This window comes from Domibacillus sp. DTU_2020_1001157_1_SI_ALB_TIR_016, assembly GCF_032341995.1.
In the GTDB taxonomy this organism is placed as follows: Bacteria; Bacillota; Bacilli; order Bacillales; family Domibacillaceae; genus Domibacillus; species Domibacillus indicus_A.
The window spans coordinates 1,267,660-1,323,504 of sequence record NZ_CP135439.1 but is presented as its reverse complement, the minus strand read 5'-3'; the positions used below and the strand labels follow the sequence as shown (position 1 = coordinate 1,323,504).

Below are 55,845 nucleotides of genomic sequence, written 5' to 3'. Positions count from 1 at the left end.
ACTCAGCGTTATGAACGCTGTATGTTCCGCCGGTGCGAAGTTTCTCTTCCGCTTCTTTGATAATTTCAGGACTGAAGCCGCCATAGCCCGGGATGTTTTTGTAATTCACCACACCCTGGTACATTTGCTCTTCGCGCTCAGTCAGCGGCTTAAAGTTTAATTTATCCTTTGCCGCTTTTTGGATTTGCTCGTCTTCTGTATTTTCAAGAAGGTAGCGCAAAATACGCGGGTTTTGCATTTTTGAAATAATAAATTCTACAATGTCAGGATGCCACTATTATACCGTCCTTTTCAGGATACTTTAACTCTGCTTTTGCAGACGGGATAGACTATATCATCACCCTCAGCATCACCTGTTAGGGGCTGGGCGCTTCGAAAAGCATTATGCTTTTCTACTCTACTTCCACGTTAGTGTTTTCGATAGTCGTTGAACCTTCACCTTAAACGGTGCTTGGCTGCAGATTATCCAATGCGTTCAATTTTTAAGCATTTCACGCTCACCGTTTCCAGTCACGTTGTAGCTTGAACGCCTCTAAGGACTTTCCTGCAATTCACCCAGTTTACTTGCCGTTCATTGTCTGAACGGCGCGGACTAGCATAAAAACATTAATCCGCCAGCATAATCATTTGAGCACCTCTGCGCGATCCGCCCTGCTCAACAAGATGTGTCAGCTTGGCAATATCATCAAGCCACGAAACTGACCCTGATGACTTACCGTTTACGCCGCGGGCAAGGGTATTGCGCGGACGAAGAGTGGAGCCGTTCGTTCCAACACCGCCGCCGCGGCTCATAATTTCCATTACCTGCTTACGATGCTCAGATATGCCTTCACGTGAATCAGCTACAAATGGCATCACATAACAGTTAAAATACGTCACGTCTGTGTCTGCCCCCGCCCCGTATAACACACGGCCCGCCGGAATAAAGTTTAAGCTTACAAGTTCGTTATAAAATTTATCGAACCATTCTTTTTTCTTTTCGTCTGTTTTTTCAACAGATGAAAGCCCTGCTGCATTGCGCTTAGCAATCTGCTCGTAAAAAACTTCAAGCGGTTTTTCAATCACATCAAGACTGCGGTGAATAATACCTGTTTCTGCTTCTTTTGGATCATCGATCGCACTGCGGTATTCTTCATCAATCAAAATCGATGCTCTTTTCGCTTCTCGGTCGAGCGATACGACAAAGCCTGTCCCACGAGCTGGGAATTTAGGATCTTCTTTAATTGTTAAAACAACAAAGTCGCCTTCAGACAGGGTAATTTTTTCAGTATCTTTAAATGAATATCGGTCAATCATAACCAGGCGGGAAACGCCTTTGTGTGTAATGTTCATTTCCGGCGTGATCGGGAAAACCTGCGGGAAAATGCTGATGTCCTTGTTTAACTGGTCGACGTTCAGTGACATAACCTTAGCGGACGTAGCAGACATGGAAACAACTCCTTTTGTATTCTGTTGAAAAAAAGCGAAAACAAACACAATATATTGTGTTTGTTTTCAATTTTATATTCTATATATTGATTTAGATCTTGCGGTTTGTCAAGCAGCCGCCCTTCTGCTCATCCTCTGGCAGGCCTTGAAATCAAAGAGAAAAAAGCAAAAAAAATAATTTTGTCGAACTTCTTTTTATCTGCGAAAATTCCAATCCGGATTTTCATACCGATCTCTTTGAATTGTTTCAATTTGATGTTTTTGGTCATCTGTTAAAACGAGCGGTTCAAGGTGAATATTGAGCCCTTCTTCAAACCCTTGTTTGAATGCAACACGTGCTTCATCGAGCGTTACCGGTTCAGCCCGCAGCGCATTAATCGCAACTGCTTTGTTTCCAAACGCCTTCTTCATCCGCTCTTTTACCCGGTCGTTTGGATAGTGAAACAAGCTGAACAGCTTGTCTTCATCCAAATCAAGCAGGATAGAGCCGTGCTGCAGGATTACCCCTTTTTGCCGGGTCTGCGCGCTTCCCGCCACTTTTCTTCCTTCAACGACAAGCTCATACCAGCTTGGCGCATCAAAACAAACGCTTGAACGCGGATTTTTTAAACTTGCTTTTTCCTCCTCTGTCCGCGGGACAGCAAACTCTGCAGCAAGTCCAAGCTTACGGAATCCTTGAAGCACGCCTTCAGAAATGACCCGGTATGCTTCTGTTACACCTGTCGGCATGTCTGGATGCTCTTCACTCACAATCACGCTGTACGTTAACTCATGCTCATGAAGCACGCCTCTTCCGCCAGTCGGACGGCGCACGAAGCCAAGCCCATAATTTCGGACAGCGTCAAAATCCACTTCTTTTTCCGCTTTTTGAAAATACCCAATGGACAGCGCCGCCGGCTCCCAGCCATAAAAGCGGACGACGGGCGGGATCAGGCCCTTGCTGTGCCAATCAAGCAGCGCCTCATCCACAGCCATATTATAAGCTGCATTTTGATTTCCAGTATCAAGAAAAGCCCATGTTTCTTTTGCCATCATATACGCCTTCTTTTCTTAGTAAATTTCCTCACTCAGTCTATCAAATTGACCCTGAAATTCAAAGGCGAACACGCTTCTTTTTTTAAAGAGAATTTTCTTTTCTTCTTATAACCATATCGATATAATAAAGGGAGCAGTTTATTCGAAAGGGGAACACAACGTTGCTTTATTCTATTGCCGCGGTACTCGGTGCCATTATTTTGTACGCGATCTTTATGTACTTTTCCCAAAAGCGTGCAGTAAAACCGCTTAGTCAGGAAGAATTTGTAAAAGGATACCGGAAAGCGCAGCTGGTTGATGTGCGCGAACCGAATGAATACAATGGCGGCCACATTTTAGGAGCCCGGAACATTCCTGTTACGCAAATGAAGCAGCGAATGAAAGAAATTCGCCCGGACAAGCCTGTTTATTTGTATTGCCAGAGCGGCCTTCGCAGCGGCCGTGCTGCACAAATGCTATACAGAAAAGGATACCGCGACATTTACCATCTGCAAGGCGGATTTAAAAAATGGACCGGAAAAATTAAAACAAAATAAAAACAGCCCTGTTTAAACAGGGCTGTTTTTGTTTGTCCGCTTGTGTATGTTCTCCCCTTTTTAAGGGCAGGCTAGGGACAGCTCATGAAATCGAAAGGAGACTTCGAGATAAATGAAGCCTGCTATTATGTATGATGATACTTGGGCAGATGCACTCGAGCAAAACTTAAAAACCGCTTCAACACCCGGCGGCTGGGCACTTTTTAATCTAACAGCCGAGATGAAAAAGCAAATTTTGCCTTCCCGCTTTGACGGGCTGCTGGCGCCTGATTTTCTGCCGCATATGCAGTTTCTTCCCCACCAGCTGAAAACGGCCCAGACCGTAATGGAAGAAATGAGCGGAACCGCTATTTTAGCAGATGAAGTGGGCCTCGGAAAAACCATTGAAGCCGGACTTATTTTAAAAGAATATATGCTGCGGGGCCTTGCTTCCCGCATCCTTATATTAGCACCCGCTTCCCTGGTCAGCCAGTGGGCCAAAGAACTGCGTGAAAAATTCCAAATTTTTGCGCTCGTCCAGCGGAAAAATCCTGACTGGTCTTGGAACGGCGTTCAGATTGCATCGATTGATTCGGCCAAACAGCCGAAGTTTGCCGATGCATTTGCGGATACGTTATTTGACATGATTATCATCGATGAAGCACACCGATTGAAAAATCCTGCTACAAAAAATCACCAGTTTGTCAGCCGCTTAAATAAAACATACTGCCTGCTGCTGACAGCCACACCGGTTCAGAACAACGCAGATGAATTGTTTCACTTGGTTTCTCTTTTAAGACCCGGGCTTTTTGGCAGCAACGGGTTCTTCCAGTCTCAATTTAAAGATGGAAAGCGCTCCGTTCAAAACCATGATGCTTTTCACGCCCTGCTCAGGCAGGTCATGATCCGCAATACCCGGACAGATGTGGAAAGTGAGCCTATAAAACGCTTTATTCAAACTATCCGGATCGACCCGTCAAAAGAAGAAAAAGCGTTTTATGACTCGCTGTCCGAATGCCTGCCAAGCTCCATTACACTTCTGACGCTGCAGCGGGAAGCATGCAGCAGCAAGTATGCGGCCCTGGCGACTCTGCAAAAGCAGGAAGGGTTTGACAAAACAAAAGTTGCTGCGCTCGCTCAAGCTGTTGACCAAAATTCCAAAGCTGAAAAAGCATTAGAAATTGTGAATAGCCTGGAAAATGAAAAGGTGCTTATTTTTACTCAGTATCGGGCAACACAGGAATATTTAGAGCTGTTTTTTCGTTATCATCAAATTCCGGCTGTTTCTTTCCAAGGAAAGTTCAAAAAAGGAAAAAAAGATTGGATGATTGAACTTTTCAAAGGTCCAGCACGGGTGCTGATTGCTACGGAAGCGGGCAGTGAAGGATTGAATCTTCAATTTTGCCGCCATGTTATCAATTTTGACCTTCCATGGAACCCGATGAAACTCGAACAGCGAATTGGACGTGTACATCGTTACGGCCAGACTGAGAACGTCCATATTTATCATCTTGCCTATAAACAATCAGTGGAAGACCGCATGCTCTCTTTGCTTTACGAAAAGATCGCTCTCTTTCAAACGGCTATCGGCAAGCTGGACAATATTTTGGATCAAAACTGGATTGAAGAACACTTGCATGATACATTCCACTCATCCAAAAGTGTTAGAGAGTGGGAAATAAAAATGCAAAACCTTGCAGCTGCATTGGAGTGAACAACATTGATGTCTTTTCTTCGTTCCTTTTTTACTGCCTGTGAATGTCCTATTCTTGAAGAATCTGAACACTCGTTAAAGGTTCAGTTAACCGAAGAAGCAGATCGTTCCCTGATGAACCGCCCTTTTTACTGGCATTACAAAGACCGGCTCGGCCAGGCAGGCGACCCGATGAGCGTCACCTTTTTTACAAAAGACCCTGGCCGGCCGCTCAAACACCAGGAAGAATATATTACATTCGGGTCCCCCCGTTTTCATCAGCTTCTTTCCTATGCTCAAAAAAAAGCATCGTTTGTCAAATTGTATGAAACAACAAACGGATCGGGAACCATTCAGCTTGATCCTTGGCTGTTTGTTCATTTTCACCTTTCCTATGAAGCAAACAGCAAAAAAGAAAAGCTCGTGCCGCTTGCTCTTCATTTAATCAACGGAGCTTTTTCGGATCAATTTTTGGAACAAGCAGGCTCTCTGTCTCTCAGCCACTCGATCAGTCCTTACCATTATGTGCTCTCGCCTCTTATTACACCTGCAAGCGGCTTGAACCGGCTAAAGCAAAAATTATGGAGAGACTTGATGGAAGAAGAGCATGGCTGGGCTCAAACGGCTCTTAAAAAACAAAAAGCAGAGCTTAAGCTTCTTCAGTCTTTTTTTGACCAGGAGAAAGAGGATAATACGCATTATGAACGGGAAAAAGCAGCCATTATGCGCCGTTTTGAACCAGTGATCCGTGTTTCCGTTTTGAATGGCGGGCTTTTCTACCTGGCTCAGACAAAATAATTAATGGTATTCAACCCGGCTGAGAAACGATTCCAAGCGGGGATCGTATACATAAGTGGCACGGAAAAAACCATCAGTATGAGTTGTTGTGATTCGAATCTGCCAGTTTTGTTCAGCTGTTTCCGTTACTGCAGCGTTTGTTGTGCCCAGATTTGTTTCTATATTAAAAGAAGCAGGCTCTGACTGGGTTAAAACACGCCGCAGCGCCATCAGCTCAGCCACACGAAACTCATAATAGTTTGTTAAATGATCCGCTGTTTTCCATTTGGTGACGGCAGCATCTGCAGCTGACACAGATGCTGCCATAATCAGTACTAAAATAAGCAAAACATGCGGAAAAATCATTCCCTGCTGACGCTTAATGTGCTTTCTTATAGAAAGGATACATGACCGCTCCTTCCTGTTCACCATTTGAAAATGTAACATGTATGTACATTTTCCCTCCTTTTTCTGAAAACGAAGCCGTTTTTACATCTTGCAGCATCACTTCATGTCCTTGCCCGTTGATCTGCCTTCTAATTTTGTCACGATATTGACTAACCGTGACTAGCATGTCACCAGAAGCTGCTGCTTGGTACGCGAGTCTTGTCCCAGACACATGCCAATTCGAAGATCCCTGCATTTCATTGCGCAGCTGAATGATAAAAAGCTCCCATTCCGTGTTTTTCTCGGCTTTTCCAGCTTCCACAGCCCGATAAGCGCCATCATAAAGCAGTGGAACCGAAGCAGCACACGCACAAAAAACCATTAATGCAATAAGAGATTCAATGAGTGTAAAGCCGTTACTGCTCTTCCACACATCTCTTTTTCCCTTGAATGAATACACACGCTTTCGCCCTTCCTCCGTCTTCTTCCCAAACCAATTTTCCCCTGGCGGCTGGCCCATCCAATTCATAAGAAAAGGAAGCATCCGAAAAAATCCGGGATTCGGCTTCTTCATATAGCTTTCTCATTCCTTCCTGCTGCTCCCAGCGCCAGGAGGTGCCCTCCACTAGTTTTAAACTAAAAGGCAGCAAAACACCTGCCGCTATAAAAAGAGCGGTTAAAGCCAGCAGACTTTCCGCTAATATCATCCCTCTTTCATTCCTCCGAAAAATAAAAACGTCCCCTTCCAATTAAAAAAATCAGCTTGGTGGTTTTTTCATTTGTTGTAAAATAAAACGTGCCGAACCGGCTGATCGTACCCGTTTTTAAAAAAGTAATCGTATCTAACCCCCTCTCATCAAATATGAAACGCTCGGGGATCTCACGCTTGATAATCGTTTTTCTCGGTATTTCAAATGTGTAGATGTGATAATACCGGTCTTTATTTTCAAAAAAGTCTACAACAATATTTGCGTTTTTCGAAACGGCATATGCCTGGGCTGCAAACAGATCCCTTTCTACCTGGTGAAAAAACTGACGGTTGCGCACGTCTTCCGCAATCGTCCGAAGCGGAATAAGGGCTGCTCCGAAGCAGACAGTAAAAACCGTCAGTACAATCATCATTTCCAAAAGTGTAAAGCCTTCTTCTTTATGACTCACCGGCTGACACAATTCCTTCCGCATCGATCGTAACAGCCCCTCCACCCGGGCAGGTCGTTTCATCATCTCTTAAGTATCCATCTGTAACGAGTGTACTGACAGAGGAAGGCAGTGATCCATTATCAATCCGGTACGCCTGTACCTGCCCCTGCACCATATGAACAAACGCGTCACAGCCTTTTGCATTGATATTTTTACTTTGCTTTGCCACGTTTGGAATGGCAATGAAAAGCAAAACGGTAATCACCAATAAGACGATCATCATTTCTATCAGTGTAAATGCTCGTTCATTCTTCCAGAATCGCTTCATTCTTTTTTCCTCCTTTTTTAAACCGAGCCAATCATCTCAAACATCGGCAGCATCACCGACAGATAAACAGCCATGACAACCGTGCCAATCATTAAAAAAACGGCCGGCTGAATAATACTTGTTGCTTTTTTTATTTTGTTTTCAATCAGCTGATCACAGAATGATGCGTAAAGAAGCAGCTCTTCTCCCATTCTGCCATTTGCCCCTCCATGGCTGATCAAAGCAGGCAGCTTTCGGTCAAACCAAGTGATATTCGCAATGGCTTCTTTCAAAGAAGTACCCGACATAAGCTGGCTGTTTATTTTTTTTGAAGCTTCACGAAGCATGGGATAAATCGTTTGTTCTTCAAATACATGGAGAAGCTCGTTCACCGAAAATCCACTGTTTAACAGTTGAGCAGATTCCCTGGCAAAAAGACGGGTAAAATAAAGCTGAAATAGGGTTTTCATATACGGAATTTTTATGATCATATCCGCTCTTTTTTGCGGAGAAAGAAGTTTATAGCGGGTGTACAAAAGAAGAAGCAGACCCGTCAGAACAGGGGCTGTAATTAAGACGGCCGGGGGTGCCCATTGAAGAAAAAAAAGCAGGAGCAGGATCATCCCTTTTGGTTCATATCCCATTGAAGCGTGAAGATCCCGAAACTGAGGAAGAACGAAAGTATTTAAGACGGCGAGCAATACGATAAGCAAAGCCAGCAGGAAGATCGGATATTGCAGAAGCCGTACAAGCTTTTCTTTCGCCTGTTCGGCCTTGCTCCACTGCGTTCCTGCATGCACGAGCGTTTCCTGAACCTTTCCGTGCTGTTCAGCAAAGAAAATCTGCAGGCAGATAAGGGAAGGAACATGAAGCACCGGTAGAATTTCGTGAAGCGGAACGCCCTCCCGCAGCTGCTTTTGAATCAAGTTTGTTTGCCTTTTATTTATATCCGGTATGTTCATCAACAGAAATTCTACCGCTTCCCCAATGGAAAAACCTTTTATCATCATTTCCCCGAGCCTTGTAATAAAATCAGCTCCGTTTTTCGCTGAAGTCCGTTTCGCTAAAACACCAGCGAGTCCATTCCTCGCGTGTGATAAATCCATATGCTATCCCCTTTCGCAGCTCATCCTGCAGCTTTTGATAAACAGATACCGGCTGATGTGATGATTTGTTCCCCAGTATAGAAAACAGCGCTTTTCCCAATAGTAATTCGCAAACGATCGCCTGCTTTGTTTTTTGCTTACACTCTTCCCTGCAGGCAGCACCACAGTCCGGACAGCAGATACGGACAAGCCGCTGTGCGGTAATGCCGATCAGTGTCTGTATCATTTCATGCTGAGTAATACCAAGCTCTTTTAACCTGCCGATAACGCCCGCAGCGTCGCGAGCGTGAATGGTCGAAAGAACCAAGTGTCCCGTAAGTGCACTTTTCACAGCAGCTCGTGCAGTTTCTTCATCACGTATTTCACCGACCATAATCACGTCAGGATCGTGGCGTAAAATGGCTTTTAAGCCCGTGGCATACGTAATGCCGGCTTTTTCATTTACTTGAATTTGTACGAAAGCATCCTGCTGTTTTTCAACAGGATCCTCGAGTGTAATGACATGTTTATTTAAATGGGAGGCACAATGCTGAATCATAGAGTAAAGTGTAGTGGATTTTCCGCTCCCGGTTGGGCCGCTAAGCAGAACGAGGCCGTTTGAATGGTTTAATAACGAGGTTAACTTGACGGCTGTGTAGGGAAACAGCGTTAATTGGGAAAGAGATGGCACATGTTCCTGTGGCAAAAGGCGGATCACGAGGCTTTCTTTGTGGGGTACAGCGGGAAGCGTGGAAACACGCAGCGATAGGGGAAACTGATCAACCGTCTGGTGAAAGGAGCCGCTTTGAGGCTTTCGTTTTTCACCGATATCCATCGAAGCCGTAAATTTCAAATAAGCAATCAGCCGCTCGCCCTCCCGTATGGAAAAGGTTTTACTTTTTATCAGCTGGCCGCCGACACGAATTTTAAGCAAATAACCGTTTTGTTTTGGCATTAAATGAAGGTCGGTGGCCTGCATTTGAACAGCTTCTTTTAAGATTTGCTCCATTTTTTGCTCAACCTGCAAATTATCACCCTCTCTCCCTTTGAGCATACAACAATATGCCAGGTTAGACGTGGTTTTTTCAAAATATTTACAAAACTTTAACAAAAAGCCTTTAAAGCTTTCCACTTTAAAGGCTTTGCTTGTTTTAATGCCCTCCGCTTCCCGGCGTCATCATAAAGGTTGACCAATAAGTAAAGGCGGCAAAAAAAACGGTTAAATAAGCACCAAACACATAAATATACATTCGTTCAGAAAGACGTAAATAGCCGAGTAATAAGAAAAATCCCGTTTGGCCAAGAAAAATTAAAGCCGTAATATTCATATGGCCCAAGTAAAACATTAAAGAAAAAATACCGGTCCAAAATGCCATAACGCGAAACATCCGATCCATTATGTATCCCTCCCTTTTTTCAAAGCTTGGTCCATTAATACCACTATTATAAAGGATAAGAGACAAAAATGTAAGCGTTTCTTTTATTCAGTTTACTGCAACCGACTGATAGATACATTCCTTGCATCCATTAAGCATCGTAGAATGCTGGCTTAAAACAGCAGGCCCAAATAAGGTGTCCATAATTCCTTGTAAAAACGCTTTATGAATCCGGCATGTTGCTGCAGCTTTTTCCTGAAGCAATTCTTTGAATGGACAGTTATAAATAGCAAATTGAACGACGAGCCCCTTTTCTGTTTCTTCCGTATGCGCTGTATAACCAATTCTTGCAGTCAACGTTTTAAGCAATTGAAGACGTTCTTTATTTGGAAGGGAGGAAACAGTCCCTTTCATTTCTGCTTCTACAGAACGCCGGCCGGCTTTTTGAGCGGCCGCTTCCGCCATTTTCACTCCGTCTTCTCCAAACAGTTCCAGAGCCTCAAGCAAAATATCCGACAAAAGCTGGTAATCGCGATGGGGGAAAGCCAGTTGCACAGCTCGTTCCGCCGGCTTATATAACTTGCCCGGCCGGCCGCCTTTTCCTGTTTTCTGCAGACAGGAACTAATTAAATTGACATCTTCAAGCTTTGTTAAGTGAAGGCGTGCCACGTTCGGATGAATGCCAAATTGAGCGGCTATATCCTGTACTGTCAGGTCTCTATGTTCTTTTAAAATATATTCATAAATGGAATAACGTGTGGCATCAGCAAGTGCGCCTGTTACTTTTAAAACAGAATTCATTTTATCACCTCGTCATTTTTTAATTATTATAAGCAACAATTTTATGGTGAAAAATGATAAAAGTCATACTTATAAGCGTGTTACGAAATTGGACACAATTGAAAGGGTAATCACTGTACAACTATTGTACAAGTATTGTATAGTATATTTAAGAATAAAAAAGGAGGAGTATTTATGTCTGCTGTTACCTTTTATACGTATCCAAGCTGTACATCATGCCGAAAAACAAAAAAATGGCTGTCTGCCCATTCAGTTGATGTTCAGGAACGCCACCTTTTCCGTGAAACTCCTACACGCCAGGAGCTGCTAAATCTTCTTTCCATGACTTCAGAAGGTCTTGATGAACTGCTTGCCACCCGAAGCAGAACGTTTAAATCGTTAAATGTAAGCGTCGATGAGATGCCTCTTTCAGCCGTTGTCGATTTAATTATTGAAGAGCCTAAATTGCTGCGGCGCCCGATTTTAACGGACGGAGAATCGCTTGTGGTTGGATATAATCTTGAAAAGCTAAGAAGCCTGACGAAAAAAAAGCAGGCTATGAAATATACCGGATAAAAAAAACAGAGAACACCGTAATGGCGTTCTCTGTTTTTTTTAAAAACCATTTAAAAAAGGATTGCTGTCCATTTCCGTGATCACGGATGTTGCCGGGCCATGTCCCGGGAGCACAATGGTTTCCTCAGGCAGTGACATAATTTTTTCATGAATGCTCGTAAGAAGTGTCTGGTGATCGCCGCCAGCAAGGTCTGTACGCCCGATGCTGCCCATAAAAAGAGTGTCACCGGCAAACAAGGCGCCGCCTTCTTCGAAATAATAAGATACGCTGCCCGGTGAATGGCCCGGTGTATGCAGCAGTTTAAATGTAAACAGATCAATCGTTAAATCTTCATCATTACGGATCAAAACATCAGCCGGCGGTGCCGTAATGCTTCCCATGCCAAAGCGGCTTGATCCGTTCAGATCGGCATTTTCAAGCCACTCTGCTTCTTTTTCATGCAGATAAATTGGCATGTTAAAAGCTTCTTTCAGCGGGCGAACAGCCCCAATATGATCAAAATGAGCATGAGTCAGCAAAACAGCGAGCGGGTCAAGCTTGTTTGCCTTCAGCCAGTTTACAAGCTGATCTCCTTCTGAACCCGGGTCAAAAACAATACATTTTGACTCATGAGAAAGTATGTAGCAATTTGTTTGCAGAGGACCAAGCGGCAATTGCGTCCAATCCATATAATCTCCACCTTTTTCTTTATTCAATTGATATCGTAACAGGAAACCGCAGCTGTTAAAAGAATTATCCGCTTTCATCTCGACAAATATGGAAAAACCTTATACAATAGGGGTGTGTTTTACGCTTACATGGGTTTTTATGGCTTTTTATATAAGGAGGCCTGGAAAAATGAACGGGTTAACGATTATTTTTGCTCTTATTGCCCTTCTTGCCGTTTTCAGTACCATCAGCGCTGTGAAAAACAAAAATCTGCTCGGCATCGTTTTTAGTCTGGGTACAGCTGGTGTAATCGGCTGGTTTACCATTATGACGGTTTTGCATCACGGCTATCCAGCTGCCCATTAAAAAAGCACCTGATAAAAATCAGGTGCTTTTTTTATTCTTTTCTTGCAGCATCTGGATCATAAAAACGAAGCAGGTCCCCGTAAATAACCCGATCTGAATAATTTAATTCAGCAGCTGCTTTTTCAATATAAGGTGCACAGTAGGAAGCATCCGTTTGCTCGCCCGTCTTTTTATCCCAGCATACGTCGCCGGCATACACATAATTCTCTGTCACAAAACGGCCGTCACGGAATGCGGCAAAGCTTTCATGCTCGTCAGAAAGCAAATCTTGTCCAAACTGAATATCTCCTTTTGTATCAATGCCTAGAAGATGAAGCAGTGTTGGCCGCACATCTACCTGTCCGCCGACCGTATCAATTTCCTGGCCTTTAACGCCTGGAATGTGAATCATAAACGGTACTTTTTGAAGCTCAGCTGATACGTATGGCGTCACTTCTTTACCTAAATATTGAGACATGGCTTCATTATGATTCTCTGAAATGCCGTAATGATCCCCATACAAAACAATCACAGAGTTTTCATAAAGGCCTGCTTTTTTCAAATCTTCCACAAACGTTTTTAATGCTTCGTCCGTGTAACGAACGGTAACGAAATAACGATTTAATGTGCCGCTTGATGAATTAAATTCATCAATCATCTGGTCTTCTTTATCGTAGTAGAACGGATGATGATTGGTCAGCGTGATCATTTTTGAATAAAACGGCTGCGGCATGGTTTTCATCAGCTCGGCCGATTGTTCAAAAAATGGAATATCTTTCATTCCCCAGTTTACACTGTTGTCTTCATTCACCTTATAATCATTTACATTGTAAAAACGTTCATATCCAATCGAATCATACATAATGTCCCGGTTCCAAAAACTTTTATTGTTCGCATGCATCGCATTTGAAAAATAGCCATTTTCCTCAAGCTTTTCAGCCATTGAATTAAATTGGTTGCCAGAGTGAGTAAAAAACACAGCACCGCGGCTCAGCGGGTACAGTGCATTTTCTGTTAAAAATTCTGCATCAGACGTTTTCCCCTGCCCGGTTTGGTGGTAGAAGTTAGTGAAGTTTAAACTCTCTTTTGCAAAATCATTCAGAAATGGCGTAATTTCCTGGCCGTTTACGGTATTGTTTAAAACAAAAGCCTGTGTTGACTCAACGGACACCATAATCAGGTTTTTTCCTTTGGCAGCACCAAACAGCTCTGCATTTGGTTCGGCATAATTGGCGTCAGCATAGTTTTCAATTTCAGTTAATTCGCTGCCATCTGCCAGTGCACGCTGGGCAGATGATTTGGATTGAAGAAAAATGTCATAAAGGTGATAGTTAAACGTTCCGATATTTTTCACAAGCATTTCACGGTCGAAAGTTCTTGTTAAAAGCTGCGGACGTTCCACTTCTGCTAGTCCAAGGTTTAAAAACATAAGCGCAGCAGCTGATAAAAAATAAGCGCGGCGGTTCATTTTTGACATTGGACGAAACTTCACAAATGACGGCTTGAACTTAAGCAGGAGGAATAAAAGAATGACATCGGCGAAATATAAAATATCCGCTACATTAAATTCTTCTGTAACACTGTTACCCAAATCAGCAAAGTTGCTTGTTTGAAATAAAAGAGGCAGCGTAATAAAGTCATTAAAAAAGCGATAAAACACAACGTTTGCATAAAGCAGAAAACTTAAGAAAAAGCTCATGCCCAGCAAATAACGATTGCGTGCTTTGTCGCTTTTAAAGAAAAAGCCAATTCCCATTGTCAGCATAATAAAGCTCAGCGGGTTAATCAGCAAAATAAATTCCTGCAGTGAGTTTTCAATATCCATGTTAAAGCTTGTTTTATAGACGATGTATGTTTTCATCCATAAGAACAAAACGGTTACAGCAATAAGAGAAATGTTGCTGCGTATTGTTCTTTTCATCTTTCAGCCTCCTCGTTACTTCTATAAAAGTGATCGGGGAATTGCATACACTTTAACCCAGTGTAAATTGTCTTTCACAATCTTAATACTTTTTTTACAAAAAATCAATCAGAACGAAAAAGCAAAGCTTTATAATAGTTCCGCGACAATTCCGCTCCTTATTCATACGCATACGATTAAAAAAAGTTTCATAAAATAAAAAACAGTCCCAGCGGAACTGTTTTTTTAATTTATGAAACTGACATTACTTTTGCTAAGTAAGCTGCACCGATCACACCGGCATCGTTGCCAAGCTGTGCTTTTTGAAGTGCAAGCACATCCATCGCCCGTGGGAACGTGAACTCTCTTACGTATTTCTCCAAAGGCTGCATAAGAGCAGCACCTGCTTCTGAAACGCCGCCGCCAATTACAATCTTAGCTGGGTTCAAGGTGTTAGCAATGTTTCCAACCGCAAGACCTAAATAAAAAGCACAGCGGTCAACCGCATATTGCGCTGCCGCATCTCCAGCCGCAGCTTGTTCGAATACTGTGCGTGCATCAGGCGCGTCTTTGCCTTGTTGTTTGTACAAATTAACAATTCCTGTTGCAGAAGCTACTGTTTCAAGACAGCCGCGCTTGCCGCAGTTACAAGGGAATCCATTTTCTGTTACAACCGTAATGTGGCCGATTTCTCCTGCCGCTCCATTTACTCCTGTAATAATCATTCCCTTTGACACAACGCCGCCGCCGACACCTGTGCCAAGTGTAATGCAAACTACGTCGCCTGCGCCTCCTCCTGCACCTTTCCACATTTCGCCAAGTGCAGCACAGTTTGCATCGTTTTCAATAAAAACAGGCAATTCAATCGCTTCTTCTAGAAGCTGTTTTAGAGGGTATCCATTCGGCCAGCCGATATTTACCGCACCAGAAATCGTCCCCAATACTGGATCAGCAGGACCCGGTGCCCCCACTCCTGCTGCGAGCACATCGGCAGTCGTTAATCCATCTGCTTTTAATTCTTTATAAAAAGAACGGGCAATATCTGCTACTATTCTACTTCCTTTGTCCGTACGGTCGGTTGGAATCGACCATTTTCGTATGATTTCTCCCTCTGTTGTTAAAAAAGCTAATTTAACCGTTGTGCCGCCAATATCAAAAGCAGCGAGCCGTTTCTCTGCCATGTCATTTCCCCTGTTCTTTTTCTTTTTCTTTTTCTTTTTCAATTGCAATATGCTGTCGTAATATAAGCAGCGCCATTTGATATTCTTTTGGCTCTATCAGCTGAGACTGATACAGTTCTTTCAGTTCCAGCTCCATTAATTGTAAATCTGCTACCCGATTGCCGATATAAACGAAAACACCGTATCTTTTCAGCAGCTGCTGTACATCAAAAATCGTTTCCATCTTTTCACCCTGCTTTTCTACTCATTGTTCAGCTTGCGAACTAAATCTTTATATGTTTGCTCATTAGGAGCGTATGCTGCGGCTTGTTCGGCTGCCTGCAGCGCTTCTTCTTGCCGTCCCTGGCTAGAATAAATAAGCGCCAGATTATAATGTGCTTCAGGAAAATTACTTCTTAACCGGACGGCTTGCTTAAAATGAGAGGCAGCCTCCTCTAAGCGCCCGTCTCCTGCTTCAATTACACCCAGATAAAAATACGTTTCGGCAGAAGGCTGGCCGCCTTTTTGAATAAAGTTCGACAAGATCTGTTCAGCTTCCTGCTTATTTCCGTCCTGAAGCTTGTCTGCGGCCTGAATATTCACAGACTGCGCGTCAAGGGCGGCATATCCGTGCTGGAACCCAAAAAACAAACCGGCTGCCACAAATGTCGAAGCTGCTGCCAAAAACAACAGCTGCTGCAGAATACGCCGCTTTTTCGGAAAATGAACAATCCCCGTTGCTAAAAACCCGCCGACAAGTCCGCCAATGTGTCCGGCATTGTCAATTCCGGGTACTGTAAATCCAAATGCCAGGTTGATTCCAATCACAACAAGGACATTCATTCCCATCGTCCGAAAAAACAACTTTGGCTTGGTTACCCCGAAATAAAGAAGGGCACCGAACAGCCCAAAAATAGCTCCACTCGCTCCTGCTGACAAATTAGGAGTCAGCAAAAAGCTGAGCAGGCTCCCTGTAAAGCCGGAAAACAAATAAATCCACAAAAATCTCAGCCGGCCATAAATTTGTTCAACCGCTGTTCCTAAATAGTACAAAGCCATTGAATTCATTAAAAGGTGCAGCAGTCCGATATGCAGAAAAACCGGTGTGATAAAACGCCACCATTCTCCCTCTAAAATAAGAGGATTGAATTTTGCGCCAAATTGTATAAGCACATCAGTCGCTGTGCTGCCTCCTGCGATCGTCATTAAAAAAAACATGATGACATTAACCGCGGTAAAAACATACGTGAAAAAAGGTTTTCCGTAGTAAAAAAACCGATTTTCTTCTTCTTTTCGTTTTACTTCATGAGATAAAACAGCCCGCTCATAAGCAGCCGCTTCATCTTCAGCCCCTTCAAAGTCCCGCTGCTCCGGTACAGACTCCATAAACTGTTCCAGCCCTTGAAGCGGACCTCCCAGGTTTTCTTCAGTAAACAGCAGTACAGCTGTTTTTGTTTTTCCGCTTTGAACCGGTTTCATAAACTGCGAAAATTCGTCAACGGGCAGATGAGGAGACACAATTACATTGAGCATATTAAGCTTTCTCATCCCTCTTTGCTTTCGGAGGCGCTCACCGACCCAGGCCGTTTGTTCAATGTCACGTCCCAGAGAAGCTGCCCAGCCAAGATTTTGCTGAGAAAGTCTAATAATGGCCGCTTCTTTTACTGAACGATTTTCAAGCAGCATTTCTCTGCGATCCTGGCTCAGCCTTGTTAATGTATACTCCTGCTCTACGACAAAAAAATAAGCAAGACGCCAAAATATCAAATTTGTTTGCGTTGTCATTTCATCACTACTTTCGTCCATCCTGTTGATTCCACTATAACGGAACTCATTCAGACGGTAAAGAAAGAAGGACGTTTATAAGCAGAGGATTGTTTCACTATCCGTCAAAATTTTCTGAACAGGTATGTCATGCCCTTCAACGGGAATATCCGGCCGTAATTGAATGGAAAACGCTAATGAAATCGTTTGTCCTATGTACGAAGATAAAAAACGGTCGTAGTAGCCTCCGCCAAAGCCAATCCTAAACCCCTTCCGGTTAAAAAGCAGACCGGGCACAATCATTAATTCGATCTCCTTCGCATCAATCAATGTTGTGTTTTGAGGAATCGGTTCATACAACCCCGCATACACCTTTTCAAGATCTTCAAACTTCTCCAATTGATAAAAATACATGGCTTTTGTATCCGGATGGCACTTTGGCACACAAACTTTTTTGCCGGCAAGCCACGCAGATCGGATAATCTGCCAGGTGTCTACTTCAAAATCCGCTGAAATCGTAACCGCAATTTTGTTTGATTCCTGCCATTCCGGAAGCGCATACAATCTTCTGGCAATTTGAAAGCTTTTTTGCTCATACACGGGCCGGCTCATTGCAGCAAGCTGCTGTTTTATCCCATCCCTCAGTATCTTTTTATCCATTGGTTCCTCCTAAAAGAAAAAACAGCAGGAAAGTCTCCTGCTGCTTACTTTGTTTCACGATGCACTGTTACTTTTTTCAATCGCGGGCTGTATTTTTTCAACTCGAGACGATCCGGGTTGTTACGTTTGTTTTTAGTTGTGATATAGTTACGGTCACCGCTCTCAGTGCAAGCTAATGTAATGTTTACACGCATGTTTTTCCCTCCAAACTTGTCTCGCTTATTTTCAAGTCGTTTGCGACTTTACTATAATAGCACCTTTTCATCAGAAATGCCAGCCTGTTTTTTCAACATTGGTGAATAACAATCAGACCGCTCTGCAAGTCCATCGTTTTCGTTAAGTATAGAAGCAGGAAATGTATTCGAAAGCGGGTAAACAGGCTGCAGACGGTTCGTAATTCCTGGTATTCCCCGCTTAAGCCGCTTCTCAGCCAGCTTGTATGCCGGATGGGTGCCAATGTCCTGCCAGTATGCATTTGTTTCATACACATAAACCGGCTCCTGATTGGCCAGAAGCATTGGAAATACATCCTGGGCGAAATCTGCTTTCCCATAAAGTGCGTAATCTTCAAACAAGGACGGTTCAACCAAATAAATTCCCGTGCTTACTTGATTCGTCCACAATTGCACGTTAGAAGGCTTTTCAAGAAAAGAAAGAAGCTTTCCGCTTTGATCTGTGAGGCAGACACCAAAATGCTCAGGGTGCTCTGCTCTCGCCGTAACAATGGTTACACGGGCTCCTTTTTCTTTGTGAAAATTATATGCCTGGCGAAGCGGTATATTGGTCAGTGCATCACCGCTTAAAATAGCGAGTGTTTCTTTAAATAACCCTTTGGAGGCAAATAAGCTTCCGGCAGTACCAAGAGGCTCGCACTCTTCTATATATTGAATATCAAGTCCATTTTGATGGCCGAAACCTGCATGCTGCTGAATAACTTCCTTTTTATAACAAACCGTCATGATCACGCGGTAAATTTTATTTCTTTTAAAAACATTTAAATTGTAATCTAAAAGAGGTTTACCCAACAATGGGACCATTGGCTTTGGTATGTGGTCAGTTATCGGGCGCAGCCTTTTTCCACGCCCCCCAGCAAGCAGAATACCTATCATGTACGAACTCCCTCCATTTTTTTGATGAAAACGGTCTGATCGTAGATCTTTTCTGTTTGTGCGCTGATGTGTGCCCAACTGTAAAGTTCTTTTGCCATTTCATGTCCATTCAAACCTAGTTCATTTGCATAACCGGGCTGATCCAAAACAGCCGCTATTTTCTCGGATAAGTCTTCGGCATTGCCTGGTTCGAACAAAAGCCCGGTTTGTTTATGTAAAACAAACGATTTTAACCCGCCTGTTGCAGCTGCGATTACAGGCTTTCGGAACGCCATGGCTTCCAAAGCCACAATACCGAACGGTTCGTACAGACTTGGAAATACAGCCACTTTACAAGATTGAAACAAAGCCCTTCTTTCCTCATCACTCACATAGCCGACAAAATGAATCGTATCCTCAAGTCCGCGCTTTTTCACTTCTTCACGCCATGTTTCTAATAGGGGACCCTTACCCGCAATAATAAACTGAATATTTTCTTTTTTCAAGTTTTTTAAATTCATTTCAAAGAATGTTTGAAAACCTTTCTCAAACACCATACGGCCGATTGAAAAAATAAAGGGCTCCATGGAGCGGAACCTTGTCAGGCCTGATACGCTTTCTTCAAATTCCACACCATTCGGCACCACGTATATATCTTTCCCTGACCCCTCATAGTAAACCCGTAATTCTTCCTTCATCGGCTGGCTGCACACAATAACCGTATCAGAAGCTTCAATGAGCTTTTTCTCTTTTGACGCAATCGCATGCTGCAGCTCATTATGCAGCCCATTATTCCGTCCATGCTCGGTGGCATGAATAGTAGAGATGAGCGGCAGCTGCTTTTGTTCGGCAAGCAGAATTGCCGCGTCTCCTGTCAGCCAGTCGTGGGTATGAATAAGAGCAATGTCATGCTTGTGCATCAGCTCCATCGCTTTTTGAAAAAGACACAGATTCAAATCGGAGGTTTGCTTTAAAAAATCCTGCTCTCCTTTATGAAGCGGGCCGGATCGATAAATGTGAACGCCATTGACACATTCATATTCTGCTGATTCATGATGGGAAGATGTCAAAACAATCACTTCACGTCCAGAGGCAACAAGTGCTTCTGCAAGTCCATGAACATGCCGTGCCATTCCCCCGACAATGTTTGGCGGATACTCCCATGAAAGCAGCAGGACAGCTCCTTCCATTCTTTCTACGCCGCCAACAAACTGTTTGGATTGAAGCGTTACTCCATAATGAAGACGCATGCGCTGGTGTGCATAATCAAGGTCAGGAAACTCTTTATGGGCTCCATCTAATAAGTAGCGCAAGGAATCAATAGCGCTTTTTAATTCCTCTTTTAAACCATGAACAGCCGCATAAATACAGTAAGCCCATTCCAGATCTAAAACACCTGCCGCTTCTGAAATAGCGAGGGCATACTTTTCGTCCCACTCTTCTTTTAAATGAATAATAGGATCACAACGATGAAGTTCTTCCGCCGTAATCAATGTATGTCCTTCATTCAAGTTTTCATACACGAGTGGAAAATGAATCACACGCTTTGCAGAAGAACGATCAGACGAGGATACCTGCTTTTTTTGAATATCTTCCCAATGCATGCAGGCGCCCTGCCCAGCTAAAGAAAAAAGCGTGACGCCTGTTGTTCCGTTTTCTTGATGATCCTTCTGATACGGAATCAGTTCAAGGCCGCGCGGAGACACCCACTGAACCCCTTCCTGTTCCTCCAAAGGAAAAGCATCATTCGGAAGAAATACGAACTGACAGCCTTCCTGCAAAAGAAGTTCGTCTATCCCAGGTGTATAAGCGCCACGCGGAAGCCATATGGATAAAGGCGGAGTGCCAAATAGTTCTTTCCATATAGCAGAAGTTCGTTTTAAGTCTTCCTTTGCTGCCCCTTTTAGTGTATAAGCCGTCAAAGGAAACTGGCTGAGAGACACAGGCAGCAGCACAAGCTTTTGCTGTGTCATCAACTCTTTAAAAGCTTGAATAAAAGATCCGTTATGTGCGCGTAAAACCGCTGGCAGTACCCCGTCCGATTGAAGCTTCATAAAAGAAGCGACAGCCATCTTTCCTCGAGCTCCATTCATCCAGCCCAATGTAAATAAATTCACAACGCCTGTAACCGGCTTTCCAGGCTCCGTACGGCTTGCTGCTTCAAGCAGGGTTCCATATGCCTTCATCAGTGTGATGATTTCCTCGCTGTCTGCTGTCGACCCAGCCAGAGCAAGAGGCCGAAAGGGATGATTAACCATCATAATATTTGAAAAAGAATATTTCATTTTCCCTTACCTCCTTCAGCTAGTATCGGTTTATTGCAAGCAATCTGGATGTTCGATCCAGGCTGGCTCGTTGAAAGAATGTTGATAAAACGCTTCCGCTTCTCCTGCTTTAAGTATATAGTCTGTACTGCGCTCGTATGAAGTATGAACCGGATGTGATTGCAGAATCGGCCAAAAAGAATAGTTTTTTGTTAAATAGCCGATTTCACAAAGGTAAGAACGATTGCTCTTTAACCCTTTTAGTATCCAGAAGCTATCCTCCATGTTTACTTTTACACATGTCATGGAGTGAGCGTTCGTTCCATTAAAATAAATATCTGTTACGTCAAAAATACGAAGATCCAGTACATCAGGATTTAACGGAGTTTCACAATAGAAAGCCGCCCTTAATAAAAAAGGATCGAGATGCCATTTGCAATAAATTCGTTCTTTCGACAACAATACAGTATGAAGACTATTTTGTACGTTTCGCTTTGCTTTTTCTGTTAGTCTATACTGCCACTCTTGTTTTGCCTGCTGCTTTGGAATAGATAATGTTGCTGCAATTTGTTCCCAAGAGAAATTCTCATTTTTCAGCCTTACAATCTCCTCAATCAATATGTATCACCTCGATCCGGCAGTTTTCCTAATCAAAATATCATTATATCATTATGGTATCACGTTCAATAGCAGGCGGCAATTGCCCAACGCACCCCTTCCCGCGGATACAATGTGGTACAATATGGACAAAGAAAACGAAAGGAGATTTCATATGAATGAACTAACCATCGGATTGGCCTGCGCCGGTGCTTTTTTTATTTTGCTGTCCTTTTTTCTGCCCGATAAACAGCGGCAGCTGGAAAAAGACATTGAGGAATTATCCATGAAAATGTTACAGGAGCACTATCAATTTAACAAAAAATTAAAAGTGCTTGAGGAAGAGCTGCTCATTGGAGAAACACCTGCAGTACATACCAAAAAGCCGGCTGCTGCTATAAATAAAATTATTCAAAGCCAGGTGATTGCCCTTTATCAGCAAGGCACACCTATTGCCCAAATTGCTGCACAATCCTCTCTTTCAACCGAGCAGGTAAAGAGCATTTTGGATGAAAACATGCAGACGGAGAGTTCATCAATATGAGGAAACAACCTATTCGCGCTTTCGGCTTCGGTCTTCTTGCGGCTTCAGCAGCCCTGTATATTTCTGATCAAACAGCGCCCGAGCGCCCTATTGAACTATCAGCACAACAAATGATTCAACGGCTGGAGGCAGAGAATTATGTCGTTCAAAAAAAAGAAAACGAACAGACAGAAAAACAGCTTGATTCTGCCCAAAAAGAAACGACAGCCCCCAAAACGGCTGTTCAATCCGTTACAGTTATAATTGAATCCGGCATGTCTTCTAATGAAATTGCGGCCAAATTAAAGGAATCCGGCATCATCCAGGACCAGGCAGCTTTTAATCAATTTTTAACAGCCAATGGATACGCGGATAAGCTGCAAACAGGGTCGTTTGTTTTAAAAAAGGACATGACAGAAAAAGAAGTGGCTGATGCACTAACAAAATAAACAGCATAACAAAAAAGCCGACGCTTTAGCGCCGGCTTTTCTTTTTTATCCGAATCGTCCTGAAATATAATCATCTGTACGACTATCTGCAGGATTGTTAAAAATAGTATCTGTAGAATCAAACTCCACAACTTCTCCGTTTAAGAAGAAAGCTGTTTTATCAGAGATACGAGCAGCTTGTTGCATATTGTGTGTCACGATAATGATGGAGTATTTTTCTTTTAGTTCTTGAATAAGTTCTTCCACTTTTAGAGTTGAAACCGGGTCTAATGCAGAAGTTGGCTCATCCATTAAAATCACATCCGGCTCAAGAGCCAGGCAGCGCGCAATGCAAAGACGCTGCTGCTGTCCACCTGACAAACCATAAGCAGGTTCGTGGATGCGGTCTTTTACTTCATCCCAAAGAGCTGCTCCACGCAAGCTCTTTTCCACTGTTTCAGTAATGATTTGCTTGTTTTTAATACCGTGAATTTTCAAGCCGAATGCAATATTTTCATAAATAGATTTCGGGAACGGATTCGGCTTTTGGAATACCATGCCGACACGTGTCCGCAATTCTTCTACAAGAAAATCTTTGCTGAAAATGTCCCGGTCGCGATATTCGATCTGCCCCGTTGTTTTTACACCTGGCACAAGATCGATCATGCGGTTTAATGTTTTAATGTATGTTGATTTTCCACAGCCTGATGGACCAATAATCGCTGTGACTTCCCGCTCTTTAATACCTAAATTGATGTTTTTAAGAGCATGGTGCTCTCCATACCATAAGTTTAAATTTTTAGTGTTATATACGAACAGTTCCTCGTTTTGAACAGACTGATTGTTTTTCGTTGTATTTACAGCAGTTAACGCCATTTTACATTCCCTCCAAGTTTTCAATCGCGATTTCCCAATGTTTATTATCTTGCCTGATAACGGTTGCGGATCCAAACTGCAACAGAATTCATTAAAATAAGCACGGCCAGCAGGATGATAATACCCGCAGCTGCAAGGTTATGGAAGTCAACTTGCGGACGGCTTGTCCAGTTGTAAATTTGCATTGGAAGTGCTGTAAATGAATCCAAGTAGCCAGATGGCAGAAACGCAACGAATGTTGGAATGCCGACGACAATAAGCGGAGCCGTTTCACCAATAGCACGTGAAAAAGCTAAGATGCTTCCTGTTGCAATACCCGGTACCGCATACGGAAGAACTACTCGGTAGATCGTCTGCCACTTTGTTGCCCCAAGACCAAATGATGCTTCCTTAAGTTCCTTTGGAACAGCGCGTATCGCTTCCTGGGCTGCTACGATGACAACCGGAAGAACAAGCAGAGCCATTGTAAATCCTGCAGCTAAAATACTATTCCCAAAGCCAAACACACGAACGAAAATAGTTAAGCCAAGAAGACCAAATACAACAGAAGGCACACCCGCTAAATTTGAAATATTCATTTGAATCCAGCGAGTTAGCTTGTTTTTCTTTGCGTACTCTTCCAGGTAAATCGCTGTACCGACTCCCAAAATAGCGGCTGTAGGAATAACCACACTCATCATCCAAAGCGTACCAATAACAGCTGCTTTAATTCCCGCCTGCTCAGGACGGCGTGACGCGAAATTCTGGAAAAAGTCCCATGTTAAATAAGGAGCACCTTGTGAAATGATACGATAAAGCAGCACAATTAAAATAATGGACGTAAAAATCGTTGCCGTCAAGAAAATTCCTTTGACGACTTTATTTTTTGCTAAGCGGCCGTCAATACGGCTTACCATTTCTTCTGATTTAACCCGTGCAGTGTTTTCCATTAGTATTCCTCCCTGAAACGCTTCGAGATGAATTGAGCTAGTATATTCATCAGAAGGGTGAAAATAAACAATGTAAAGCCGACAGAATAAATACTGTAATAAATCGTCGTGCCAAATCCTGCATCACCAGTCGTAACCTGTACAATGTAGGATGTCATTGTTTGTAGGGATGTTGTTAAATCCAAGGAAGCAGATGGCGTTGATCCTGCTGCAATGGATACAATCATCGTTTCCCCGATAGCGCGGGAGACACCAAGCACAATCGATGCAAGAATACCGGAAAGAGCTGCCGGGAAAATAACTTTTGATGCGGTTTCCCATTTTGTCGACCCGAGTGCAAGCGCACCTTGGCGAACAGATTCTGGAACCGAAGAAAGAGCATCTTCAGACAGGGAAACAATCGTTGGAATAATCATGATTCCAACTACGATTCCCGGGCTGATCGCATTAAACATTTCAAGCGAAGGGAAAATACCGCGTAAAACCGGAGTAATAAATGTTAAGGCAAAAAAGCCGTAAACAATCGTTGGAACACCTGCAAGCACTTCAAGAATTGGCTTCATAATTTTACGTGTGCGCGTACTTGCATATTCACTTAAATACAAAGCTACTGCAAGCCCGATTGGGATAGCAAATAATGAAGCAATTATTGTTATTTTTAATGTACCCAATACAAGCGGCCAGATACCGTAAACAGGATCCGTTCCTGAGAATGGATACCACTCTTTAGCTGTAAAAAATTCAACGATCGAAACATCACCGAAGAAAGTGATCGTTTCAAAAATCAGTGTTAAAACGATTCCGAGTGTAGTTAACACTGAAACGGCAGCCATAAAAAACAAAACCACCGGAATAATTTTTTCACTTCTGTTCAAAAAGCCGCTATTATATTTTTTTTCAAGCAGCTGTTGAACAGGACTGAGTTCTTTGTTTGTTGTTTTCAACCCAATCTTGCTCCTTTCAACCCATGTACACCAATAGAGGGCTCTGCCCTCTATTGGTGTATTTTTCTTTATCCGCTTTTTTTAATCCAGTGACAATTATTTTAAGCCTTCAATTGTTTCAAGCTGCTTTGTGTACTCCTCTTCAGGAAGAGCTACATATCCTACATCTTCTGCAAGAGCTGCTGCATTTTCAAGTGTAAATTGTGTATAAGCCTTTACTGCTTCATCTTCTTTAACAGCCGAGTTGCTTACGTATGTGTACAATGGACGTGAAAGTGGCTCATATTCGCCGCTTTTGATTGTATCAGCGTCTGGTGTAACGGCTTTTCCTTCACCATTTACAATCGGCACGACTTTCAAACTGTCTTTGTTTTCAAGGTAGTATGCATAGCCGAAGTAACCGATTGAATTTTTGTCTCCTGTTACACCTTGTACAAGAACATTGTCATCTTCAGAAAGTGTAGCGGATTTGTCAATTTGGCCGCCATCAAGAATTACTTCATCGAAATAATCAAATGTTCCAGAATCAGTACCTGGAGAGTAGAATTTAATTTCTTCAGCCGGCCATCCTTCACGAATATCAGACCATTTTTTTGTTTTGCCGTTATCAAGCCATAGTTTTTTCAATTCATCGACTGTTAATTGATCTACCCAGTCGTTATCTTTATTAATAACTACAGACAACCCGTCGTAAGCAAGTTGAAGTTCTGTATAATCAACACCCGCATCTTTAAGGCCTTGTGCTTCTTCATCCTTAATCGGGCGAGATGCATTACTCATTTGTGTTTCGCCAGCGATAAACTTTTCAAATCCACCGCCCGTACCAGACAATCCGACTGTTACTTTTACATCCGGCTGTTCAAGCATAAACTCCTCTGCTACTGCTTCAGCAATCGGATAAACTGTTGATGAACCATCGATTGAGATTTGGCCTTGAAGCTGTGCATCTTGTCCTTCTTCGCCATTTCCTCCTGCTCCATTATCAGCATTGTTATTGCCGCATGCACCCATTACAAGCGCTGATCCTACTAGTGCTGATAGTGTGAGAACTTTAACTGGTTTCATTCTTGATTTCCCCCTGCGAGTTTGTTTTTTTGTTATCTGCTACATTGAATACAATAAAGGATGAGTATTAATAAGGTTTTAATGAAATGTTAAGGTTTTGTAAATCGAAGACGATTTTAAGAAATAAATGTTGATTTTTATCATTGAAAGCGATTACTATAAAAAATAATTATTTTTAAAATTTTCCGACATCCCTTCTTATCGTTTTTATACATTCGTTAAACCCATCAAAACAGGTATAATCTTTTCAACAAAAAACAGCCTTTCCGTTAAAGTAAGCGGAAAGGCTGTTTTTTATTCGTCTTCAGATTCCTCAGTTTCAGATTCGTCTGCATCAGATGTTTCTGTACCTGTTTTTGGCACAATATCCTGATCAATCACGGCCTGGGCTGGTTTCTCACTGGCTCTTTGTTCTTTCAGCTCAAAATACTTATCCATTGCCCGGCGGCCGATATAATGGTTGATCGGAATCGAACTTGAACTGTCCTCATATGCCCACGGAACGACAACGGCCATCGCTACTTCCGGGTTGTCATAAGGAGCGTATCCAACAAGGGTCACATTCCAGGTCATTTCATTTTTACCTTTTTCTTTTAAAGGACCGTCATATACACCTTCAGCTGTTCCTGTTTTAGCTGCCATTTTATACGGGGCATCCCCAAAATAGCTTGCTGCTGTTCCTTCGGATCCGTGAACAACAAGCCGGAAGCCTTCCTGCACTTGTTCGATCCATCCAGGCTCAAGCTCCAGCGTATTTAACACATTCGGCTCAATTTCTTCCGCGATCGGACCAATTTTATTGGTTGAAGAAATCGGCTTCCTGACTTCTTTTACAATATGCGGCTGCATGCGGTAGCCGCCGTTTGCAATGGTCGATACGTACTGCGCAAGCTGAAGCGGCGTATACGTATCAAACTGGCCAATGGAGAAGTCAAGAATCTTACCGGGCTGGTCAATAAATCCTTTGTAGCCGGCCTGTTCATTCGGCAAATCAATGCCGGTTTTGACGCCAAGGCCAAACTGGCCGAAATATTTCCGCATGGTCGGAAAAGCCTCATCATTGATTCCCAAGCCGCCGTTTCGTACGTAATCGGCCCCTCCAATTTCCATAGCGGTTTTAAACATGTATACATTGGAAGAGCGCATCAGTGCATAGGTATCACTAATACTCATAGCGCCACTTCTGTTAAACCATGAACTTTTTGATTTGGCCGAGCTGCCAAAATAAAGCGGCTCATCAACGATGCGTTCACCCGGTTCATTGACCCCGGTCATGTACCCTGTTAAAACAGTCGCTCCTTTTACAGCCGAGCCCATTGCATAAGATGTAGTCATGTTACCGAGTGCAAAATCAACAATTTTCGGTTTTCCATCAGAAGTCGTGTATTGTTTCCCTGCCATGGCAAGAATTTCACCCGTGTTTGGATCCATCATGGTAACGAATGCCCGGTCTAAAAATGGATGATAACTTGATTTTGCTTTTGTAAGCTCTTCTTCAATGATCTTTTCTACGGCTGTTTGAAGATCCATATCAATGGTTAAAACAAGATCATTTCCACGCTGGCCTTCCGTAATAATTTCCGAATCCAGCACATTTCCTGATTTATCGGTCACATTTTTCATCTTTGTTTTCTGGCCGCGCAAAATATCTTCATACTGATATTCCAGATAACTTTTCCCTACCCGGTCGTTACGGCTGTAACCACGTGCCATATAGTAGTCCGCCATTTCCCTTGGCAGTCCTTCTTTAGAAGAAGAAATATTGCCAAGCACCGTTTTTAACGTACCATCGTATGCATACGCACGTTCCCAGTCAGTGGTCGTATTCACACCTGGCAGTGATGATAAGTTCTCACTCACTACAGCGTATTCTACATCCGTCACATTTTCATTTTTAACAATTTGCGGGGTTTGCGCATAACCGGCTGTGAACTCCCTGTAAATGGCTAATACTTCAAGTTCCGCCCCAGTCAGCTCACTTAAATCTGTTTCTGTAATCCGATCCAGCTGCATGTCATAAATTTCATCTTCTGTAAGCTGGTCCGCTTTGTAAGCAGCCCATTCTGCATCGGTAATTTTTGCTTCTGCTTTTTTCGGGTGTTTCGTGATCCAAAAATCTTTTTTATCACGCTCCGTCACTTGATCCGTCTCTTTTTCAATTAACTGGGCAAGCTTTTCTGCTGTTTTCATCATTTCTTCTGGATCTGCATTGGAAGAACGTGTATACGTAATTGCATTTTGCGGCTTGTTATCTACTACGACTTTCCCGTACCGGTCATAAATTTTCCCGCGCGGCACGCTTGTGTTCACTGTTACATCTTCTGTCCGCTCAATTTTGCGCTGATAATCTTCTCCCTGTACAATTTGGACAATACCAAGCCGGAATATCAGAGCCGAAAACAATAGGAAAACCACAAAAAACAGCATGTTCATCCGAAACGGTACATGCGTTTTTTTCTTCTTATTCGCTTTTTTCAACCGCCTAACCCTTTCTTCGTTTCATTTACTCTATTATTCATTGTATCGAAATCAACGGGTTTTTTCCACCAAAAAACCGGCCCGATAATCGGACCGGCTTTTATGAGCACTTGTATTAAAGAGCTGCTTCGTAGCGTTTTGAAACTTCATCCCAATTTACTACATTCCAGAATGCAGCTATGTAATCTGGGCGACGGTTTTGGTAATTTAAGTAGTACGCATGCTCCCAAACGTCAAGGCCAAGGATTGGTGTTTTGCCTTCCATAACTGGAGAGTCCTGGTTTGGTGTGCTTGAAAGATCAAGTTCGCCATTTGCAACAGAAAGCCATGCCCAGCCTGAACCGAAGCGTGTAGCTCCCGCTTTTGCAAATTCTTCTTTGAACGCGTCAAAGCTTCCGAATTTTGCATCGATTGCTTCCGCAAGCTTTCCAGTTGGCGCGCCGCCGCCGTTTGGCGAAAGAAGCTGCCAGAAAAGAGAATGGTTTGCATGGCCGCCGCCGTTGTTGCGAACCGCAGTACGTGCAGATTCAGGAACTGCATCTAAGTTTGCAATCACTTCTTCTACTGATTTAGAAAGAAGCTCTTCATTTCCTTCTAGGGCTGCGTTTAAGTTTGTAACGTACGTGTTGTGATGTTTTGTGTGATGGATGTTCATCGTTTCTTTATCGATGTGGGGTTCTAGTGCATCATACGCATAAGGTAGCTGTGGTAATTCAAAAGCCATTGTTTAATTCCTCCCAAAATAAAGTGATTTACCTAACATAACTAAGATTAACAAAATTGTGAACATGGCGCAATGATTATGCCCGCAGAAGGATAGAGGGTCCAAACGGCCCTTTTGCTTTGAAACCGGGATGGCTTTCTCTCTTTCTCCTGCTATATAATGAAAGGGATTCCATTAAATGAGAGGATTTTGGTTTATGCCGCTATATAAGAGATTATTTAAAAGTCTTTACTCGCCGAAATATATTGCTGCTTCCCGCCTGCTGGGGATCGGCAAAACGATTCAATATCTTTTTATCCTGTCTTTTATTTTGTGCCTTCCTTCCTGCTTGTCCGTTTTCATCCATCTTACAGCCGGCTCTTCTCCTGCAAAAGCGATTGAAAGTATCCTGCCTTCTTTAGCAGCAAACGAAGAATTTACACGCCAAATGCTCTTTATTTATATACCAGTTGTTCTCCTTTTCTATTATATTCTGCTGTCATTTGGGCTGTTTTTAAAAGCAGCAGTTTTTGCCGGTATTGGACTTTTTTTGATCTCCTTTCTCAGTAAACGAGGCGAATACCGGCATTTATTTCGACTGAGCACCCACGCGCTTACACTGTCTGTTTTTGTCACTGTGCTAATAGACTGGGCGAATTGGACTTTTCCTTATGCATACGCAGCAGACTGGCTCATTGTAACGATTATGCTGTATCTTTCTATCCGCTGGCTGCCCCACGCAACAAGGTAAACGGAATTGTTGTCTGAACAGCCGTTCCTCTGATAGAATGAAACAGATATGATAGTCAGATTAACTTTTAAAGGAGCGAATCACCATTGAGTGAAATCACCCACCGCACGAAAACCCGTCCAGTGAAAGTTGGCAATTTAACGATTGGCGGAAACGACCAGGTTGTTATTCAAAGTATGACCACAACAAAAACACACGATGTTGAAGCAACAGTTGCTGAAATAAACCGCCTTGAAGAAGCGGGCTGCCAAGTTGTACGCGTTGCCGTTCCGGACGAGCGCGCTGCCGATGCGCTTGCGGCGATCAAGAGTCAAATTAACATTCCGCTCGTTGCTGATATTCATTTTGATTATAAATTAGCGCTTAAAGCGATTGAAGCAGGCGTTGATAAAATCCGTATCAACCCGGGCAATATTGGACGCCGTGAGAAAGTGGAAGCTGTTGTAAATGCAGCAAAAGCGAAAGGTGTGCCTATTCGAATTGGCGTTAACGCTGGAAGCTTAGAGCGTAAAATTCTTGAAAAGTACGGCTATCCGACAGCAGACGGCATGGTTGAAAGTGCGCTTCATCACATTAAAATTTTAGAAGATCTTGACTTTCATGACATCATTGTTTCCATGAAAGCATCGGATGTAAATTTAGCTATCGAAGCATATGAAAAAGCAGCAAAAGCATTTGATTACCCGCTGCACCTGGGGATCACGGAATCCGGCACTCTTTTTGCAGGAACTGTAAAAAGTGCTGCGGGCCTTGGTGCCATCTTAAGCAAAGGAATCGGGAACACGCTTCGTATCTCACTAAGTGCCGACCCGGTTGAAGAAGTGAAAGTAGCACGCGAGCTGCTGAAATCATTTGGCCTGGCTGCCAACGCTGCTACACTTATTTCATGTCCAACATGCGGCCGAATTGAAATCGACTTGATTTCAATTGCAAATGAAGTAGAAGAATATATTTCCAAGATTAAAGCACCTATTAAAGTAGCGGTACTTGGCTGTGCAGTAAATGGTCCAGGTGAGGCACGCGAAGCGGACATTGGTATTGCGGGCGCCCGCGGTGAAGGTCTTCTGTTCCGCCACGGTAAAACGGTTCGAAAAGTACCGGAAGAAACAATGGTTGAAGAATTGAAAAAAGAGATTGACTTGATTGCGGAAGAGTATCAACGGAAACAAGCGCTTGCGGTCGAGCAGTGATTGCAATGTCACAAAAACGGTTCGGTATAGATATTGACGGTACAGTCACTTGTCCAGCAAGCCTCGTTCCTTTTCTTAACGAAGCTTTCTCACTTAATATTACCCTTGAGGATATCAAACAGTATGATTTATCAGCTGCTTTGAACATTCCGCCTGACAAAATGCGGGATTGGTTTGATCAAACAGAGCCTGCTATTTATGCCGCTTCCCCTTTGGCGGAGGGAGCGGACAGCATTTTAGCGAAATGGCAGAAACAGTTTCACCTGCTTTTTATAAGCGCAAGACGCCAGCATCTTTTTGATGTCACTGAAAAGTGGTTTCAAGATAAGCAAATTTATTATGATCATATCGAATTAATCGGCTCTCATGATAAAGTGGAAGCAGCAAAACGGCACAAGGTGGATATTTTCTTTGAAGATAAACACGATAATGCCGTTACGCTGGCAGAAGAGCTGCACATTCCCGTTGTTTTATTTAACACACCTTATAATCAAGATCCCGTTCCCGATCGTGTCGTTCGCGTGAATAATTGGCATGAAGCGGATTTGTGGGTTCAGCAATGGCTTGAGCAAGGCGAAATCCACCCGCTTATACACACATAAAAAAGCGTGACCAAAAGAAATTCTTTTGGTCACGCTTTTTTCATGCATTTTTCACACTTGCCGTATACTTCAAACTTGTGTCCGGTAATCTCGCAGCCTGCGAGCTCCCTCACTTCGTTCATGGGACACATATCTATTTCTTTTGTTTTTCCGCATTCCATGCAAATAAAGTGGTGATGGTGATGATTATGAGAACAGGCAAAGCGGAAATGGCGCTCGCCCGACAGCTCGGTTTCTTCCAATATATTCATTTCAGCAAAAAGAGCCAAATTCCGGTAAATCGTATCAAAACTCAGGCCCGGATAGTCATGCTTCATTTCTTCGAGAACATCTTTTGCCGTTAAGTATTTATCCTGTCTTGCAAACAGTGCCAGCATTTCCTCCCGCTTTCCTGTCTGCTTATAGCCTTTTTCTTTCATGATTTCCATCGCTTTTGTTAAATTCATGATGGACCCCTCTTTACTAGTTTTTCTCTTTTTTCCACAAAATGACACCTAACAAAATAATAATAGACGTTACAACGATCGTTCCGCCCGGTGCCAGGTCAAGATAAAAAGCACTGATTAAGCCGGCAATCACGGAAACTTCTCCAAATAAAACAGACAGCCAGATGGTTTGCTTAAATCCTTTCGCAATCCGCATAGCAGCCGCAACAGGAAGTGTCATTAAAGCCGACACAAGCAAAACACCGACGATTCTCATCGAAACGGCAATCACAAGAGCTGTTAAAATAATAAATGCGAGATGTACGGCCTTAGATGGGATGCCTGAGGCTTTTGCATACTCTTCATCAAACGATAAAACAAACAATTCCTTATACAGTAAGTACACTGTAACGAGAACAATGATGCTGATTCCGATAACAGCATATAAATCATTTCGGCTCACCGCGCTGACACTGCCGAATAAATAGCTGAACAAATCTGTATTAAACCCGTTTGCAATGGAAATCAGAATAACGCCAAGTCCAATTCCTCCGGACATCATAATCGGGATGGCCAGCTCTTGATAATGTTTATATACGTTTCGCAGCCGTTCCACCAGCAGGGAGCCCCCAACGGAAAATACCATTCCAAAATAAAGCGGGTTTACAGCGGAAAGCGCCGGAAAGGTTTGTCCAAGAAGCAGGCCTGCCGCAATGCCTGACAGCGTAACGTGGCTTAGCGCATCTGCAATGAGAGACAAACGGCGTACTACTATGAATGCGCCGAGCAGCGGCGCGATAATACCAATAATCGCGCCGGATAAAAACGCATTCTGCAAAAACTCATAGGTGAAAATAGCTTCTATCATAATGGTCTTCCCTTCAGTGATCGTGATGATGATCAAGCAGGCGGATGCCATGTCCATATAAATCGGACAGTTCTTGCTCATCCAGTTCTACAAATTGCTGCATACTGCCGTGAAAATGCAGATACTTATTTAAGCAGGCCACATGTGTCACTTTGTCGGTAATAGCGCCAATGTCATGCGTGACAAGCAGCAGCGTCATCCCCAGGTCTTGATTCAAATGCGTCAGCATATGGTAAAATGATTCGACATTTTGGCTGTCTACCCCAACCGTTGGCTCGTCCAAAATTAAAACAGATGGATTGGATACGATAGCCCGGGCAATGAATACACGCTGCTGCTGGCCGCCGGATAAATCACCGATATTGCGTGTTAAAAAAGACTCCATTCCAACAGCGCGAACAGCCTGTTCTACCGCTTCCTTTTCTTTAGAGCCCGGACGACGGAACAATCCCATTTTTTTAACGAGTCCGCCCATAACGACTTCAAAAACAGTTGCCGGAAAACCGGTATTAAAAGAATTCGCTTTTTGCGAAACAAAACCGATCCGGTCCCATTCCTTAAATTTATCTTGCGGGACACCAAAAAGTTCTACGTGCCCCTCTTTGGCTTTTAATAAGCCTAATATAATTTTTAATAATGTTGATTTCCCAGATCCGTTTGGGCCGACCAGGCCGACGAAGGAACCTTTTGGAATCGACAGATTGATCCGCTCGAGAACATTTTCGCGGTCATAACGAAAGTTCACGTCGCGTATATCAATGACAGGCGGTTTTTCCTTCATATATAGAACTCCTTTAAGGTAAGAATGATTACGATTTAAACACTATCCAGTATACAGGATGGCCGCTCTCAAGTAAATGAAGTGACCTCAGGAAAGGAGCCCGGTATGCAGCCTCTTCATCAAATGATCAATCGCCGTGTTCAAACCATCACAAAAGCTGAGCTGATGGAGCAAGCAAGAAAATTCCAAGTTTCCTTGACCGAAAAGCAGGCAGATCAGTTTATCGACTGGCTCGCCCGCCACGAAGTTGATTTGTTTTCCGAAACAAAAAGGACCGAGCTTTTTCAAGCAGCTGAAAGGATTCTCGGCAAACGAGAAGCCGCAGCGCTTGAAAAAATGCTCCGTCCATATATGCACTTCCTTAAGTTATAACGCCTGCTACAATTTTTCCCCTTATGCCTTCATCAAATTGCTTGCCTCGAAGCATGGCAATCTCCTGAAGGTATGGGGGTTTTTTTGTATTTTTATCTTCTCCTATATAAGGTGTTTCCAAGATTTTAGGAATATCAGTCAACTGAGGATGATGCACGATATAAGACAGCGCATCAAAGCCAATATAGCCAAAGCCGATATTTTCGTGCCGGTCTTTACCGGCGCCGCGCTCATTTTTGCTGTCATTGATATGCAGCACCTTCAAGCGGTCAATACCGATAATCCGGTCAAATTGGTCGAGGACTCCGTCAAAGTCTTCTCGAATCGGGTAACCCGCATCATGTGTATGGCAGGTGTCAAAGCAGACAGACAGCTTATCATTATGATTCACCATATCCATAATCATGGCGATTTCTTCAAACTGGCGGCCGCATTCCGTTCCTTTTCCCGCCATTGTCTCAAGTGCAATTTGCACAGTTTGATCCTGCTGAAGCACTTCATTTAAGCCTTCCGCAATTTTTTTCAACCCAGCTTCCGTTCCTGCACCGACATGAGCGCCCGGATGAAGCACGATCTGGCTGGCACCGACAGCCGTTGAACGCTCAATTTCCATTTGAAGAAAATCTACCCCAAGCTGAAATGTTTCCGGCTTGATTGTATTACCAAGGTTGATAATATAGGGAGCATGAACGACAATATCTATAATGCCGTTTTGCTCCATATGACGGCGCCCCGCTTCAATGTTCAAGTCTTCAATAGGCTTTCTACGCGTATTTTGAGGAGCGCCTGTATAAACCATAAATGTGGTTGCACCGTAAGAAACAGCTTCCTCACTGGCCCCGAGCAGCATTTTTTTACCGCTCATCGAAACATGTGATCCAATTTTCAACATCCTTAAACTCCCTGTTACTTTTTATTGCGGGCGTCAATACGGCGCTGGCGTTTTTCAATTTTTGCTACTTCCATTTTCCGTTTCTTTTTATAGCCCGGCTTCACTTTTTGCGGGCGGCTTGTGACCGCTCTGACTTTCGGATTGATCGTATCTTCTTTTTTCTCCCGTTTTTTACGGCGATTACGATCGGCTGTTTCAACGATTTCTCCACCTTTGATATCACCATTCGAAAACGTAATATCGCGTTTTTCCAGTTTTGCGATCGCATCTTCATCAGCCGGAAGATAAACTGTTGCACAAATGCCGGATGCACCGGCACGGGCTGTACGGCCTGCCCGGTGAATGTAAAAGTCAAGATCTGCTGGCAGCTCATAATTGATTACATGACTAACGCCTTCGATATCAATACCGCGGGCAGCAAGGTCTGTTGCGACAATATAACGGTACTCAAGGTCATGAACCTGCTTCATCATTTTTTTCCGTTCACGAGGCGGCAGGTCACCGTGGATACGACCGGTTTTCAAGCCTTTTGCCGCCAGCTTATCCGCTACTTCATCCGCTTTTTGCTTCGTGTTTGTGAATACAACAGCCAGATACGGATTAAAGGCTTGCAGTAGATCATACACAACGTCTACTTTATCACGGCTTTTTGCCGGTACAAGCAAATGTTCAATATTGGCCGCGGACGCCCGCTTCGGCTCAATGTGTACGTATTCCGGGTTTTCCATATACTTTTTCAAAAACGGTTTTAGTTTTTGAGGGATCGTAGCAGAAAAAACGAACATGCCGAGCTGTTCAGGCATGCCGGAAGCGATCCGGTCCACATCATTAATAAAACCCATATCAAGCATTAAATCTGCTTCATCGACAACCAGCATGTCCGCTTTGTGAACAGAAACGGCATTGTCGCCAATCAGGTCTGCAATTCTTCCGGGTGTCCCGACCATAATATGAGGCGGGCTTTTTAATCGCTCAACATCCCGCTTTTTATCCGTGCCGCCAACAAAGTGGCGTACTGCAATTTCTTCTTCCGATTCTTTTGCTACTTTTTGAAAGGCTTGATAAATCTGGGTTGCCAGCTCCCGTGTCGGCGCGGTTACCACAGCCTGTACCTCTCTTTTATCTGCTTGAATCCGGTTTAGGATAGGCAGAACATAAGAATGGGTTTTTCCTGTTCCCGTCTGCGATTGGCCAATCGCACTTTCCCCTTTTAGGATAAGCGGAATCATATTACGTTGAATTGGCGTAGGCTCTTTGAAGCGCAGCGCTTCGATTCCTTTATAAATAAACGGCTTTAGACCGTATTGTTCAAATGTATAGTTTGCCATATGGCATCAAATTCCTTTCACGTTCAAAGTTTATGCACGTTACGATAATATACTAAAAGCGTCAAGAAAGCAAAAGAAGGTTTACGCACATGATCTTTCCAATATGAATACGATAGAGAAAAAGGAAAGGGTGACTACGTTGCTGCCTCGATATGCACCGAATGCCAGACGTGGATTTTTTTATACTCCTCCCCCTACCCACCCGCCTGTTCAGCCGCCAATGCCTCCGTTCTTCGGTACAGCCGCAAAATCGGGACGATGGCTGGAACAAGCCAGACATGTCATGGCGACTGCTGAACAGATGAGGCCGTTGATTGAACAGTACGGCCCGCTTGTTAAAAACCTTCCGGCTATGTGGAGGCTTTACCGGACCGTTCAATCCATGCCGGACCCTGAAAGCGATCCGCAGCAAGAAGTAGAAGAAGCGGCAAGCACTCCGCCTCCACAGCGTGAAAAAAAGCGGACAGCTGAGTCTGTGCCCTGGTTTCCGGGCCGGCTTGATTGATCGCTTTGTTTTCCCTGCTTTCTCCTTTATAATAAAGTGAGAAGCTGGAGGAGGATGCTGTATGAAAATAATAAAAATTTCACCACGCGGTTACTGTTACGGTGTTGTTGATGCAATGGTTATTGCCCGTAACGCCGCTCTTGATAAAACATTGCCGCGTCCGATTTATATTTTAGGCATGATTGTACACAACAAACATGTTACAGATGCTTTTGAAGCGGAAGGCATCATTACCCTTGACGGAAAAAACCGAAAAGACATTATTGAGCAGGTATCAGAAGGCACAATCATTTTCACGGCTCACGGTGTGTCGCCGGAAGTACGGGAAATTGCCCGCCAAAAAAACTTAACGACAATCGATGCAACCTGTCCGGATGTTACCGTTACCCATGATTTAATCCGGGCTAAAAAAGCAGAAGGCTATCATGTGATTTACATCGGCAAAAAAGGGCATCCGGAACCGGAAGGCGCCGTTGGGGTGGCACCGGAAATTGTTCACCTTGTGGAAAATGCAGACGATGTTAAGGCGCTGGACATGAAAAATGATAAAATTATCGTTACAAACCAAACAACCATGAGCCAATGGGATGTTATTGATATTATGGATGCGATCAAAGAAAAGTATCCACATGCAGAAATGCATAAAGAAATCTGCCTTGCAACGCAAGTGCGGCAGGAAGCAGTGGCTGAACAAGCCGGTGAAGCAGATGTACTGATTGTCGTAGGAGATCCGAAAAGCAATAACTCCAATCGGCTTGCGCAGGTGTCTATTGAAATTGCTGGCACCACTGCATACCGGGTGTCTGATGTTTCTGAAATTAATATTGACTGGCTTAAAGATGCCGAAACAGTGGCTGTCACCGCCGGCGCTTCTACACCAACACCTATCGTAAAAGAAGTGATTCAGTTTTTAGAAGCATTTGACCCCAAAGATGAATCAACCTGGGTACGCGAGCGAAAAGTACCGCTTGAGAAAATTTTGCCTAAAGTAAAAAAATCGACGTTAACCTCACGTTAAAAAAGCAGCTCCGTTTAAGGAGCTGCTTTTAAAGTATAGACAAAGTTAGAAAGCAGGCTGATTGAAAACGTCTGCCTTTCCAGGAGCGCAGCCGGCAAGTGACCCCGAAAGCGGGCGTTTGTCAACATCCTGAAAGCAGCTCCGTTATTGGAGCTGCTTTTTCATTTACATAAATTGAAAAGGGTCTGTTTCAACGGCAGAAGCCACAAATTCAACAGTCCATTTTTGTTTGGAGGCCTGCTCGTGAAGAAGGGCTGCTACGCCTTTTTTCATCACTTTCTCTACGTTATGCCCCGGATCGACAACAGCGAGGCCTTCAGCATCTGCGTCATGCGCAGTGTGATAATAAAAATCACCTGTTACATACACGTCTGCCCCTTTACGCAGCGCCGTCTGCCAGTATTTGTTGCCGTCTCCGCCCAATACGGCTACTTTACGGACAAGACGTGCTTTATCACCGACTACTCTTACGCCTCCAGATTGTAATGACTCTTTCACATGCATAGCAAACTGCTCCAGTGTCATTTCCTGTGGAAGCAGGCCGATACGGCCAAGTCCAAGCTGTTCTCCTTTGTTTTGAAGAGGATAAATATCATAAGCTGGCTCTTCATATGGATGGGCTTTAAGCATGGCACTGAGCACTTTCTTCTCTATGTGAGCAGGATAAATCACTTCGATTTTTTCTTCCTGTACTGTTTCTAAGCGGCCGCCGGCTTGGCCGATAAAAGGCTCAGCTTCTTCACCAGGCTGAAAACGCCCTTCTCCTTGTTGAGAAAAAGAACAGTTTTGATAATTTCCAAGCGCTCCAGCGCCTGCTTTACCGAGCGCCTCTCTTACGGCCTCTGCCTGATCGAGCGGCACAAAAACGGCCAGCTTTCTCAACTCTTCAGCTATGGTCGGCACGAGCACTTCTGTATTTGTTAAGTGAAGAGCGGAAGCCAGCAGGTCATTTACTCCGCCTTTCGCTACATCCAAATTCGTATGAGCAGCGTATACCGCAATATCATGCTTAATCAGCTTTTCAATGACTCTTCCTGCTGTCTGGTCCGTTTGAATGGCACCAAGCGGCCGGTAAATAAGCGGATGATGGGCTATAATCAAATCAATGTTTTCTTCGATCGCTTCATCCACGACGCTTTCAAGAACATCCAGTGCAATCATAACTTTTTTGCACGGCTTGTTTAAGCGGCCGATCTGCAACCCGACTTTGTCTCCCTCCATTGCATAAGATTTGGGTGAAAATCGTTCAAACAACCCAATAATCTCGTGTCCGTTAGGCGTTTTCATCGGCGATCACTTCCTCAATCCACTGTTTTTTTTGTTTTAACTCGCTTTTCTTTCTTTCGGTGCCCTCTGTATGCTGGGCATCTGTTAAACGGCTGAGAACATGGTTAATTTGGTCAAGTTCCCGCTGCCATTTCAGCCGGAATGCGTTGTTTTTCTGCTTCATCAAGGACGGTCCAAAGAGCAATTCCTTCGGCGATAAAGCACGTGACGAGCCGGCTGTAGCGCTAATCACCTCATACAATTGGCCATCTTCTTCTAAAATGGCTTCTTGTTCGATGGTCCAGCCATTTGTATCAAGCCATTCCCGAACTGCATGGCCGGCAATATTCGGCTGCAGAACGAGCTTTGCAACGCCGGCAAGCTTGCTCTTTCCTTCTTCTAAAATCGATGCGATCAGCGGACCTCCCATTCCTGCAATCGTGATGCACTCCACTTCTCCCGCTTCGAGCACGGCGAGTCCGTTTCCTTTACGCACATCAACTTTCTCTGATAACCCTTCTGACAGTACCTGCCGTCTCGCAGACTGAAAAGGGCCTTCTACCACTTCTCCTGCCACAGCCTGGTCTACCAGGTTTTTTTTCACCGCATAACAGGGCAGATAAGCATGGTCTGAGCCGATATCCGCGATTGTTCTGGCTGGTGCAATAAACGAAACAACCGTTTCGAGTCTTTTTGATAACTGATTGCTATTCATATATGTTCACCGCTTTTTATTAAAATTCTTTCCTATCTTATCACATTTCAAAAGAAAAAAGGCCTTCGCATATAGAAAGGCCTTTGTGGAATGTTATTATTTAATTTCAGCCACCCAGGCTGCCATCGCCTCGGCGTTTTCCTGGGGAACAAGACCTGGCGGCATACCGCCTTTACCGTTTACCACAATATCTTGAATTTCTTCCTGGGAAAGCTTTTCTCCTACTCCAACGAGCGACGGGCCTGCACCGCCTTCATAGTTGCTGCCATGACAGCTGATGCAAGAGGACTTATAATGAGCCTCCGGATCAAATTCTCCCCCTGCCGCTGTTTCACCGCCGCCTTCTTCTGCCTTTTCTTCCTCGGCTCTTTCTTCTGCGTTATCAATTCCATCCAACGACAAAAAGAACATCAATCCGAGTCCGAATACCGCAATTAATAAAAATGGAATTAGCGGATTACGATTCATGCTGTTTCCCCCTCTCTTTTTATGTAAAAAGAAAACTGAAAAGTACAAACACTTATTATTTTACTTGAAAATAAAGGTTACGAAAAGGCTTACTTTAAAGTTTTTCCGTTTGTGGCAGACCATTCAGCTGCCCTTTTAATATTGCAGCCAGAAAAAGAGAAGCACGATAAGGCCTAATCCACCGGAAATAGAAAAGTAAAACAGCTTGAGCTTTACACCGGTAAAAATCCAAAGCAGACAATTCACAGCAAGAAGCCCATATAAAGTATAAGGATGATCATGAAAAATCCGGGTATTTAATTCCAAGGAGAGCAGCAAAAGCAGGACTGCAGCACCTAAAAAAAGCATAGGCGCCAGCACTTTTTGGCGTGAAAAATAAATGGCCAGCAGCAGCAGGCTTCCGACAAAACTTGTCAAAATCACTGTTTGCAAAAGAAAAGACAATTCCGTAAAATAGAGAATACATACAGCAACTGGCAATAAAAGCAGTGCAAGCAGTGCAGTTGACATGTGAATTCGCTTCAATCGGGCGCGTCTTCCTGCTTCTGTAAATTCTGTTCCTTGTGTATAAAGCGCTAGTAAATAATCACAATAATGTGGAGGCAGCATTTGATTGTCTTTCCAGAGAAGTATTTCCTGAATAATAATGTCTTTTTTCGTTTGTTTCAACCTGCTTCACACCCCAATACACAATACTATTCGTGACCGGCAAGGATTATCCTGCTTTTTTGCACGAAAAAAAGCCGGGAAAAACCCGGCCCTTGAATTTAACTTATTCTAAGAAATCCTTCAAACGTTTGCTGCGGCTTGGATGGCGGAGCTTACGAAGGGCTTTTGCTTCAATTTGGCGGATACGCTCACGCGTTACACCAAATACTTTACCTACTTCTTCAAGTGTCCGTGTCCGTCCATCATCAAGGCCGAAACGCAGGCGAAGAACATTTTCTTCCCGGTCCGTTAAGGTATCGAGCACGTCTTCAAGCTGCTCTTTCAACAACTCATAAGCAGCGTGTTCAGACGGAGAAGTCGCTTCCTGGTCTTCAATAAAGTCGCCAAGATGTGAATCATCTTCTTCCCCAATTGGTGTTTCAAGTGAAACAGGCTCTTGCGCAATCTTTAAAATTTCACGTACTTTTTCAGGTGTTAGATCCATTTCTTCTGCAATTTCTTCCGGTGCCGGTTCGCGGCCAAGATCCTGAAGAAGCTGGCGCTGTACACGAATTAATTTATTAATCGTTTCAACCATATGAACCGGGATACGAATGGTACGGGCCTGGTCAGCAATGGCACGGGTAATAGCCTGGCGAATCCACCATGTGGCATACGTACTGAATTTAAACCCTTTACGGTAGTCGAACTTTTCAACCGCTTTGATTAAGCCCATATTTCCTTCTTGAATCAAATCAAGGAACAGCATGCCACGGCCTACATAACGTTTGGCAATGCTGACAACAAGACGCAGGTTCGCTTCTGCTAAACGTCGTTTTGCTTCTTCATCTCCCTCTTCAATCCGGTGAGCCAGTTCAATTTCTTCCTGGGCAGACAAAAGATCAACACGGCCAATTTCTTTTAAGTACATACGAACGGGATCGTTGATTTTCACTCCAGGAGGAACACTTAAGTCGTTTAAATCAAACTCCTCATTTTCTTTTTCAAGCTCCTGGATGTTCGGATCGCCGTCATCGTTGCTTTCTGCTTCATCAACGAGTTCTACTCCCTGCTCTGTAAGGGATTCGTAAAACTCATCAATCTGACCGGAATCCACTTCAAACGAGGCTAATTTGTCCGCTACGTAATTGTATGTTAATTCTCCTCTTTGTTTACCTGTCTCGATAATAAGTTCTTTTGCTTTTTCAAGTGTTAATTCAGCTTCTTTGGAACGTGTTGACTTTTCAGCCATTAGTCCCCCTCCTTCCAACTTCCTGGACAATCTTAGCGGGCGAGTTGTTTTTCAAGCGAAATGATTTCATGCAAAATTCGGGCAGCTCCTACATAATCATGACGTTTTTCTGCCTCAATCCGCTCTCTTTTTTTCTCTTCGATTTCCAAACGGCAATGCTGTTTTTGAATTTCTTTTACATAATCGGAAAGCTCTTCCTCGCCAGGCTCGCCGCTGACAGTTGTTAAGCTGATGTCGACAGCGAGACGCCTGAGCTGGCTGTCCTGCAGTACAGACAAAAAAGACGCCATATCCGGTTCTGTTGTTTGTTCATAATATCCAAGCAAATACGTAAACAGTGCCTGGTGCTCATCTATGGAAAACGAATCTCCTTGAAGCATCATCCGGATTCGTTCTGCGAGCTCAGGATTGGCCAGCATATGAGCCAGCAGTCTTCTTTCAGCTGTTTCATGACGCGGATACTGTCGGATCTTCCGTTCCCGCTGTGGAACATTTGCGGGAAGTTCCTCTTTTTGAGGCAGGGCCGGCCGCACCGGACGTTTTTTTAAGAATAATGCTTTTTCCTGTTCCTGCAGTGCCTGCAGAGACAGTGAAAATTCATCAGCCAGCCGGCGTAAGTAATGATCCCGCTCTACTGCTTTTTTTAATCCGGAGATTTCTGTCAGCACTTCTTCAATATAGCGGAACTTTTGTTCATCATCCCGCATATTTTTTCCGCGCTTTAAAAACTCCATTTTAAATGCCATCAGTGTAAGCGAAGAATCCTTTATATAAGCAGAAAAAGCATCTGTACCTTTTTGCCTGATAAATTCATCAGGATCAAGCTGCTCGGGAAGAATCGTGACTTTTACGCCGATATCGTGACTGTCAAGCATATTGGCCGCTTTATAAGCAGCATTTAAGCCAGCTTTGTCCCCGTCATAACAAATGACCGCTTGATCACAAATGCGCTTTAACTGCCTGATGTGCTCTTCCGTAAGAGCGGTACCCATAACGGCTACCGATTGATGAAAACCGGCTCTTACCGCTGCAATAACATCGGCAAAACCTTCAAAAAGAATAAATTGTTTTTGCTTTTTGATTGCTGTTCTTGCTGCATGAAAGTGGTACAAAAGGCTGCTCTTATGAAAAATGGGTGTCTCGGGTGAATTTAAATATTTTGGCTGCCCTTCTCCAAGGTCGCGGCCGGAAAATCCGGACACACGCCCCTTTTGATCATGAAGGGGAAACATAATCCTGCCGCGAAACCGATCAAAGTAACGGCCGGTTTCTTCGTTTTTAACCAGCAGGCCAGCCTGTTCCATTCGTTCAACAGAAAAACCGCGTTTTGTAAGAATGTTTAACGCAAATTCAGGCTGCGGCAGTGCCCAGCCGATTTGAAAGCGGTCAATGTCTTCGTCTGTAAATCCGCGCTTGCGCAAATAAAAAAGCGCCTCACTTCCTTCTTCTGTATTCAGAAGCAGGTGCCGGTAAAATTTCGCCATCAGTTCATGCGCTTCATACAGATCGGCATTCTCATCTGTTTTTGTCGTTTCTTCGCTTTCTGATGGGGAAATATCCAGTGTGATTCCTGCACGGTCAGCAAGTCTTGCCGCCGCTTCCTGAAACGGAATCTGGTCGATTTCCATTAAAAAGGTAAACGCGTTCCCTCCAGCGCCGCAGCCGAAACAATGATAAATTTGTTTCTCTGGCGATACTGAGAAAGACGGTGAGTTTTCACCATGAAATGGGCATAAACCGAAGTAATTCCGGCCCTGCTTTTTCAACTGAACATACTCCCCGATTACATCAGCGATCTCAACACCCTGTTTAATTTGCTGAATGGTTTCTTCAGGTATTCTTCTGGACAAATGACATCACCAGCTGTAAAATCGTATTTTGTTATTTATTCTACAAACGTGAGTAGAATCCTTCTTTTCGCACAAAAGTTCGTCGAAAAGAACTTCTTGCTGGGTAAAGACTGCCACCTGAAGGGTTACATAGATAGTTTATTCTTTTGAAGGCAGGTCTAAACCTTTTTGAACATTTTTATCACAATTTTTTATTATAGAACATTTCCATGAAAATGAAAAGTACATAATCGACTGATTATGTACTTTTTCGGCTTCGATAAAGGCTCATAATAATATTCGCTGTTTCTTCCACCGCTTTGTTGGTTACATCGATGACGTCGCAGCCAATTCTCGCCGTAATCTCCTCGAAATACGTTAATTCTTTTTTTATACGTTCTACATCCGCATAGCTGGCGCTGTCGTCCAGTCCTAAAGAAATCAGCCGCTCACGACGAATCGAATTCAGCTTTTCTGGACTGATCTTCAAGCCGATGCACTTTTCTTTTGGAATCGTGAATAATTCCTGCGGCGGGTCTACTTCCGGTACAATCGGTACATTTGCTACTTTTACCCGTTTATGGGCTAAAAATTGTGAAAGCGGTGTTTTGGATGTGCGCGATACACCGATTAAGATAATATCAGCTTTTAACAATCCGCGTGGATCACGTCCATCATCGTACTTTACCGCAAATTCAATCGCATCCACCTTTTTGAAATAATCCTCATCCAGGCGCCGTACAAGCCCCGGTTCGAATAATGGCTGCATAGTGTACATTGATTCAAGCTGGTCCATAAGCGGGCCGATTAAGTCAATGACCTCTATATTATTCACATCCGCAGATTTAATCATGTATGCACGAATATCCGGTTTTACAAGCGTGTATACAATAATCCCGCCATCTTCCCTGGCCAGGTTAATGACCTCATCAATATGGGATGGGTCCTCTACGTAAGGAAATCGTTTAATGACGGCGTGAGGGCCGCTGAACTGGCTTAAAGCTGCTTTTGTGACAAGTTCTGCTGTTTCACCGACGGAATCGGATACAATATAAATGATCGGATCAGTCATGCATGGTAGCCGCCTTTCTTTTAATGATCATCTGTCAGGGACACAAGAGCCCGGGTAATCGTTGTTTTGGTGACCCGGCCGGTTACTTCCTGCCCTTTGTCAGTTTTTTTCACAACAGGCACACAGTCGATTTGTTTCTCAAGCAGCGTTTTTGCCACATCCAGAAGCAAATCATCCCGCTTACAAACCGCAATATTAGGCATCCGCGTCATAATAATATTGACGGGAAGAGAGTTTAAATCCTGCTTACCGATACTGGCTCGAAGCAAATCTTTTCTTGATAGGACACCTGATAAGCAAAAAGATTCATCCACCACAAACAAGGTGCCGACGTCCTCAAGAAACATGGTAACGATCGCATCATAGACGGTTGACTGCTCCTTCACCACGATGGGCACCGCTTGGAAGTCGCGCACATACAGTTTCATTAAACTCTCTGTCATAAGCTGCGGACCGGACTTTCCTGTGTAAAAATAACCGACACGCGGACGCGCATCCAAGAACCCGGCCATTGTTAAAATAGCCAGGTCCGGACGCAGTGTAGCACGGGTCAGGTTAAGCTGGTCCGCTATACTTTCTCCTGTAATCGGACCGTTTTCTTTTACAATTTCAAGAATTTTTTCCTGCCGTTTATTTAGTTCCATCATCCTCACCATCCCGTCAATATAAATCCCGTTGTTTTATGTCATCTTCTTATTATAACTTATTTTTCCTGATTCAACAGCGGGCACCGCAGGATGGGCCGGTTTATTTTACAAGAACAGCCGGCACTTCTGCGAAGTCAAGAATAAAGCGGGCCAGATGCGTCATCATCGCTAAGCGGTTTTGTTTAAGTGCCTCGTCTTCTGCCATGACCATTGTGTGATCAAAATAATCTTTAATAGCCGGCTTTAAGGAAGCAAGAAGGCTGTAACGGGCTTTCGCTGATGCCGTCTGATTCCATTCACTTTGTAACGTCTCATATCCTTTATACAATGCTGCTTCCTGGTCGTTTTTAAACAATGATGGATTTACCGTGTGTTCACCGGCTGCTTTTCTTGAAATATTCACAATACGGCTCAGCGCTTCCATCGTTTCTTTGAAATCATCATCTTCTTTATGGGCCATTAACACCGCAGCTGTTTCTTCCATGTTCTTCAGCGTTCCTGCTTTTGTTAAAACAGCATCAATAATGTCATATCGAATGCCTTTTTCCTGAAGAATATGCTTTACACGAAGCGAGAAGAAAGAGCTGATTTCCTCTTGAAGCGTTTCGGCTGTTTTATCGCCCACATGGTCTGCAAGCACTTCTTTAATCGCAGCAGCAATCACGTCTTCAAGCGGTACATTCCAGTTCTGCTCCAGCATCGTCTGTACAATACCTGCTGCCTGACGGCGGAGGGCGTACGGATCTTGAGAGCCGGTCGGGATAATTCCAACTGCGAAGCAGGCCGTAATTGTATCAAGCTTATCTGCGATACTGACAAGGGCGCCTGTTTTCGTTGCTGGAACGGCATCATCTGCTGAACGCGGCATATAGTGCTCATTAACCGCCACAGCTACTTCTTCTTTTTCACCTTTTTGACGGGCATATTTTTCACCCATCACGCCTTGCAGCTCTGGAAATTCATACACCATTTGTGTGACAAGGTCAAACTTGCAAATTTCTGCTGCGCGGTCTGCCAACGCTTTTACTTCGTCTGTTGCATCGATTAACTGGGCGAGACTTGCTGTAATACGGCGAATTCGGGACACTTTTTCTGACAGTGTGCCAATTTTTTCGTGATACACAATTCTTTCCAGCTTTTGAAGAGAATCTGCAATCGGTGTTTTCTGATCTTCTTTGTAAAAGAAGTCGGCATCTGCTAAACGGGCACGCAATACTTTCTCGTTGCCGCGTGCGACTTTCTCAATCGCATGAGTATTGCCGTTGCGGACGGTAATAAAATGAGGCAGCAGCGTACCGTCTGCATCTTTAACCGGGAAGTAACGCTGGTGCTCTTTCATAGACGTAATCAGCACTTCTTCCGGCAGATCCAGAAACGCTTCATTGAATGAACCGGAAAGCGCCGTAGGATATTCGACGAGGTTATTCACTTCCTCTAAAAGCGATTCATCTACAGGAATGGACCAGTTATTTTGATTTTCCAGCTCTTTTAATTGGGCCAGGATCATGCTGCGGCGTTCATCAGGATCTGCAACGACAAATTCGCCTTTTAACGTATCCACATATGCTGCTGGCTCTGAAATAAGGGCTGACGTGCCCAGGAACCGGTGCCCCGCCGTTTGATTTCCGGCTTCAACATTTGCTACCTTGAATGAAATGACGTTCTGTCCAAACAGGGCTGCTACCCATTTAATCGGACGCACGTAGCGAATGTCATTGGAGCCCCACCGCATGTTTTTGCCGAATGTTAAAGAAAGCACAACATCTTCAAGTCCTGAAAGAAGCGCGGCTGTTTCCTGTCCTTTGACGAACTTTTTAACATGCGCGTATTCAACACCCTTTATTTCTTTAAAGTAAATATCATCTGCTGTCATACCCTGGCCTTTTGCAAAGCCGATAGCCGCTTTTGACCATTCGCCATCTTCTGTCTGCGCAATTTTTTTAGCCGGGCCTTTCGCTTCTTCATTAATATCTTCCTGTGCTTCCGAGACATTTTTCACAAGGACAGCAAGACGTCTTGGCGTCGAGTATGTTTGAACATCTCCAAAGCTGATGTTTAGCTCTGTTAAAAAAGCGGCTGTTTTATCGCCCAGCTGCTTCATGGACTGCGTTACAAAACGGGCCGGCATTTCCTCCAGGCCGATTTCCAATAAAAGATCTTTACTCATGAGCCGCGTCCCCTTTCCGGTTTAAAATCGGGAAGCCTAATTTTTCCCGCTCTTCATAAAATGTTTTTGCTACTTGACGGGCAAGATTCCGCATCCGTCCAATGTAAGCTGTCCGTTCCGTAACCGAAATGGCTCCCCGGGCATCAAGTACGTTAAAAACGTGCGAACATTTCAACACATAATCGTATGCCGGATGAACAAGTCCCTCGTCCATTTGGCGTTTCGCTTCTTTTTCGTATACGCTGAACAAGTTAAAGAGCATATCTGGATCAGACGTTTCAAATGTATATTTTGAATGCTCAAATTCCGGCTGGTAAAAAATGTCGTGCACGGTAAATCCGTTTGTCCATTCCAGTTCAAAAACATTTTCTTTGTCTTGAATATAAGAAGCCAGACGTTCAATACCATACGTAATTTCAACGGACACCGGCTTGCACTCAAGTCCTCCAACCTGCTGGAAATACGTAAATTGAGTGATTTCCATTCCATCAAGCCATACTTCCCAGCCAAGGCCAGCGCAGCCAAGCGACGGGTTTTCCCAGTTATCTTCTACAAAACGGATATCATGTTCAAGCGGATCAATACCAAGCGCTTTTAATGAATCCAAATACAATTCCTGAATATTGTCTGGAGACGGCTTCATAATAACTTGAAACTGATGGTGCTGATACAAACGGTTTGGATTGTCTCCATAACGGCCATCTGCCGGACGGCGGGACGGCTCCACATAAGCTACATTCCACGGCTCTGGCCCAATAGCCCGCAAAAATGTATAAGGGCTCATCGTACCTGCTCCTTTTTCCACATCGTACGCCTGCATTAAAATGCAGCCTTGATCTGACCAATGCTTCTGGAGCGTTAAAATCATCTCTTGAATATTCACTTTACTTCCTCCTTTTTATTAATAAAGCGCAGGACGTCTCTCGACCTGATCGTATCGAAAGCTGGAAAATCATTTAAAGAAAAAAGTTATTTTAACAACAAAAAGCCCGTCCCTATGTAGCACAAAATTGTGTACATAGGGACGGGCTTTTGCCCGCGGTTCCACCCTATTTGCCAAATGGCCGCTTTCTTTAAAACGTGCTCCAGAGTGCCTCTTCAGCCTGTTTCTTTACCTGGCTCGCACCGCCCCAGGCTCGCTTGAAAAGAAAAATCACGCTTACTTGTTTCCTTCACTGCACTTGATTATTTGCTTTTGTCTATTAAACGGTAATGCATAACGATCTTTTTGTCAATCATCCGCCTCATCTTTTTTAAAGACATTTTCAAACCGTTCCATTTGTTCCAAGAACCGGCGCGATTTTAAAAACAAGCCGGCATACTCGTCATAATACATGGAAATAGCCGATCGCAGCTCTTTTTTCGTTGATTCCTTCACATCAATAGAGCCAAGGCGGTCCAGGTCGAAAAAGTAAAAAAGCCTCAGCAGGCGGATCGCGGCTGGGGTAAGCGGAAGATAGTAAGGATCTTTGTCAAAACAGCGGTGGCAGATTAAGCCGTTTTCCCGAATAGAGAAGCCAAAACGCCCTTCTGTTTTACCGCATACGGCACAGGAAGAAAGCTCAGGCCGGAGCCCGACGTGAGCCAGCATTTTCATTTCGAAAATATTGGTCACAATAGCCGGGTCCATCCCTTCGTTGATGTACACCAGACTTTTACGAACGAGCTCAAACAGCGGTGCGCCCCCTTCACCATCCTCGGTCGTTCGGTCAGTCATCTCAACAATGTAGGCCGCATAAGCTGTTTTTAGCAAGTCTTCCCGAATATGGCGCATGGAATCAAGCGTTTCTCCCTGCTGCATGGTGCCAAGCCCGCGGCCGCCCTGCACAAGAAAATGTCCATGTGTAAACGGCTGGGTAACACCGGAAAGCCGGCTGTTTGTTTTTTTGGCCCCCCGCGCCACTGCCCCTCTTTTTCCTTTTTCACGTGTCAGCATGGTGACAATTTTATTCGTTTCTCCATAATCATTGGTCCGGAGCACGATGCCTTCCCACTTTTCAAGCATGCTGCCCACTCCTTCTCAAGCCCTTAATATTCGTCTTCTTTAAAACCGAAGTCACGTAAGTTTGCTGCTTTGTTGCGCCAGTCTTTTTGTACTTTTACCCAGAGCTCTAAAAATACTTTTGAACCGAGCAAGTACTCAATATCCCGGCGTGAACGCTTGCCGATTTCTTTTAAAAGCGCTCCTTGCTTGCCGATGACAATTCCTTTTTGTGAATCCCGTTCCACAATAATGGTCGCCATCACGTCGATCATATCTTTGCCATCACGCTTGGAAATTTTATCAATCACAACCGCAATCGAGTGCGGCACTTCTTCACGAGTTAAATGCAGCACTTTTTCACGAATTAATTCTGAAACAATAAAGCGCTCAGGGTGATCGGTTACTTGATCAGCCGGATAGTACTGCGGGCCTTCCGGCAGCATTTTCTCCACTTGCTCAAGCAAACGGTCTACATTATTTCCTTCAAGCGCTGAAATCGGCACAATCTCAGCAAATGGAAGAAATTCTTTGTATTGTACGATTAATTCCATCAATTTGTCCGGATGAATACGATCAATTTTATTAATGACAAGAAAAATAGGTGTTTTCACGTCTTTCAGCTTGTCGATAATAAATTCATCGCCTCCGCCAAATCCTTCTTCTGCGTTGATCATAAAAAGAATAAGATCGACTTCCTTTAACGTATTGACAGCGGTTTTCATCATAAAATCCCCAAGCTTATGCTTCGGCTTATGAATCCCCGGCGTATCGATAAACACCATTTGGGCGTTCTCTGTTGTTAAAACGCCCTGCACTTTGTTACGGGTTGTCTGAGGCTTGTCGCTCATAATGGCGATTTTCTGGCCGATTACCCGATTTAAAAAAGTTGACTTACCGACATTCGGGCGGCCGATAATAGAAATAAATCCTGATTTGTGTGTGTTATTCTCCATTTAAATCCTCCGGTGAAAAAGCGCCCGGCAAAAGCTCTGCTACGGTCAGTGTCTGCACGTCGCCTTTCAAATTTGTTAAAATAACCGGCATGTCTGGCGGGCAAAGCTCCGCGATTACCTGCCGGCACGCTCCGCACGGCGGCACAGGCCGGTTCGTGTCTGCTACAACAGCAATGGCTGCATACTCGCTTGCGCCTTCAGACCAAGCTTTAAAAATAGCGGTACGTTCAGCGCAGTTCACAACGCCATATGCGGCATTTTCAATATTGCATCCGCCAAATATCTGCCCATCTTTTGTCAGCAGTGCAGCGCCTACTTTAAAGTTCGAGTAAGGAACGTACGCTCGTTCACGCGCCTGCTTTGCCGCTTCCATAAGCTGTTGTTGATTCATGTTCATTCACCTCATTAAAGTTTCGGAATAAATAAAAGGCAGCCAATGATCACCGCTGCAATAGCAAAAAGCAGAACGGCTCCCGCTGCCAGGTCTTTCGCCATTTTTGCGAGCGGCCTGTATTCTTCCGTGACAAGATCCACTGTTTTTTCAATCGCTGTATTCACCATTTCAAGTGACATAACACCTGCTATCGTTAAAAGCATTACACACCATTCCGTTCGGGTAAGCTCAAAAATAAAACCGGCTGCAGATATCAATATACCTGCAGCAATATGCACGCGCATATTCGGTTCAGACAAAGCGAGCTTCAGCCCATTTCCAGCGAAGCGGAAAGAAGAAAAAAGTCTTTTTATGTGAAAAGACCGTTTATCTTTCAAGTCCATACGCATCCAAAATATCTTTTTGGCGGCTGATCATCTCTTTTTCGTCTTGTTCATTCATATGGTCATACCCAAGAAGATGCAAAAACCCGTGGACCGTTAAAAAGCCAAGCTCCCGTTCAAAGGAGTGGCCGTATTCTTCCGCCTGCTCCTTTGCCCGGTCAATGGAAATAATGATATCGCCTAATATACGGGGCATATCTGTTCCAGTGATCGTCACTTCATCTTCGCCCATTTCTTCAAGAGCAAATGAAATCACGTCAGTCGGGGCATCCTTGTCCCGATAATCCCGGTTAATTTCCTGAATCCGCTCGTTCGTTACAAACGTGACAGAAACTTCACTGCCGTCTGGCACAGCTTCTTTCTCAGCTGCCAGCTGAAGCAGTTCTTCAGCAAGCTTTTCTACTCCTTCTTCAAGCTTGTTCGTTTCGTCCAAAAAATCAACGACGAGTGCCATGCTGGCCATCTCCTTTTTCCGCTTTTTCATATGCTGTAATGACTTTTGCCACAAGTGGATGACGCACAACATCCGTCCCTGTTAAATGAATAAACGAAATGCCAGAAGTGTTTCCAAGCACCTGTTCTGCTGACACAAGACCTGAAGCAGCGCCTTTTGGCAGGTCAATTTGTGTGCGGTCACCTGTGATAACCATTTTAGAGCCGAAACCGAGACGCGTTAAAAACATCTTCATTTGTGCATTCGTTGTATTTTGCGCTTCATCTAAAATAACAAAAGCATCATCAAGCGTACGGCCCCGCATATAAGCAAGCGGCGCCACTTCGATCGTTCCCCGTTCAATCATACGCTCGGTATGTTCTGCACCAAGAACATCATGAAGCGCATCATATAACGGACGCAGGTACGGATCGACTTTTTCCTTTAAGTCTCCTGGCAGAAAGCCAAGGCTTTCGCCTGCCTCAACGGCCGGGCGTGTTAAAATAATTCGTTTCACCTGGCTGTTTTTCAATGCACGCACAGCCATTACAACGGCAAGGTATGTTTTACCGGTTCCAGCGGGCCCGATGCCAAAAACAATGTCCCTGCTGCGAATGGCTTCGATGTAATCCCGCTGGCCCAGCGTTTTAATGCGAATAGACTTTCCTTTCGCATTCTTTGTGATTTCTTCTTCATACAGTTCATCTAAATATTCAATTGTGCCATTTTTAGCCATTTGAACAGCATTAATGACATCGCGTTCACTTATATTGATTTGCTTGCGAATGACAGCAAGCAGCTGCTCCACCACTATCCGTGCTTTTTCAACGTTTTCCGCAGTTCCAGATAAATGAACCGCTTCTCCCCGTGTTACCATTGATACGTGGAATTCTTCTTCCATGATCGTTAAATGACGATCAGAAACGCCGAATAATAGGACGGCTTCGTTTTGGTCGCCGAGAGCGACGGCTGCTGACTTCAATTCTTCCTGCATTCAATCATTCTCCTTAGCTGACACGTTAGTTAATTGCAATATTTTCAAGTACTTGGAAGTGTATAATCACCTTTACTTTACCACTTTCAGACCGCTTCTGTAAAACGTTTTCGCCTACCACTTCTGCTTCTTTAGGAAGTTTAGCCATCAATGTCGCTTTCGCTGCCTGAACGGCTCTTTCTTCTTGTTCCGCTTCCGTTTCCACTGTTCCAGCCGGCTTTAATGCATACTCTGTTTCAGTCCGCACAGAAAAAGGAAGCTGATAAGAAAAAAAGTGAAAAGAATAGCGGTTTTCCTCCCTCTGAACAGACCCTTTCAAAGACGAGGGCTTCCATAAGGCATACTCTTTTTCGCCAATTGAAAAGAAGATATGTTTTCTATTTTCCCCATTTCTCGTTTTTAATGCGCCGCCTCCAAGCGTAACGGTTGCTTTATACCATGTTTCTGCCGTAACGGTCCCGGAAGCCGGCTTTTTTTTCGTCCCCTTAATCAGCCGGTCTCCTGCTTCTACAAAATCACCGCGCTGCACTTCCGACACACCGTACTTAATAAACATATCCTGAATAACACCCGATTTTACAGCCCTTACATGCCGTGTTTTAGCCGTATCGCGCGGAGGCGGATGTTCCGAGGAAACATCCACTACATACACGACTCCTTTTTTTTGAATTAAAAAACGCACTACACCGGGTATATCCTGCACGGCACGCCTGGATATCGCTTCGGTATCTACATCGTTCAGGCGAATCGCTCCTTCACGGATTCCTTCTTTTTTCAAAAAAGCCCGAACGTCTCTTTCCAGTTCGTCATTCGCCCCCTGTATATCGATTCGAATAATCATCGCAGACAGCAAAACCATCACTAGAAAAAAGCAAAGGCTGGCAATGAGAAATGGCGCATAGCGGATGACACGCTTTTTCAAAAAAGGAAGGCCAGTCCGTTCCTTGAACCGAACGGTGCCTGAAAAGCGTCTTGCTTCCTGCCGAAGCTTGCTTATGTCTTTAAGGCACAGGGTGAATTGAACTTCATTTTGGCGGCTGTACTGAATGTTTTTTAAGGTGACGCCGCGCTGGTGCAGTCTGCCAGGAAATAAAGGGGCCTCTTCTCCTCTGACCAGCACGGTTACAGCGCCTTTTACAAAAAAGTCAGCCAAATCGTTTTTCCTTTAAGCAAACGCTTGTCATGGTTCCTTCAATGACCACTTCAGAGGGCATGAGTTCCAGGACCTCAAGTGATTTCCCCTGTATTTCAAGCACAGCATCCGACAGCTGGATGCGCACAGTCCGGTCAGTAAATTGCTCAAGCTTTTCGGCATTGTAAACCGCTACTTTATTCATGCCAATGACCACTACTCTCGGAATGCGGCCGATAGCATCTTCCGGCAGTCCGGCCATTTTCCCCATCCATTTCATTAAAAGCGCCCCTTTCTTTTTCATATATCTATGAAAAAAAAGGGGCACTCATCACTTTTTACGCTTCGACTTTGGCGGACCAAGAACTTCAGACAAGATAATCCCTTTTATCATGTCTTCTCCCGTCCATGTATCAATGACCGAGATCGGCTCTTGTTTTTTTGTTCGATGTTTTGGAGCGGGGCGGGGTGTTCTTTCTTCTGCTTTGCCTTCTTTTTGTACGCGTGGCTGCTCTTTTTCTTCAATAGGCATCATTTTCTTGCCTTGTTCCTCAAGCGAGGCCGCTGTATCTTTTATTTTTCTTTCTACTTTTTGTTTATTGCGTTTAGGCGTTTCCTGCTTTTCTTTTTTATTAAAAAGCATTGAGATCAAACCGGCAATAACGGCAATAATAAGTGCTTCTATTGCGATGACCCCCTTTTACATTGGATTAATCCTGATTATGATCTTTTTTCTTTTCTCCAAGACCGCTGATTGCATCACGCATATCTGTGTCCGCAGAAAGATTTTGGATATTTAAATAGTCCATCACGCCAATATTACCGGCACGCAATGCTTCTCCCATCGCACGGGGTACATCTGCCTCTGCTTCTACAACTTTTGCCCGCATTTCTTCTACGCGCGCTTTCATTTCCTGCTCTTTCGCTACCGCCATTGCACGGCGTTCTTCTGCTTTTGCCTGAGCAATATTTTTATCGGCTTCTGCCTGTTCTGTCTGCAGTTCGGCACCGATATTTTTGCCGATATCCACATCTGCGATATCAATAGACAAAATTTCAAATGCAGTGCCGGAATCCAGCCCTTTATTTAACACCGTCTGTGAAATCATATCCGGGTTTTCCAGCACTTTTTTATGATGATCGCTTGAACCAATGGTCGAAACGATCCCTTCACCTACACGGGCCACAATGGTTTCTTCCCCGGCTCCCCCGACAAGGCGGTCAATATTGGCCCGAACTGTAATACGCGCTTTTGCTTTTACTTCGATTCCATTCATGGCAACCCCAGCAATAAAAGGTGTTTC

At 44.0% G+C, this 55,845-nt stretch carries 64 protein-coding genes and 2 pseudogenes (2 of these 66 cut by a window edge); 13 read left to right on the top strand and 53 right to left on the bottom strand.

Features of this window, described 5'->3' with window-relative positions; all coding sequences use genetic code 11:
• The 3 genes and pseudogenes from RRU94_RS14575 to RRU94_RS14565 form a co-directional block, all read right to left on the bottom strand.
• A pseudogene (locus RRU94_RS14575) lies at window positions 1-274 on the bottom strand (vitamin B12-dependent ribonucleotide reductase); its annotated part reaches 1,469 nt to the left of the window's first position; the annotation flags it as partial.
• A gap of 335 nt (window positions 275-609) precedes the next feature.
• Window positions 610-1,428: pseudogene (locus RRU94_RS14570) on the bottom strand (ribonucleotide reductase N-terminal alpha domain-containing protein); the annotation flags it as partial.
• Between the two features lie 195 nt (window positions 1,429-1,623).
• Window positions 1,624-2,460 carry a lipoate--protein ligase family protein gene (locus RRU94_RS14565; RefSeq protein WP_315695187.1) on the bottom strand — a complete coding sequence of 279 codons (837 nt, stop codon included), beginning with the start codon at window positions 2,458-2,460 and terminating at the stop codon, window positions 1,624-1,626.
• Between the two features lie 218 nt (window positions 2,461-2,678).
• On the opposite strand from RRU94_RS14565, the gene RRU94_RS14560 reads away from it, so the two are divergent.
• From RRU94_RS14560 to RRU94_RS14550, 3 genes are all read left to right on the top strand, one after another.
• Complete coding sequence (locus tag RRU94_RS14560; protein WP_309091630.1) at window positions 2,679-2,999, top strand: rhodanese-like domain-containing protein; 321 nt, start codon at window positions 2,679-2,681, stop codon at window positions 2,997-2,999.
• A gap of 112 nt (window positions 3,000-3,111) precedes the next feature.
• A complete protein-coding gene (locus RRU94_RS14555) occupies window positions 3,112-4,692 on the top strand; it encodes a DEAD/DEAH box helicase (protein ID WP_315695185.1) in 1,581 nt (526 codons plus the stop codon).
• Window positions 4,693-4,701: 9 nt separating this feature from the next.
• Window positions 4,702-5,469 (top strand): YqhG family protein, encoded by a 768-nt coding sequence (locus RRU94_RS14550; RefSeq protein WP_315695973.1) that lies wholly within the window; start codon window positions 4,702-4,704, stop codon window positions 5,467-5,469.
• On the opposite strand, the gene RRU94_RS14545 is transcribed toward RRU94_RS14550, so the two are convergent.
• From RRU94_RS14545 to RRU94_RS14505, 9 genes are all read right to left on the bottom strand, one after another.
• A complete protein-coding gene (locus RRU94_RS14545) occupies window positions 5,470-5,814 on the bottom strand; it encodes a hypothetical protein (RefSeq protein WP_315695183.1) in 345 nt (114 codons plus the stop codon). It abuts the gene before it with no gap.
• Window positions 5,815-5,827: 13 nt separating this feature from the next.
• Window positions 5,828-6,268, bottom strand: coding sequence for a competence type IV pilus minor pilin ComGF (gene comGF / locus RRU94_RS14540; protein WP_315695182.1), 441 nt, complete (start codon window positions 6,266-6,268; stop codon window positions 5,828-5,830).
• Window positions 6,252-6,542, bottom strand: a complete 291-nt coding sequence (locus RRU94_RS14535; protein WP_315695180.1) for a hypothetical protein — start codon at window positions 6,540-6,542, stop codon at window positions 6,252-6,254. Before RRU94_RS14535 ends, comGF begins: the two co-directional genes overlap by 17 nt.
• Before the next feature lie 7 nt (window positions 6,543-6,549).
• Entirely contained in the window at window positions 6,550-7,017 is a 468-nt protein-coding gene (comGD, locus tag RRU94_RS14530) for a competence type IV pilus minor pilin ComGD (RefSeq protein ID WP_315695179.1), read from the bottom strand.
• Window positions 6,983-7,303: a competence type IV pilus major pilin ComGC gene (comGC, locus tag RRU94_RS14525; RefSeq protein ID WP_315695178.1), complete on the bottom strand. Its 321-nt coding sequence runs from the start codon at window positions 7,301-7,303 to the stop codon at window positions 6,983-6,985. The genes comGD and comGC overlap by 35 nt, the downstream gene beginning before the upstream one ends.
• Before the next feature lie 17 nt (window positions 7,304-7,320).
• Window positions 7,321-8,388, bottom strand: a complete 1,068-nt coding sequence (comGB, locus tag RRU94_RS14520; RefSeq protein WP_315695177.1) for a competence type IV pilus assembly protein ComGB — start codon at window positions 8,386-8,388, stop codon at window positions 7,321-7,323.
• Window positions 8,315-9,394 (bottom strand): competence type IV pilus ATPase ComGA, encoded by a 1,080-nt coding sequence (gene comGA, locus RRU94_RS14515; RefSeq protein WP_315695175.1) that lies wholly within the window; start codon window positions 9,392-9,394, stop codon window positions 8,315-8,317. Before comGA ends, comGB begins: the two co-directional genes overlap by 74 nt.
• 124 nt (window positions 9,395-9,518) lie before the next feature.
• Window positions 9,519-9,764, bottom strand: coding sequence for a DUF2626 domain-containing protein (locus tag RRU94_RS14510; protein ID WP_242233465.1), 246 nt, complete (start codon window positions 9,762-9,764; stop codon window positions 9,519-9,521).
• Between the two features lie 87 nt (window positions 9,765-9,851).
• Window positions 9,852-10,544: a helix-turn-helix transcriptional regulator gene (locus RRU94_RS14505; RefSeq protein WP_315695172.1), complete on the bottom strand. Its 693-nt coding sequence runs from the start codon at window positions 10,542-10,544 to the stop codon at window positions 9,852-9,854.
• Between the two features lie 174 nt (window positions 10,545-10,718).
• Here RRU94_RS14505 and RRU94_RS14500 point away from each other — a divergent pair, with 174 nt between their 5' ends.
• A complete protein-coding gene (locus RRU94_RS14500; protein WP_315695170.1) occupies window positions 10,719-11,099 on the top strand; it encodes a Spx/MgsR family RNA polymerase-binding regulatory protein in 381 nt (126 codons plus the stop codon).
• A gap of 39 nt (window positions 11,100-11,138) precedes the next feature.
• Here the strand turns inward: RRU94_RS14500 and RRU94_RS14495 are convergent, their stop codons facing one another.
• A complete protein-coding gene (locus RRU94_RS14495; protein ID WP_315695168.1) occupies window positions 11,139-11,768 on the bottom strand; it encodes an MBL fold metallo-hydrolase in 630 nt (209 codons plus the stop codon).
• Window positions 11,769-11,937: 169 nt separating this feature from the next.
• Here RRU94_RS14495 and RRU94_RS14490 point away from each other — a divergent pair, with 169 nt between their 5' ends.
• Window positions 11,938-12,114, top strand: a complete 177-nt coding sequence (locus RRU94_RS14490) for a DUF2759 domain-containing protein (RefSeq protein ID WP_242233461.1) — start codon at window positions 11,938-11,940, stop codon at window positions 12,112-12,114.
• Between the two features lie 31 nt (window positions 12,115-12,145).
• Here the strand turns inward: RRU94_RS14490 and RRU94_RS14485 are convergent, their stop codons facing one another.
• From RRU94_RS14485 to RRU94_RS14445, 9 genes are all read right to left on the bottom strand, one after another.
• Window positions 12,146-14,014, bottom strand: coding sequence for an LTA synthase family protein (locus RRU94_RS14485; protein ID WP_315695165.1), 1,869 nt, complete (start codon window positions 14,012-14,014; stop codon window positions 12,146-12,148).
• 230 nt (window positions 14,015-14,244) lie between these two features.
• Window positions 14,245-15,174 carry an ROK family glucokinase gene (locus RRU94_RS14480; RefSeq protein ID WP_315695163.1) on the bottom strand — a complete coding sequence of 310 codons (930 nt, stop codon included), beginning with the start codon at window positions 15,172-15,174 and terminating at the stop codon, window positions 14,245-14,247.
• 1 nt (window position 15,175) lies between these two features.
• A complete protein-coding gene (locus RRU94_RS14475; RefSeq protein ID WP_315695161.1) occupies window positions 15,176-15,397 on the bottom strand; it encodes a YqgQ family protein in 222 nt (73 codons plus the stop codon).
• 17 nt (window positions 15,398-15,414) lie between these two features.
• Window positions 15,415-16,959, bottom strand: a complete 1,545-nt coding sequence (locus tag RRU94_RS14470; RefSeq protein ID WP_315695159.1) for a rhomboid family intramembrane serine protease — start codon at window positions 16,957-16,959, stop codon at window positions 15,415-15,417.
• Between the two features lie 54 nt (window positions 16,960-17,013).
• Entirely contained in the window at window positions 17,014-17,577 is a 564-nt protein-coding gene (locus tag RRU94_RS14465; protein ID WP_315695157.1) for a 5-formyltetrahydrofolate cyclo-ligase, read from the bottom strand.
• A 44-nt stretch (window positions 17,578-17,621) separates the two neighbouring features.
• Entirely contained in the window at window positions 17,622-17,771 is a 150-nt protein-coding gene (gene rpmG / locus RRU94_RS14460; RefSeq protein ID WP_045850975.1) for a 50S ribosomal protein L33, read from the bottom strand.
• 51 nt (window positions 17,772-17,822) lie between these two features.
• The gene (locus tag RRU94_RS14455) at window positions 17,823-18,686 is read right to left on the bottom strand and encodes a nucleotidyltransferase family protein (RefSeq protein WP_315695153.1); all 864 of its coding nucleotides are present in this window, start codon (window positions 18,684-18,686) and stop codon (window positions 17,823-17,825) included.
• Entirely contained in the window at window positions 18,683-20,950 is a 2,268-nt protein-coding gene (locus tag RRU94_RS14450; protein WP_315695151.1) for a glycosyltransferase, read from the bottom strand. Before RRU94_RS14450 ends, RRU94_RS14455 begins: the two co-directional genes overlap by 4 nt.
• Before the next feature lie 30 nt (window positions 20,951-20,980).
• Complete coding sequence (locus tag RRU94_RS14445; protein WP_315695149.1) at window positions 20,981-21,547, bottom strand: DUF4912 domain-containing protein; 567 nt, start codon at window positions 21,545-21,547, stop codon at window positions 20,981-20,983.
• Between the two features lie 154 nt (window positions 21,548-21,701).
• Here RRU94_RS14445 and RRU94_RS14440 point away from each other — a divergent pair, with 154 nt between their 5' ends.
• Window positions 21,702-22,070, top strand: coding sequence for a helix-turn-helix domain-containing protein (locus RRU94_RS14440; RefSeq protein WP_315695147.1), 369 nt, complete (start codon window positions 21,702-21,704; stop codon window positions 22,068-22,070).
• Window positions 22,067-22,498: an endolytic transglycosylase MltG gene (locus tag RRU94_RS14435; RefSeq protein ID WP_315695145.1), complete on the top strand. Its 432-nt coding sequence runs from the start codon at window positions 22,067-22,069 to the stop codon at window positions 22,496-22,498. The genes RRU94_RS14440 and RRU94_RS14435 overlap by 4 nt, the downstream gene beginning before the upstream one ends.
• 45 nt (window positions 22,499-22,543) lie before the next feature.
• Here the strand turns inward: RRU94_RS14435 and pstB are convergent, their stop codons facing one another.
• The 6 genes from pstB to RRU94_RS14405 form a co-directional block, all read right to left on the bottom strand.
• Window positions 22,544-23,353: a phosphate ABC transporter ATP-binding protein PstB gene (pstB, locus tag RRU94_RS14430; RefSeq protein ID WP_315695143.1), complete on the bottom strand. Its 810-nt coding sequence runs from the start codon at window positions 23,351-23,353 to the stop codon at window positions 22,544-22,546.
• 44 nt (window positions 23,354-23,397) lie between these two features.
• Window positions 23,398-24,282 (bottom strand): phosphate ABC transporter permease PstA, encoded by an 885-nt coding sequence (pstA, locus tag RRU94_RS14425; RefSeq protein WP_315695141.1) that lies wholly within the window; start codon window positions 24,280-24,282, stop codon window positions 23,398-23,400.
• On the bottom strand, window positions 24,282-25,226 hold the full coding sequence (gene pstC, locus RRU94_RS14420) for a phosphate ABC transporter permease subunit PstC (RefSeq protein WP_315695139.1): 945 nt from the start codon (window positions 25,224-25,226) through the stop codon (window positions 24,282-24,284). Before pstC ends, pstA begins: the two co-directional genes overlap by 1 nt.
• Before the next feature lie 96 nt (window positions 25,227-25,322).
• Entirely contained in the window at window positions 25,323-26,291 is a 969-nt protein-coding gene (locus tag RRU94_RS14415; RefSeq protein WP_315695137.1) for a PstS family phosphate ABC transporter substrate-binding protein, read from the bottom strand.
• Between the two features lie 294 nt (window positions 26,292-26,585).
• Entirely contained in the window at window positions 26,586-28,724 is a 2,139-nt protein-coding gene (locus RRU94_RS14410) for a peptidoglycan D,D-transpeptidase FtsI family protein (protein WP_315695970.1), read from the bottom strand.
• A 160-nt stretch (window positions 28,725-28,884) separates the two neighbouring features.
• Window positions 28,885-29,493 (bottom strand): superoxide dismutase, encoded by a 609-nt coding sequence (locus RRU94_RS14405; protein ID WP_315695135.1) that lies wholly within the window; start codon window positions 29,491-29,493, stop codon window positions 28,885-28,887.
• Window positions 29,494-29,689: 196 nt separating this feature from the next.
• Here RRU94_RS14405 and RRU94_RS14400 point away from each other — a divergent pair, with 196 nt between their 5' ends.
• From RRU94_RS14400 to RRU94_RS14390, 3 genes are all read left to right on the top strand, one after another.
• Window positions 29,690-30,223 carry a DUF1189 family protein gene (locus tag RRU94_RS14400; RefSeq protein ID WP_315695133.1) on the top strand — a complete coding sequence of 178 codons (534 nt, stop codon included), beginning with the start codon at window positions 29,690-29,692 and terminating at the stop codon, window positions 30,221-30,223.
• A 95-nt stretch (window positions 30,224-30,318) separates the two neighbouring features.
• Complete coding sequence (ispG, locus tag RRU94_RS14395) at window positions 30,319-31,413, top strand: flavodoxin-dependent (E)-4-hydroxy-3-methylbut-2-enyl-diphosphate synthase (RefSeq protein WP_315695968.1); 1,095 nt, start codon at window positions 30,319-30,321, stop codon at window positions 31,411-31,413.
• 5 nt (window positions 31,414-31,418) lie between these two features.
• Window positions 31,419-32,015: a hypothetical protein gene (locus RRU94_RS14390; RefSeq protein WP_315695131.1), complete on the top strand. Its 597-nt coding sequence runs from the start codon at window positions 31,419-31,421 to the stop codon at window positions 32,013-32,015.
• A gap of 29 nt (window positions 32,016-32,044) precedes the next feature.
• Here the strand turns inward: RRU94_RS14390 and RRU94_RS14385 are convergent, their stop codons facing one another.
• The 3 genes from RRU94_RS14385 to RRU94_RS14375 are packed head-to-tail and all read right to left on the bottom strand — an operon-like array spanning window position 32,045 to window position 34,089.
• A complete protein-coding gene (locus tag RRU94_RS14385; protein ID WP_242233443.1) occupies window positions 32,045-32,461 on the bottom strand; it encodes a Fur family transcriptional regulator in 417 nt (138 codons plus the stop codon).
• Window positions 32,462-32,477: 16 nt separating this feature from the next.
• Window positions 32,478-33,308 (bottom strand): metal ABC transporter permease, encoded by an 831-nt coding sequence (locus tag RRU94_RS14380; RefSeq protein WP_251271046.1) that lies wholly within the window; start codon window positions 33,306-33,308, stop codon window positions 32,478-32,480.
• Between the two features lie 13 nt (window positions 33,309-33,321).
• Window positions 33,322-34,089 carry a metal ABC transporter ATP-binding protein gene (locus RRU94_RS14375; RefSeq protein WP_315695127.1) on the bottom strand — a complete coding sequence of 256 codons (768 nt, stop codon included), beginning with the start codon at window positions 34,087-34,089 and terminating at the stop codon, window positions 33,322-33,324.
• Between the two features lie 105 nt (window positions 34,090-34,194).
• Here RRU94_RS14375 and RRU94_RS14370 point away from each other — a divergent pair, with 105 nt between their 5' ends.
• Window positions 34,195-34,461: a DUF2624 family protein gene (locus tag RRU94_RS14370; RefSeq protein WP_315695125.1), complete on the top strand. Its 267-nt coding sequence runs from the start codon at window positions 34,195-34,197 to the stop codon at window positions 34,459-34,461.
• On the opposite strand, the gene RRU94_RS14365 is transcribed toward RRU94_RS14370, so the two are convergent.
• Window positions 34,451-35,353: a deoxyribonuclease IV gene (locus tag RRU94_RS14365; RefSeq protein ID WP_315695123.1), complete on the bottom strand. Its 903-nt coding sequence runs from the start codon at window positions 35,351-35,353 to the stop codon at window positions 34,451-34,453. The two genes, RRU94_RS14370 and RRU94_RS14365, sit on opposite strands and share 11 nt — an antisense overlap.
• Before the next feature lie 14 nt (window positions 35,354-35,367).
• Window positions 35,368-36,681 (bottom strand): DEAD/DEAH box helicase, encoded by a 1,314-nt coding sequence (locus RRU94_RS14360; protein WP_315695121.1) that lies wholly within the window; start codon window positions 36,679-36,681, stop codon window positions 35,368-35,370.
• Between the two features lie 139 nt (window positions 36,682-36,820).
• Between RRU94_RS14360 and vrrA the strand changes: the two genes are divergently transcribed.
• Window positions 36,821-37,186, top strand: coding sequence for a VrrA/YqfQ family protein (gene vrrA / locus RRU94_RS14355; protein ID WP_315695119.1), 366 nt, complete (start codon window positions 36,821-36,823; stop codon window positions 37,184-37,186).
• 61 nt (window positions 37,187-37,247) lie between these two features.
• Window positions 37,248-38,204: a 4-hydroxy-3-methylbut-2-enyl diphosphate reductase gene (locus RRU94_RS14350; protein ID WP_315695117.1), complete on the top strand. Its 957-nt coding sequence runs from the start codon at window positions 37,248-37,250 to the stop codon at window positions 38,202-38,204.
• 165 nt (window positions 38,205-38,369) lie between these two features.
• Here the strand turns inward: RRU94_RS14350 and RRU94_RS14345 are convergent, their stop codons facing one another.
• The 20 genes from RRU94_RS14345 to floA form a co-directional block, all read right to left on the bottom strand.
• Window positions 38,370-39,491, bottom strand: a complete 1,122-nt coding sequence (locus RRU94_RS14345; protein ID WP_315695114.1) for a Nif3-like dinuclear metal center hexameric protein — start codon at window positions 39,489-39,491, stop codon at window positions 38,370-38,372.
• Window positions 39,478-40,185, bottom strand: a complete 708-nt coding sequence (locus RRU94_RS14340; RefSeq protein WP_315695112.1) for a tRNA (adenine(22)-N(1))-methyltransferase — start codon at window positions 40,183-40,185, stop codon at window positions 39,478-39,480. The genes RRU94_RS14345 and RRU94_RS14340 overlap by 14 nt, the downstream gene beginning before the upstream one ends.
• Window positions 40,186-40,281: 96 nt before the next feature.
• On the bottom strand, window positions 40,282-40,653 hold the full coding sequence (gene cccA, locus RRU94_RS14335; RefSeq protein WP_315695110.1) for a cytochrome c550: 372 nt from the start codon (window positions 40,651-40,653) through the stop codon (window positions 40,282-40,284).
• Window positions 40,654-40,788: 135 nt separating this feature from the next.
• Entirely contained in the window at window positions 40,789-41,322 is a 534-nt protein-coding gene (locus RRU94_RS14330; protein WP_315695107.1) for a hypothetical protein, read from the bottom strand.
• 103 nt (window positions 41,323-41,425) lie between these two features.
• Window positions 41,426-42,553, bottom strand: coding sequence for an RNA polymerase sigma factor RpoD (gene rpoD / locus RRU94_RS14325; RefSeq protein WP_315695105.1), 1,128 nt, complete (start codon window positions 42,551-42,553; stop codon window positions 41,426-41,428).
• 32 nt (window positions 42,554-42,585) lie between these two features.
• Window positions 42,586-44,403, bottom strand: a complete 1,818-nt coding sequence (gene dnaG / locus RRU94_RS14320) for a DNA primase (RefSeq protein WP_315695103.1) — start codon at window positions 44,401-44,403, stop codon at window positions 42,586-42,588.
• Between the two features lie 238 nt (window positions 44,404-44,641).
• Window positions 44,642-45,454, bottom strand: a complete 813-nt coding sequence (locus tag RRU94_RS14315) for a pyruvate, water dikinase regulatory protein (RefSeq protein ID WP_251271057.1) — start codon at window positions 45,452-45,454, stop codon at window positions 44,642-44,644.
• A gap of 20 nt (window positions 45,455-45,474) precedes the next feature.
• Complete coding sequence (locus tag RRU94_RS14310; RefSeq protein ID WP_315695100.1) at window positions 45,475-46,110, bottom strand: transcriptional regulator CcpN; 636 nt, start codon at window positions 46,108-46,110, stop codon at window positions 45,475-45,477.
• Window positions 46,111-46,201: 91 nt separating this feature from the next.
• The gene (gene glyS / locus RRU94_RS14305) at window positions 46,202-48,268 is read right to left on the bottom strand and encodes a glycine--tRNA ligase subunit beta (RefSeq protein ID WP_315695098.1); all 2,067 of its coding nucleotides are present in this window, start codon (window positions 48,266-48,268) and stop codon (window positions 46,202-46,204) included.
• Window positions 48,261-49,151, bottom strand: coding sequence for a glycine--tRNA ligase subunit alpha (gene glyQ, locus RRU94_RS14300; RefSeq protein WP_242233427.1), 891 nt, complete (start codon window positions 49,149-49,151; stop codon window positions 48,261-48,263). The genes glyS and glyQ overlap by 8 nt, the downstream gene beginning before the upstream one ends.
• Before the next feature lie 348 nt (window positions 49,152-49,499).
• A complete protein-coding gene (recO, locus tag RRU94_RS14295; protein ID WP_315695095.1) occupies window positions 49,500-50,273 on the bottom strand; it encodes a DNA repair protein RecO in 774 nt (257 codons plus the stop codon).
• A 23-nt stretch (window positions 50,274-50,296) separates the two neighbouring features.
• Window positions 50,297-51,205, bottom strand: a complete 909-nt coding sequence (era, locus tag RRU94_RS14290; RefSeq protein WP_315695092.1) for a GTPase Era — start codon at window positions 51,203-51,205, stop codon at window positions 50,297-50,299.
• On the bottom strand, window positions 51,195-51,596 hold the full coding sequence (locus RRU94_RS14285) for a cytidine deaminase (protein ID WP_242233424.1): 402 nt from the start codon (window positions 51,594-51,596) through the stop codon (window positions 51,195-51,197). Before RRU94_RS14285 ends, era begins: the two co-directional genes overlap by 11 nt.
• 14 nt (window positions 51,597-51,610) lie before the next feature.
• A complete protein-coding gene (locus RRU94_RS14280) occupies window positions 51,611-51,982 on the bottom strand; it encodes a diacylglycerol kinase family protein (RefSeq protein ID WP_315695966.1) in 372 nt (123 codons plus the stop codon).
• Window positions 51,966-52,436, bottom strand: coding sequence for an rRNA maturation RNase YbeY (ybeY, locus tag RRU94_RS14275; RefSeq protein WP_315695089.1), 471 nt, complete (start codon window positions 52,434-52,436; stop codon window positions 51,966-51,968). The genes RRU94_RS14280 and ybeY overlap by 17 nt, the downstream gene beginning before the upstream one ends.
• Window positions 52,420-53,409, bottom strand: a complete 990-nt coding sequence (locus RRU94_RS14270; RefSeq protein ID WP_315695087.1) for a PhoH family protein — start codon at window positions 53,407-53,409, stop codon at window positions 52,420-52,422. Before RRU94_RS14270 ends, ybeY begins: the two co-directional genes overlap by 17 nt.
• Before the next feature lie 25 nt (window positions 53,410-53,434).
• On the bottom strand, window positions 53,435-54,562 hold the full coding sequence (locus RRU94_RS14265; protein WP_315695084.1) for a sporulation protein YqfD: 1,128 nt from the start codon (window positions 54,560-54,562) through the stop codon (window positions 53,435-53,437).
• Window positions 54,555-54,821, bottom strand: coding sequence for a YabP/YqfC family sporulation protein (locus tag RRU94_RS14260; RefSeq protein WP_251271064.1), 267 nt, complete (start codon window positions 54,819-54,821; stop codon window positions 54,555-54,557). The genes RRU94_RS14265 and RRU94_RS14260 overlap by 8 nt, the downstream gene beginning before the upstream one ends.
• A gap of 51 nt (window positions 54,822-54,872) precedes the next feature.
• Window positions 54,873-55,184 carry a hypothetical protein gene (locus RRU94_RS14255; RefSeq protein WP_315695081.1) on the bottom strand — a complete coding sequence of 104 codons (312 nt, stop codon included), beginning with the start codon at window positions 55,182-55,184 and terminating at the stop codon, window positions 54,873-54,875.
• 67 nt (window positions 55,185-55,251) lie between these two features.
• On the bottom strand, window positions 55,252-55,845 hold the 3' portion of the coding sequence (gene floA, locus RRU94_RS14250; protein ID WP_251271066.1) for a flotillin-like protein FloA. The gene runs 402 nt beyond the window's last position; 594 of the gene's 996 nt are visible here — the last part of the coding sequence; its start codon lies beyond the right edge, outside the window; the stop codon is at window positions 55,252-55,254.

Excerpts from the sequence above, each read along its gene's own strand:
- cccA (WP_315695110.1), bottom strand. The coding sequence starts at position 40,653 with ATGAATCGTAATCCGCTAATTCCATTTTTATTAATTGCGGTATTCGGA.
- RRU94_RS14565 (WP_315695187.1), bottom strand. The coding sequence starts at position 2,460 with ATGGCAAAAGAAACATGGGCTTTTCTTGATACTGGAAATCAAAATGCA.
- RRU94_RS14390 (WP_315695131.1), top strand. The coding sequence starts at position 31,419 with ATGTCACAAAAACGGTTCGGTATAGATATTGACGGTACAGTCACTTGT.
- RRU94_RS14465 (WP_315695157.1), bottom strand. The coding sequence starts at position 17,577 with ATGGATAAAAAGATACTGAGGGATGGGATAAAACAGCAGCTTGCTGCA.
- RRU94_RS14310 (WP_315695100.1), bottom strand. The coding sequence starts at position 46,110 with ATGGTGAGGATGATGGAACTAAATAAACGGCAGGAAAAAATTCTTGAA.
- RRU94_RS14360 (WP_315695121.1), bottom strand. The coding sequence starts at position 36,681 with ATGGCAAACTATACATTTGAACAATACGGTCTAAAGCCGTTTATTTAT.
- pstA (WP_315695141.1), bottom strand. The coding sequence starts at position 24,282 with ATGGAAAACACTGCACGGGTTAAATCAGAAGAAATGGTAAGCCGTATT.
- RRU94_RS14480 (WP_315695163.1), bottom strand. The coding sequence starts at position 15,174 with ATGGCAGAGAAACGGCTCGCTGCTTTTGATATTGGCGGCACAACGGTT.
- RRU94_RS14400 (WP_315695133.1), top strand. The coding sequence starts at position 29,690 with ATGCCGCTATATAAGAGATTATTTAAAAGTCTTTACTCGCCGAAATAT.
- recO (WP_315695095.1), bottom strand. The coding sequence starts at position 50,273 with ATGCTTGAAAAGTGGGAAGGCATCGTGCTCCGGACCAATGATTATGGA.
- RRU94_RS14365 (WP_315695123.1), bottom strand. The coding sequence starts at position 35,353 with ATGTTGAAAATTGGATCACATGTTTCGATGAGCGGTAAAAAAATGCTG.
- RRU94_RS14255 (WP_315695081.1), bottom strand. The coding sequence starts at position 55,184 with ATGCTTTTTAATAAAAAAGAAAAGCAGGAAACGCCTAAACGCAATAAA.
- RRU94_RS14555 (WP_315695185.1), top strand. The coding sequence starts at position 3,112 with ATGAAGCCTGCTATTATGTATGATGATACTTGGGCAGATGCACTCGAG.
- RRU94_RS14280 (WP_315695966.1), bottom strand. The coding sequence starts at position 51,982 with ATGGACTTGAAAGATAAACGGTCTTTTCACATAAAAAGACTTTTTTCT.
- ybeY (WP_315695089.1), bottom strand. The coding sequence starts at position 52,436 with ATGGCACTCGTCGTTGATTTTTTGGACGAAACGAACAAGCTTGAAGAA.
- RRU94_RS14350 (WP_315695117.1), top strand. The coding sequence starts at position 37,248 with ATGAAAATAATAAAAATTTCACCACGCGGTTACTGTTACGGTGTTGTT.
- RRU94_RS14260 (WP_251271064.1), bottom strand. The coding sequence starts at position 54,821 with ATGAAATGGATGGGGAAAATGGCCGGACTGCCGGAAGATGCTATCGGC.
- RRU94_RS14375 (WP_315695127.1), bottom strand. The coding sequence starts at position 34,089 with ATGAAGGAAAAACCGCCTGTCATTGATATACGCGACGTGAACTTTCGT.
- era (WP_315695092.1), bottom strand. The coding sequence starts at position 51,205 with ATGGAGAATAACACACACAAATCAGGATTTATTTCTATTATCGGCCGC.
- RRU94_RS14535 (WP_315695180.1), bottom strand. The coding sequence starts at position 6,542 with ATGATATTAGCGGAAAGTCTGCTGGCTTTAACCGCTCTTTTTATAGCG.
- RRU94_RS14385 (WP_242233443.1), bottom strand. The coding sequence starts at position 32,461 with ATGAATTTAACAAAAGCGATGGAAATCATGAAAGAAAAAGGCTATAAG.
- RRU94_RS14470 (WP_315695159.1), bottom strand. The coding sequence starts at position 16,959 with ATGGACGAAAGTAGTGATGAAATGACAACGCAAACAAATTTGATATTT.
- RRU94_RS14285 (WP_242233424.1), bottom strand. The coding sequence starts at position 51,596 with ATGAATCAACAACAGCTTATGGAAGCGGCAAAGCAGGCGCGTGAACGA.
- comGB (WP_315695177.1), bottom strand. The coding sequence starts at position 8,388 with ATGGATTTATCACACGCGAGGAATGGACTCGCTGGTGTTTTAGCGAAA.
- RRU94_RS14475 (WP_315695161.1), bottom strand. The coding sequence starts at position 15,397 with ATGGAAACGATTTTTGATGTACAGCAGCTGCTGAAAAGATACGGTGTT.
- RRU94_RS14505 (WP_315695172.1), bottom strand. The coding sequence starts at position 10,544 with ATGAATTCTGTTTTAAAAGTAACAGGCGCACTTGCTGATGCCACACGT.
- RRU94_RS14370 (WP_315695125.1), top strand. The coding sequence starts at position 34,195 with ATGCAGCCTCTTCATCAAATGATCAATCGCCGTGTTCAAACCATCACA.
- RRU94_RS14410 (WP_315695970.1), bottom strand. The coding sequence starts at position 28,724 with ATGAACATGCTGTTTTTTGTGGTTTTCCTATTGTTTTCGGCTCTGATA.
- RRU94_RS14510 (WP_242233465.1), bottom strand. The coding sequence starts at position 9,764 with ATGGATCGGATGTTTCGCGTTATGGCATTTTGGACCGGTATTTTTTCT.
- RRU94_RS14450 (WP_315695151.1), bottom strand. The coding sequence starts at position 20,950 with ATGAAATATTCTTTTTCAAATATTATGATGGTTAATCATCCCTTTCGG.
- glyS (WP_315695098.1), bottom strand. The coding sequence starts at position 48,268 with ATGAGTAAAGATCTTTTATTGGAAATCGGCCTGGAGGAAATGCCGGCC.
- RRU94_RS14455 (WP_315695153.1), bottom strand. The coding sequence starts at position 18,686 with ATGATAGGTATTCTGCTTGCTGGGGGGCGTGGAAAAAGGCTGCGCCCG.
- RRU94_RS14340 (WP_315695112.1), bottom strand. The coding sequence starts at position 40,185 with ATGAATAGCAATCAGTTATCAAAAAGACTCGAAACGGTTGTTTCGTTT.
- RRU94_RS14345 (WP_315695114.1), bottom strand. The coding sequence starts at position 39,491 with ATGAAAACGCCTAACGGACACGAGATTATTGGGTTGTTTGAACGATTT.
- RRU94_RS14500 (WP_315695170.1), top strand. The coding sequence starts at position 10,719 with ATGTCTGCTGTTACCTTTTATACGTATCCAAGCTGTACATCATGCCGA.
- RRU94_RS14550 (WP_315695973.1), top strand. The coding sequence starts at position 4,702 with ATGTCTTTTCTTCGTTCCTTTTTTACTGCCTGTGAATGTCCTATTCTT.
- comGC (WP_315695178.1), bottom strand. The coding sequence starts at position 7,303 with ATGAAGCGATTCTGGAAGAATGAACGAGCATTTACACTGATAGAAATG.
- RRU94_RS14315 (WP_251271057.1), bottom strand. The coding sequence starts at position 45,454 with ATGACTGATCCGATCATTTATATTGTATCCGATTCCGTCGGTGAAACA.
- RRU94_RS14405 (WP_315695135.1), bottom strand. The coding sequence starts at position 29,493 with ATGGCTTTTGAATTACCACAGCTACCTTATGCGTATGATGCACTAGAA.
- RRU94_RS14490 (WP_242233461.1), top strand. The coding sequence starts at position 11,938 with ATGAACGGGTTAACGATTATTTTTGCTCTTATTGCCCTTCTTGCCGTT.
- RRU94_RS14440 (WP_315695147.1), top strand. The coding sequence starts at position 21,702 with ATGAATGAACTAACCATCGGATTGGCCTGCGCCGGTGCTTTTTTTATT.
- RRU94_RS14485 (WP_315695165.1), bottom strand. The coding sequence starts at position 14,014 with ATGAAAAGAACAATACGCAGCAACATTTCTCTTATTGCTGTAACCGTT.
- rpmG (WP_045850975.1), bottom strand. The coding sequence starts at position 17,771 with ATGCGTGTAAACATTACATTAGCTTGCACTGAGAGCGGTGACCGTAAC.
- RRU94_RS14270 (WP_315695087.1), bottom strand. The coding sequence starts at position 53,409 with ATGCAGGAAGAATTGAAGTCAGCAGCCGTCGCTCTCGGCGACCAAAAC.
- rpoD (WP_315695105.1), bottom strand. The coding sequence starts at position 42,553 with ATGGCTGAAAAGTCAACACGTTCCAAAGAAGCTGAATTAACACTTGAA.
- RRU94_RS14415 (WP_315695137.1), bottom strand. The coding sequence starts at position 26,291 with ATGAAACCAGTTAAAGTTCTCACACTATCAGCACTAGTAGGATCAGCG.
- pstB (WP_315695143.1), bottom strand. The coding sequence starts at position 23,353 with ATGGCGTTAACTGCTGTAAATACAACGAAAAACAATCAGTCTGTTCAA.
- comGD (WP_315695179.1), bottom strand. The coding sequence starts at position 7,017 with ATGCGGAAGGAATTGTGTCAGCCGGTGAGTCATAAAGAAGAAGGCTTT.
- RRU94_RS14495 (WP_315695168.1), bottom strand. The coding sequence starts at position 11,768 with ATGGATTGGACGCAATTGCCGCTTGGTCCTCTGCAAACAAATTGCTAC.
- RRU94_RS14560 (WP_309091630.1), top strand. The coding sequence starts at position 2,679 with ATGTACTTTTCCCAAAAGCGTGCAGTAAAACCGCTTAGTCAGGAAGAA.
- RRU94_RS14435 (WP_315695145.1), top strand. The coding sequence starts at position 22,067 with ATGAGGAAACAACCTATTCGCGCTTTCGGCTTCGGTCTTCTTGCGGCT.
- RRU94_RS14545 (WP_315695183.1), bottom strand. The coding sequence starts at position 5,814 with ATGATTTTTCCGCATGTTTTGCTTATTTTAGTACTGATTATGGCAGCA.
- RRU94_RS14380 (WP_251271046.1), bottom strand. The coding sequence starts at position 33,308 with ATGATAGAAGCTATTTTCACCTATGAGTTTTTGCAGAATGCGTTTTTA.